Annotated in this window: 47 protein-coding genes and 1 riboswitch (1 of these 48 running past the window's edge); of the genes, 20 read left to right on the plus strand and 27 right to left on the minus strand. The window is 70.6% G+C overall.

From position 1 onward, the window contains the following. The 5 genes from VFA06_RS09595 to VFA06_RS09615 all read left to right on the plus strand — a co-directional run. Positions 1–3,354: hypothetical protein (locus tag VFA06_RS09595; protein ID WP_324840100.1), on the plus strand; the 3,354-nt coding region annotated here is incomplete at its 5' end. 248 nt (positions 3,355–3,602) lie between these two features. Then, the gene (locus tag VFA06_RS09600) at positions 3,603–5,123 is read left to right on the plus strand and encodes a hypothetical protein (protein ID WP_324840101.1); all 1,521 of its coding nucleotides are present in this window, start codon (positions 3,603–3,605) and stop codon (positions 5,121–5,123) included. 482 nt (positions 5,124–5,605) lie between these two features. Continuing rightward, positions 5,606–5,749, plus strand: coding sequence for a hypothetical protein (locus tag VFA06_RS09605; protein ID WP_324840102.1), 144 nt, complete (start codon positions 5,606–5,608; stop codon positions 5,747–5,749). A 47-nt stretch (positions 5,750–5,796) separates the two neighbouring features. After that, positions 5,797–6,627: a hypothetical protein gene (locus VFA06_RS09610; RefSeq protein WP_324840103.1), complete on the plus strand. Its 831-nt coding sequence runs from the start codon at positions 5,797–5,799 to the stop codon at positions 6,625–6,627. A gap of 14 nt (positions 6,628–6,641) precedes the next feature. Then, positions 6,642–7,130 carry a flavin reductase family protein gene (locus tag VFA06_RS09615; RefSeq protein WP_324840104.1) on the plus strand — a complete coding sequence of 163 codons (489 nt, stop codon included), beginning with the start codon at positions 6,642–6,644 and terminating at the stop codon, positions 7,128–7,130. Between the two features lie 215 nt (positions 7,131–7,345). Here VFA06_RS09615 and VFA06_RS09620 read toward each other — a convergent pair whose 3' ends face one another. Further along, on the minus strand, positions 7,346–9,565 hold the full coding sequence (locus VFA06_RS09620; RefSeq protein WP_324840105.1) for an ArnT family glycosyltransferase: 2,220 nt from the start codon (positions 9,563–9,565) through the stop codon (positions 7,346–7,348). Between the two features lie 584 nt (positions 9,566–10,149). On the opposite strand from VFA06_RS09620, the gene VFA06_RS09625 reads away from it, so the two are divergent. Continuing rightward, complete coding sequence (locus VFA06_RS09625) at positions 10,150–10,980, plus strand: LLM class flavin-dependent oxidoreductase (RefSeq protein ID WP_324840106.1); 831 nt, start codon at positions 10,150–10,152, stop codon at positions 10,978–10,980. 28 nt (positions 10,981–11,008) lie between these two features. Here the strand turns inward: VFA06_RS09625 and VFA06_RS09630 are convergent, their stop codons facing one another. Beyond that, complete coding sequence (locus tag VFA06_RS09630) at positions 11,009–11,737, minus strand: helix-turn-helix domain-containing protein (protein WP_324840107.1); 729 nt, start codon at positions 11,735–11,737, stop codon at positions 11,009–11,011. 92 nt (positions 11,738–11,829) lie between these two features. On the opposite strand from VFA06_RS09630, the gene VFA06_RS09635 reads away from it, so the two are divergent. The 4 genes from VFA06_RS09635 to VFA06_RS09645 all read left to right on the plus strand — a co-directional run bounded on the left by VFA06_RS09635 (position 11,830) and on the right by VFA06_RS09645 (position 13,963). Continuing rightward, the gene (locus tag VFA06_RS09635) at positions 11,830–12,309 is read left to right on the plus strand and encodes an SRPBCC domain-containing protein (RefSeq protein WP_324840108.1); all 480 of its coding nucleotides are present in this window, start codon (positions 11,830–11,832) and stop codon (positions 12,307–12,309) included. A gap of 7 nt (positions 12,310–12,316) precedes the next feature. Further along, positions 12,317–12,469 carry a nitroreductase/quinone reductase family protein gene (locus VFA06_RS25880; protein WP_349260132.1) on the plus strand — a complete coding sequence of 51 codons (153 nt, stop codon included), beginning with the start codon at positions 12,317–12,319 and terminating at the stop codon, positions 12,467–12,469. Positions 12,470–12,542: 73 nt separating this feature from the next. Next, the gene (locus tag VFA06_RS09640) at positions 12,543–12,980 is read left to right on the plus strand and encodes a VOC family protein (protein ID WP_324840109.1); all 438 of its coding nucleotides are present in this window, start codon (positions 12,543–12,545) and stop codon (positions 12,978–12,980) included. A gap of 74 nt (positions 12,981–13,054) precedes the next feature. After that, positions 13,055–13,963 (plus strand): aminoglycoside phosphotransferase family protein, encoded by a 909-nt coding sequence (locus VFA06_RS09645; RefSeq protein WP_324840110.1) that lies wholly within the window; start codon positions 13,055–13,057, stop codon positions 13,961–13,963. 101 nt (positions 13,964–14,064) lie between these two features. On the opposite strand, the gene VFA06_RS09650 is transcribed toward VFA06_RS09645, so the two are convergent. From VFA06_RS09650 to VFA06_RS09660, 3 genes are all read right to left on the minus strand, one after another. Continuing rightward, positions 14,065–14,313, minus strand: a complete 249-nt coding sequence (locus VFA06_RS09650; protein WP_324840111.1) for a hypothetical protein — start codon at positions 14,311–14,313, stop codon at positions 14,065–14,067. Further along, positions 14,314–14,688 carry an STAS domain-containing protein gene (locus tag VFA06_RS09655; protein ID WP_324840112.1) on the minus strand — a complete coding sequence of 125 codons (375 nt, stop codon included), beginning with the start codon at positions 14,686–14,688 and terminating at the stop codon, positions 14,314–14,316. It abuts the gene before it with no gap. A 169-nt stretch (positions 14,689–14,857) separates the two neighbouring features. After that, a complete protein-coding gene (locus tag VFA06_RS09660; protein ID WP_324840113.1) occupies positions 14,858–15,562 on the minus strand; it encodes a hypothetical protein in 705 nt (234 codons plus the stop codon). 118 nt (positions 15,563–15,680) lie between these two features. Between VFA06_RS09660 and VFA06_RS09665 the strand changes: the two genes are divergently transcribed. From VFA06_RS09665 to VFA06_RS09680, 4 genes are all read left to right on the plus strand, one after another. Next, positions 15,681–16,145: a MarR family winged helix-turn-helix transcriptional regulator gene (locus VFA06_RS09665; protein ID WP_324840114.1), complete on the plus strand. Its 465-nt coding sequence runs from the start codon at positions 15,681–15,683 to the stop codon at positions 16,143–16,145. A 175-nt stretch (positions 16,146–16,320) separates the two neighbouring features. Then, positions 16,321–16,941 (plus strand): hypothetical protein, encoded by a 621-nt coding sequence (locus VFA06_RS09670; RefSeq protein WP_324840115.1) that lies wholly within the window; start codon positions 16,321–16,323, stop codon positions 16,939–16,941. Between the two features lie 91 nt (positions 16,942–17,032). Continuing rightward, a complete protein-coding gene (locus tag VFA06_RS09675) occupies positions 17,033–17,446 on the plus strand; it encodes a nuclear transport factor 2 family protein (RefSeq protein ID WP_324840116.1) in 414 nt (137 codons plus the stop codon). 29 nt (positions 17,447–17,475) lie between these two features. Further along, positions 17,476–18,135 (plus strand): PadR family transcriptional regulator, encoded by a 660-nt coding sequence (locus tag VFA06_RS09680; protein WP_324840117.1) that lies wholly within the window; start codon positions 17,476–17,478, stop codon positions 18,133–18,135. A 7-nt stretch (positions 18,136–18,142) separates the two neighbouring features. Here VFA06_RS09680 and VFA06_RS09685 read toward each other — a convergent pair whose 3' ends face one another. From VFA06_RS09685 to VFA06_RS09725, 9 genes are all read right to left on the minus strand, one after another. Next, entirely contained in the window at positions 18,143–19,822 is a 1,680-nt protein-coding gene (locus VFA06_RS09685; RefSeq protein WP_324840118.1) for a glycoside hydrolase family 13 protein, read from the minus strand. A gap of 45 nt (positions 19,823–19,867) precedes the next feature. Beyond that, positions 19,868–22,474, minus strand: coding sequence for a glycoside hydrolase family 66 protein (locus VFA06_RS09690; RefSeq protein WP_324840119.1), 2,607 nt, complete (start codon positions 22,472–22,474; stop codon positions 19,868–19,870). 23 nt (positions 22,475–22,497) lie between these two features. Continuing rightward, positions 22,498–24,111, minus strand: coding sequence for a glycoside hydrolase family 66 protein (locus tag VFA06_RS09695; RefSeq protein ID WP_324840120.1), 1,614 nt, complete (start codon positions 24,109–24,111; stop codon positions 22,498–22,500). After that, on the minus strand, positions 24,108–24,986 hold the full coding sequence (locus VFA06_RS09700; protein WP_324840121.1) for a carbohydrate ABC transporter permease: 879 nt from the start codon (positions 24,984–24,986) through the stop codon (positions 24,108–24,110). The genes VFA06_RS09695 and VFA06_RS09700 overlap by 4 nt, the downstream gene beginning before the upstream one ends. Next, positions 24,983–26,008 (minus strand): sugar ABC transporter permease, encoded by a 1,026-nt coding sequence (locus tag VFA06_RS09705; protein WP_324840122.1) that lies wholly within the window; start codon positions 26,006–26,008, stop codon positions 24,983–24,985. Before VFA06_RS09705 ends, VFA06_RS09700 begins: the two co-directional genes overlap by 4 nt. A 10-nt stretch (positions 26,009–26,018) precedes the next feature. Continuing rightward, positions 26,019–27,299 (minus strand): extracellular solute-binding protein, encoded by a 1,281-nt coding sequence (locus VFA06_RS09710; protein ID WP_324840123.1) that lies wholly within the window; start codon positions 27,297–27,299, stop codon positions 26,019–26,021. A 214-nt stretch (positions 27,300–27,513) separates the two neighbouring features. After that, positions 27,514–28,731, minus strand: a complete 1,218-nt coding sequence (locus VFA06_RS09715; protein WP_324840124.1) for an ROK family transcriptional regulator — start codon at positions 28,729–28,731, stop codon at positions 27,514–27,516. 110 nt (positions 28,732–28,841) lie between these two features. Further along, positions 28,842–31,628 carry a glycoside hydrolase family 15 protein gene (locus tag VFA06_RS09720; RefSeq protein WP_324840125.1) on the minus strand — a complete coding sequence of 929 codons (2,787 nt, stop codon included), beginning with the start codon at positions 31,626–31,628 and terminating at the stop codon, positions 28,842–28,844. Between the two features lie 316 nt (positions 31,629–31,944). Then, positions 31,945–32,454 carry a MarR family winged helix-turn-helix transcriptional regulator gene (locus tag VFA06_RS09725; RefSeq protein ID WP_324840126.1) on the minus strand — a complete coding sequence of 170 codons (510 nt, stop codon included), beginning with the start codon at positions 32,452–32,454 and terminating at the stop codon, positions 31,945–31,947. 120 nt (positions 32,455–32,574) lie between these two features. Between VFA06_RS09725 and VFA06_RS09730 the strand changes: the two genes are divergently transcribed. Beyond that, positions 32,575–33,087: a YceI family protein gene (locus VFA06_RS09730; protein ID WP_324840127.1), complete on the plus strand. Its 513-nt coding sequence runs from the start codon at positions 32,575–32,577 to the stop codon at positions 33,085–33,087. Positions 33,088–33,178: 91 nt separating this feature from the next. Here VFA06_RS09730 and VFA06_RS09735 read toward each other — a convergent pair whose 3' ends face one another. From VFA06_RS09735 to VFA06_RS09760, 6 genes are all read right to left on the minus strand, one after another. Then, complete coding sequence (locus VFA06_RS09735) at positions 33,179–33,457, minus strand: type II toxin-antitoxin system RelE family toxin (protein WP_324840128.1); 279 nt, start codon at positions 33,455–33,457, stop codon at positions 33,179–33,181. Then, complete coding sequence (locus VFA06_RS09740; RefSeq protein ID WP_324840129.1) at positions 33,454–33,723, minus strand: type II toxin-antitoxin system Phd/YefM family antitoxin; 270 nt, start codon at positions 33,721–33,723, stop codon at positions 33,454–33,456. The genes VFA06_RS09735 and VFA06_RS09740 overlap by 4 nt, the downstream gene beginning before the upstream one ends. A gap of 70 nt (positions 33,724–33,793) precedes the next feature. Then, positions 33,794–34,342, minus strand: a complete 549-nt coding sequence (locus VFA06_RS09745; protein WP_324840130.1) for a hypothetical protein — start codon at positions 34,340–34,342, stop codon at positions 33,794–33,796. A 77-nt stretch (positions 34,343–34,419) separates the two neighbouring features. Further along, entirely contained in the window at positions 34,420–37,083 is a 2,664-nt protein-coding gene (locus VFA06_RS09750; RefSeq protein ID WP_324840131.1) for a trehalase family glycosidase, read from the minus strand. Between the two features lie 182 nt (positions 37,084–37,265). Then, on the minus strand, positions 37,266–39,908 hold the full coding sequence (locus VFA06_RS09755; protein ID WP_349260133.1) for an alpha-L-rhamnosidase C-terminal domain-containing protein: 2,643 nt from the start codon (positions 39,906–39,908) through the stop codon (positions 37,266–37,268). Between the two features lie 128 nt (positions 39,909–40,036). Then, positions 40,037–40,966, minus strand: coding sequence for a LysR family transcriptional regulator (locus tag VFA06_RS09760; RefSeq protein ID WP_324840133.1), 930 nt, complete (start codon positions 40,964–40,966; stop codon positions 40,037–40,039). A gap of 133 nt (positions 40,967–41,099) precedes the next feature. Here VFA06_RS09760 and VFA06_RS09765 point away from each other — a divergent pair, with 133 nt between their 5' ends. Then, a complete protein-coding gene (locus tag VFA06_RS09765; protein WP_324840134.1) occupies positions 41,100–42,380 on the plus strand; it encodes an MFS transporter in 1,281 nt (426 codons plus the stop codon). Here the strand turns inward: VFA06_RS09765 and VFA06_RS09770 are convergent. The 4 genes from VFA06_RS09770 to VFA06_RS09785 all read right to left on the minus strand — a co-directional run bounded on the left by VFA06_RS09770 (position 42,377) and on the right by VFA06_RS09785 (position 47,220). Further along, on the minus strand, positions 42,377–43,864 hold the full coding sequence (locus VFA06_RS09770; RefSeq protein WP_324840135.1) for a multicopper oxidase family protein: 1,488 nt from the start codon (positions 43,862–43,864) through the stop codon (positions 42,377–42,379). The two genes, VFA06_RS09765 and VFA06_RS09770, sit on opposite strands and share 4 nt — an antisense overlap. 251 nt (positions 43,865–44,115) lie before the next feature. Continuing rightward, complete coding sequence (locus VFA06_RS09775; RefSeq protein WP_324840136.1) at positions 44,116–44,466, minus strand: extradiol dioxygenase; 351 nt, start codon at positions 44,464–44,466, stop codon at positions 44,116–44,118. Then, positions 44,463–45,572 carry a winged helix DNA-binding domain-containing protein gene (locus VFA06_RS09780; protein ID WP_324840137.1) on the minus strand — a complete coding sequence of 370 codons (1,110 nt, stop codon included), beginning with the start codon at positions 45,570–45,572 and terminating at the stop codon, positions 44,463–44,465. The genes VFA06_RS09775 and VFA06_RS09780 overlap by 4 nt, the downstream gene beginning before the upstream one ends. Positions 45,573–45,618: 46 nt before the next feature. Further along, positions 45,619–47,220 (minus strand): MATE family efflux transporter, encoded by a 1,602-nt coding sequence (locus VFA06_RS09785; RefSeq protein ID WP_324840138.1) that lies wholly within the window; start codon positions 47,218–47,220, stop codon positions 45,619–45,621. Positions 47,221–47,480: 260 nt separating this feature from the next. On the opposite strand from VFA06_RS09785, the gene VFA06_RS09790 reads away from it, so the two are divergent. Next, positions 47,481–49,082, plus strand: a complete 1,602-nt coding sequence (locus VFA06_RS09790; RefSeq protein WP_324840139.1) for a DUF2637 domain-containing protein — start codon at positions 47,481–47,483, stop codon at positions 49,080–49,082. Between the two features lie 160 nt (positions 49,083–49,242). Continuing rightward, a riboswitch (glycine riboswitch) is annotated at positions 49,243–49,334 on the plus strand. A 193-nt stretch (positions 49,335–49,527) separates the two neighbouring features. After that, positions 49,528–52,575 (plus strand): aminomethyl-transferring glycine dehydrogenase, encoded by a 3,048-nt coding sequence (gene gcvP / locus VFA06_RS09795; protein WP_324840140.1) that lies wholly within the window; start codon positions 49,528–49,530, stop codon positions 52,573–52,575. Between the two features lie 300 nt (positions 52,576–52,875). Here the strand turns inward: gcvP and VFA06_RS09800 are convergent, their stop codons facing one another. From VFA06_RS09800 to VFA06_RS09810, 3 genes are all read right to left on the minus strand, one after another. Beyond that, on the minus strand, positions 52,876–53,127 hold the full coding sequence (locus tag VFA06_RS09800) for a DUF5999 family protein (RefSeq protein ID WP_324840141.1): 252 nt from the start codon (positions 53,125–53,127) through the stop codon (positions 52,876–52,878). A gap of 546 nt (positions 53,128–53,673) precedes the next feature. Then, the gene (locus VFA06_RS09805; RefSeq protein ID WP_324840142.1) at positions 53,674–54,819 is read right to left on the minus strand and encodes an SPFH domain-containing protein; all 1,146 of its coding nucleotides are present in this window, start codon (positions 54,817–54,819) and stop codon (positions 53,674–53,676) included. A gap of 10 nt (positions 54,820–54,829) precedes the next feature. Next, positions 54,830–55,072, minus strand: a complete 243-nt coding sequence (locus VFA06_RS09810; protein ID WP_324840143.1) for a hypothetical protein — start codon at positions 55,070–55,072, stop codon at positions 54,830–54,832. A 251-nt stretch (positions 55,073–55,323) separates the two neighbouring features. On the opposite strand from VFA06_RS09810, the gene VFA06_RS09815 reads away from it, so the two are divergent. Together VFA06_RS09815 and VFA06_RS09820 are read left to right on the plus strand one after the other, a co-directional pair. Next, on the plus strand, positions 55,324–56,808 hold the full coding sequence (locus tag VFA06_RS09815) for a glutamate--cysteine ligase (RefSeq protein ID WP_324840144.1): 1,485 nt from the start codon (positions 55,324–55,326) through the stop codon (positions 56,806–56,808). A 548-nt stretch (positions 56,809–57,356) separates the two neighbouring features. Beyond that, positions 57,357–57,671, plus strand: partial view of a CPBP family intramembrane glutamic endopeptidase gene (locus VFA06_RS09820; protein ID WP_349260135.1) — the beginning only. The gene runs 423 nt beyond the window's last position; the window shows 315 of its 738 coding nt (coding positions 1–315); it begins with the start codon at positions 57,357–57,359; its stop codon lies beyond the right edge, outside the window.

The raw sequence follows: 57,671 nt of genomic DNA on the forward strand, positions 1-57,671 counted from the left end.
ACCGAGCTGCCTGTCTCCCAGCTGATCGGCGGCAGCGAGCCGTGCCCAGGCGGCGAGCTGGCCGTCGATGAAGCCTCGCTCGGCGACGCCCTCGGATGCGCCCTGTTCACCGGAGGCCGCGCAGCGCGCCGCGTGCTGCGACACGAGAGCTTCACCGCGTACCTCGCCGCCCGACACCTGGTTCACCGCGGCGTGCCCGAAGCGCAGCTTCGCGGTGTGCTGCTCTCCTCGTCGCGCACTGGCGCGAAGGTCCACCCGATGCTGCGCGAGACGGCCGCGTGGCTGGTCGCACTCGACCCGGTCGCCCATCGCTGGCTGGCGCAGGCCGACGCTGAAACAGTGGCGAGCTACCCGTACGCGATCGCCCAGGACGAAGTCAAAGCATCGTTGATCGACGGTTTGCTGGACCTTGCCGACGCCGACCTGTTGCGCAACCGCTCGCTGTCCGATCTGTGGATCGGGCAGCTGACCCACCCGGGCCTTGTAGACCAGTTGCGCGCCGCACTTCGCGTCGGCAGTGCGGAGCGCGGGCGGGCCGCGGCGGTCATCGCGCAAGAAACCGGCGAGACAAGGCTCGTCGACGATCTGGTCGCTGTCGCACTTGATCCAGCGCGGCAGACCGCGCTGCGAGTGCGCGCCGTACTGAGCGCGAACGCGCTCGACCACGGCCGCGCCGCGAAGATGCTACGGCCGCTGATGACCGACACGCCGCACGAGCTCGACGACGAATTGCGCGGCGCTGTGCTCGATGCGCTCTGGCCACAGGCTCTGGGCGTCGAGGAACTGGTCGCGGCGATGACACGTGAAACCCGCCCGACCGTCCTGGACCTTTACGCGCTCTTCCGCCTCCGGCTGCCCGAACGGCTAAGCGACGCGGACCTGCCGATAGTGCTGGCTTGGGCGGCCGCGCGCCCCGGCCACCGTGACGGCCGCCCCCAGCACACCGGGGCGCGGCGTGACGACCAACTGCTCAACCGGCTGATCACGCGCGCCTGGAGCGCCCGGGACCGCGCGCCACTGCTGCCGGCGTTGGCTGACTTGGTGCACGAGCAGCTCTTGAACGATCTGCACTACGAGGTAGCGCCGCCGCTGCAGTGCTCCACTGACACGGACGAACGCGACCGGCGCGCCCTGGCGCGGTTGCTGGCCGAACGCGCCGCGTCCCTCAACGACGCGGCGCGCTTGGCCCACGCACCGCTGGCTCGAGCGCTCGGTCTGCTGCAACCCGCCGATCTCGACTGGCTGCTGGACCGGGAGAGCCAGGCCGATGAGACCGACGCGCCACGCTGGCACGTGCTCATCCGCGCGATCTTCTCGCCCGCCGACCCTGGCCACCGCCACAGCGCCGAGTCCCGCCGCGGATCAAGGGTATGGCAGCAGGTGCTCGGCCCAATGCTCGACGCCCGTACGGCCCCGCCCGCCATACCGGCCCACCGGGTCGATGATCGCAGACACGCTGCGAACGGCCAGCCGCCGCTCGACCGAGCCGCCGCACGGCAGCAAAACCTCACAACGCTCCAGGCCCTGCTGCAGAAGACCGAAACAGGCGACCCGGACGGGTTTTGGCGACTGTGCTGGCTGATGCAGGCGGACCCGGACACCGCCGTCATCCTCACCTGGTGGAGCGACGACGTCACCGCACGGCCCGGCTACCGGGCCTTGGCGGAGCAACACCCCGACCTGCTTGACCGCCTGATCGAAGCGGCCGACGCTTACCTGCGCGTGCAGCACCCGCACACCGACGACTGGATCGACGCGACCAACGTGACCAGCTGGCCGGCCCAAGCCGGCTACCTGGCATTCGCCCTGATGGACCGTCACGCCCCCGAACGGCTTCACTCGCTTGAACCCGCCGTATGGCACAGATGGGCGCCCGCCCTGCTGGGGTTCGGCGCCGCGGCGGACAACGCTGGCGAACCTGAGCGCAAACGGCGCCTGCTCAGCCTGCTAGGCCAGCGAGCCCCGTCGGCTATCAGCCAACCCGCCGTGCGGCTACTGCGCGCCGCCGCATCGGGGCCCGCCGCGGACGAACTGCGCTTCACCACCGCTTGCTGGAGCAGCGAGTTGGCTGACGCGCTCGCCGCCGAACTGCCCGGCCTGCGCGCCGCGCCGAACCTGGCGAACTTCGACTTGGCGCTGCGGCTATTACTCGAGCAAGTCCACGCCGCCACCAGGCTCTACGCGCTGCAGGCTGTGCGCGACGACGCGACGCAGCGCGACGAACAAGCGGGCCGCCACGCCGCGCTCGGCCTGCTGTACACACAACCCGCTGCCGCGTGGCCGGAAATCTTCACGCAGATGCGCTCACGCCCTGCCTGGGGCCGAGCTCTGGCCGAGGACATAGCAACCAGCTACGAGCCCTTCGACCCGCTCTCCGAACTGGACGACGTCCAGCTCGGGGCGCTCTACGGCTGGCTGCTCGAACAGTTTCCACCCGAGCAGGACATCTGGCCCACCGAGGTCGGCTTCCGAACCGCACAACACGACACCAGGTTCTGGCGCGAACGCGGGCTAAAGCACCTAACCGCGCGCGGCACGCTCTCAGCCATTGACGCACTGTCCGTACTGGCGCTGGGCAATCCGCACCGCCCGTGGCTGCGCCGTGCCCTGGCCGAAGCTCAGGAGAACCATCGCGCCACCTGCTGGAACCCGATCAGCCTGCGCGAGTTGCGCGCCCTGATCAAGGACGCGCGCCGCCGCCACCTGCGCGACAGCGGCGACCTGCTCGAGGCGGTAATGGCAGAACTCGCACGGCTGCAGCAGAACATGCGCGGCACGACCCCCGAGGCCGGCTTCCTGTGGGACGAACAGCGCGCGACCAACGCCGCCTCCCGGTGGTTCCCGAAGCGCGAGGCTGACTTGTCCGACTACGTAGCCAAACACCTGCGCGCCCATCTGCCCGCCGTGTTCACCAACCGTGAAGTGGAGATCACTCGCGCGGCCGTCGGCGTCGGAGAACGCGTCGACCTTCTGTGCCAGGCGACCACGATGGACCCGAGCGGCGCCGCAACCTGCCAGATCGTCATCGAGGTCAAGGGCTGCTGGAACGAACACCTGCTCACCGGACTGCACGACCAGCTCGCCGCCGACTACATGGCCACGACCGGCACCCGGCACGGCATCTACCTGGTGGGCTGGTACCCCAAGGACCAGTGGGACCGCGCCGATAGCCGCCGCAGCAAGGCCCCCAGCGGAACCGCCGGGCACCTTCACGACGAACTCGAACAGCGCGCCGCCCTTGAGCGCGAGGAAAGCCAGCTCGAGATTCACGTCATCGTTCTCGACCTGCGGCGCCACGAGCGAGCCGCGCGCACCCGCGCCACCAGCCGAGATCGACAAACGAAATCAGCCTGACGCCGGTCTGCCGGTAATCCCTCGTGCTCGAACCACGCTTCATCGGGCGCACGGCGGGCATTCCCGCCCGTTCCATCCGCAGTGAACGACTCGGTCACCGACGGCCCAGGCCCGGCACGATCCCGAGCGCCAACAGCATCACCATGCAAATACCTCAGATCCAGTCCCTACTGCCGCTAGCGTGGACGAAATCGGCATACGGCGCGGCAGGGCGCCCGGCCGCAATGGATGCACCGGAGAGCTCGCCCATGGCTGTTATCGTCGAGCCTGTCGTCACCCGCGAGAAGGCGGCCGCGCTGCTGGCCGAGCAGAGCGAACACTCCTGCCTCGATTACAAACACCCCCTCGACCCAGCAACGACTCGCGATCTGGTTGAGCTCGCGAAAGACGTCGCCGCGATGCAGGCCGAGCCGGACGGTGGCTACCTGCTCATCGGCGCCGATGACCACGGCAACCCGGTCGCCGGGCTCACCGACTCATGCGCCCGGCACTTCGACGATGCCACGTTGCGCCGGAAGCTAGGCAAGTACCTGAGCGAACCGGAGATCCGCACCGCACGCCACGAGTTCAAAGGCATCCTGACCGTCCTGATCTACGTCCAGCCTTCGCCCTACGGCTTTTGCATCATCCACGCTCCGGGAGAATACGAAGAGCCACTCGGCGACGCGGAAAAGCCGCGCAAGCGCACGATTTTCCGTCCCGGCGAGGTGTTCGTGCGGCACGGCACCCGCAGCGAACGCTGGAACGATGCTGACCGTGAGCGCCTGATCGGGCAAGTGCTTGATCGCCGTAAGGAACAGTGGCGACAGGAGCTGAGCCGGGAGTGGAGTGCACAGCTTGACAGTGTGCTTGCCGCTACCCGGCTGGAGCGGCTTTCTCTGCAGGCTGTCAGCTGGCAGCTGGACGCCGACGCGTTCGAGCAGTTGATCACGGAGCTGCTGCGGCGCGGGGACGACATCGCGCTGCGTACGCTGCTGAACAGCGCCGCCCGGGACGCCGAATCCCTCTACCCGAACCAGTCTGAGGAACTCGAGCAGTTGCTCGACAGGTTCACCATCGCCGCCGCACTGTGCATCGACCACGAGCGACCCGCCTGGTTCCATCGCGTTCTTGGCGCGCTGGTGCGCATCTACGAGCTCGGATTCCTCGATCCCCAGCCGAGAGCCGCCTGGCTGTGGCTGGAGATCATGACTCGGGTCTACGCGCTCGGAGCGCTGGCGGTGCGCGACGAGGTTTGGACCGCGGTGCGGCTGCTCGCCGACCGCCAACCCCAACACCACTCGGTCCGGCGGTACGGCGGCTGGATCCGGCACGCGCTGACCGTCGCGTCGCGTGCGAAGCTGATCGGCGAGCAGGACGGCGGGATGCTGGCTAGCGCTCACAACGTCGTGCGCGCGCTCGGTGCGCTGCATCCGGATCGCTCGGCCGAGCACGAGTCGGTGCTCACCAGCCTGTGCCAGTTCGACGTGTACAGCTGTCTGGTCGTCATGGGCGAGCAAGGCACCACAGAGGGCAGACTTTTCAATCCAGGGTTCGCACGTTACTACTCGCAGCGCTCCGACCCAGCCTTCGAACGGATCGCCATCGACCCTGCCGTGCGGGCGGCGCTGTTCGATGGCGACGATGCGTTCCTCGCCGAGACGATGTCCGCCATGAGCCGGTACGCGAGCCAAGAAGCCTTTCGGTTCGACGGCTGGGAAGGCATCGGCAGCCGCGACGCACGTCGGTTCATCAAAGAGCACGGCACCGATCGACACCAGGACACCTGATCCGATCGGCACATGACGTACATGCCGAGCGCTCCTTGCACCATCAGTGCTCGGCCACCAATCCGAGGTGATCCCTGTAAGCCTCGCTCGGTGGTAGCGAAAGCATCAATGGCTCGGTACCGGCAATCGACTAGGCCGCCGCCGTGGGCGCTCGCGTCCGCGGCGGCAGCGCACTGACCTGTGAGGTGACATCTCGTGCAGGTTCAGTGACATCTCAATGCAGTCTTAGCAGGACAACGAGATGCAGCTTCGCAGAAACTGACAGTCGCTGAACCGCACGAGATGTCACTGACGGAGCCCGAGGATGGCGACGGGGACAGCGAGGTTCTGCGGGTGCGCATCCGGCTGTCCAAGACCAACTCCTCCGGGTTGAGGGAGGACCACGTCGACGTGCCGCCCGGTACGGATCCGCGCTACTGCCCGGTGCGCGCGGTACGCCGCTATCAGCCGGTTTCGACGCCACTGGCAGCTTCACCGTGCCCATGGCGCTGGTCATCGCAGCCACCGCGCTCGCCTTCCTGCTCATGGCGACACTCAAGCCCTTCACCTACACGGTGTCGCGGACGCCGGCGCGCATCGAGAGCGAGAGCGGGAGCGCCGTCCTGGCTTCCGCAGCCGAAGGATGACCGCCGCGCCGGTCCACACATCCGCCGCATAGCAGAAGGCTGATGGAATGTACGAGAGTGCGGGTCGGGAAGCCGAGCGGATGCTGCGAGGACACGGCGATCGCTTCCTGGAGAGTCTGGTCCGCCACGACCCTGGCTTTGTCCGATGGAACAGCTCCTTCCGGGTGACAGAGAACGCCGTCGAAATCAAGCCGGGCGAAGGGCTCTGGGATACAGCCGGCGACTTCCTCGGCTTGCAGACGTTCGTCGACGTCGAGCAGGGGCAGCTCGCGACGACGGGGGTCGCGGTCTGCGCCGGCCAGCGCCGTCCGTTCGCGCTCCGGCTCAGGGTGGCAGACAACGCGGTGAGCGAAGCGGAGTTGCTCGTCAGTACCGACACGGCCGGGCACTTCGCCGACGTCGACCGCCTGTTAGCCCCCGACGTGCTCTACGACGCACTGGTACCGCCCGAACGCGCCTGCGACCGGGACGCGCTCGCGGCGGTGGCCGGCAGCTACTGGTCAGCCCTGGGTGAGAGCGACGGCAGCCTGGCGCGGATCGGATACCGCTGCGACCGCTACGACAACGGCAAGAAGGTGACGAATACGCTCACCACGCTGCTGTCACCCGACGCGACGGTGCACACCGTCGCAAGCTGCCTCAACCAGACCCGAGGGGCCAGGCCGACGGTCCGCGCAGGTCACTTCCCCGTTCTCGATCCGGCCCGTGGCGTCGCCGTCAGCACGGTCATGGTCGATTTCCATCCGGTTCCGCACAGTCCAAGACCCGACAGCGGGACCTTCTACATGGTGGCGGTCTTCAAAGTGGTCGACCACGAGATCCGCAGTATCGACGAGATCCGGGAGATCTTGCCGCTCGGAACGCCGCAGGCATGGTGACGAAGGAGATGCCCATGACAGTCAGTCCGAACGCGTCGCGCGAACTACGCAACGCCTACGGCCACACCGCGTCAGGGGTGGTAGCGGTCTGCGCGCTCGTAGACGGCGAGCCGGTCGGGATGGCGGCGAGCTCCTTCGTCCCGGTCTCCCTCGACCCTCCCTTGGTCTCGTTCTGCGCCGCGCGCACCTCGCGCACATGGAGAGTGCTGCGCGCAGCGCCGGGCCTCGGCGTCAGCGTGCTGGGGGAGAACCACGGCGACCTGTGCCGACAGCTGTCCGCTCCCGCGGGGGACCGCTTCGCGGGCATCCAATGGGAGACAGGGGAATCCGGCGCGATCTTCCTGCACGAGACGGCGCTGTGGCTCGAATGCTCGCTCGACGCCGAGGTGGATGCGGGCGACCATGTGATCGCCCTGCTGCGCCTCCAACGGGTGACTCCGTTCCCTCGGATTCGGCCCCTGGTTTTCCACCGCGGGCGTTTCGAAAGGTTGGAGCCTGTATAAGCGCCCACCGCCACCGACGGATCCCGCCTGGCAGCAACTGCGGCGCAGTGCCGCCGAACGTCGATCACTGAGCCTGTGCGCGCGGCGGGCGGAACTGGATGAGCCCGAAGAACAGCTGGCCCCATCGAAAAACCGCCGATCGTCAGCTGACTCATCCAATGCCTTCCCGGCCAGTCGGCAACGCGCCGAACCCGGCACGGATGTGGAAATGCGGGTCAGCGGGCTGAGCTCGGCGAGCACTGATAGAGAGTGCCGCCGCCGCCCGGCTGGAAGGGGCCGGCGAGCTCGGTGGTGGTGCTCGCCGTGCCGCCGTAGTCGGCCGCGGGCACCGTGGCGCATGCGCCTTGCACCCACGTCGTGATCGCGGCCACCGCGCTGGTCCCGCTGGCGCCCGCGGGGTTGCCGCCGCCCAGGCCCGCGCTCGTTGCGACCATGACGAACTTGACCTGCCCGCTCCGTACCAACTCCTTGAACGCGGCGAGGGTGGGTTCTGGCACTGAGCCGCTGAACCCGCCCATCGGCAGCACTTTCTGGCCGGTGGCCTCAATATAGGGCGCCGCCGTGTTCCAGGATGTCGTCGCCATCACGTACCGGGCACTGCCGCGGTGTGCGTCGAGGTATGCCAATAGTTTGGTCTGCTCCGCGGTGAGAGTCGCGGTCGCGCTCAGTCCGAGGCCGCCGCCGGAGGGCCCGGCGCTCGCGTCGAAGGCGGACCCGTCGTCCTGGCTGTCGAACGCGGACAGCGACCACGCGGTCGGCATCAGCACCATGGCGGCGACACCGGCCACCAGCGCGGTCACCGCCAGCCGCAGCCGGGCGCGGCGCCCGAACCGGGTCAGCGGCAAGCGGTCGGGCGCACGACGCGCGAGCAAGCCGACCACAAGACCGAGGACAGCGACCGCGCCCACGACGATGACCGTCGGGGTAAGCCAAGGCACGAAGGAGGTGTAGTCGCGGGCCAGGTAGACCGTCCAGCCAGCCTGTGCGGCAATCACCGTCGGCAGCGTCCACGCCGCGGCGCCACCCCGGCGGTAGGCTCGCCAGAACTGGCGGATCCCGAAGCCGCTCAAGGCGGCCAGTGGCGGCGCGAGCGTGGCCATGTACGCGGTGTGCGGGATATTGATCTCACTGAACACGGCCATGGTGGTGGCCAGCCAGACGCCCCACATCAGCAGCCCGCTGCCCAGCCGGTCGGCACGGCGGCGGCGCCGCGACCAGCCTGCCAAGCCGAAGAGCAGCGCGGCGAAGGCGAGCGGATACAGCCAGCCGATCTGGGTGACGAACCGGCCGGTGAACAGCTTGCCCAGGCCGGTGGCCTGACCGGCGAAGCGGATGTTCGCGGCGCCGGTTCTGCCGCCGAACGCACCGCCGGGGAACTGGCCGCCGCTCGGCGGGGCGAAGCCATTGCCGCCTGGACCGCCGGTACCGGGGGCGCCTGCGCCGGGCAGTCCGCCGCGCGCACCGCCGGGCAACGCGAAGCCGCCGCCTGGCGCGCCGCCGCGCGCACCACCGCCGGAGCCGAAGCCTGCGACGGAACCCGCCACGTTGACGCCGAACCGTCCGAAGCCGTTGTAGCCGAAGACCATCGACACGGCGCTGTTGTTCGTGCTGCCGTCGATGTAGGGACGGTCGGTCGCGGGGGTTAGCGTGTACAGCAGGATCCAGGAGAAGGACACCGCCGCGGCCACGAAGCCTGCCAGCAGCAGATCCAGCAGGCGGCGGCGCAGCTTCGGTGGCGCGGTGAACACGTATCCCACGGCCAGTGCGGGTAGCACGATCCACGCCTGCATCATTTTCGCCTGGAAGCCGAGCCCGACCCACATCCCGGCCAGCAGCAGCGAGCGCCGCCGCCCCTCCAGCACGGCGCGCTGGTAGGAATCGGCCGCGAGCACCAGGCACATGGTCAGTGCCCCGTCCTCCATCGGATGGCCGAACATCGAGGCGAGCACCGGCGTCAGCGCGAACAGCCCGGCGGCGAGCACGGCGGGCACGGCCCCGGCCCAGCGGCGCACGATCCGGTGGATCACCAGGACGCTGACGACGCCCTCGATCACCTGGGGCAGCGTCAGCGACCACTGATGGAAGCCGAAGATGCGCGCGGACAGCGCTTGTGGCAGGAAGGAGCCGGCCAGCTTGTCGATCGTGATCGTGGCGCCCGGATCGAGCGCGCCGTAGAAGAACGCCTTCCAGCTGACCGACATGCTCTTGACGGCGGTCGAGTAGAAGTAGGCGTACCCGCTGTGCGCGATGTTCCACGAGTACAGCAGCGCCGCCAGGGCGGCGATCACCAGCAGCACCGGGCGGGACCAGGACGGCTGCCCCTCCGGAGAAAGCCACAGCTGCCACCGGGCGCGCGTACGCGCCGATGCGGCGGGCGAAGCGGATTCGGCAGGCTCGGTCGGCGGGACGGGTTCGGTCAAGCGCTGCGCGGTCATGGGCTCGCTTCGGTGTCCGGGCTGGGATTCGGGCAGACGGACACTTTCGAAGAACCCTGAGGCCGTGGTGAAGACCGGATGAGGAGGGGATGAGAATGTGCGAGGCCTGATGGGGCGCAGGGCGGAATGAAGCAGGTGCTACCGCCGCCGCTGCCCCGACCAACGCGGCGACTAACAGTGGCGCCGTTGCGTTCACGCGCCGCAGAACTCTTCCGCTCCCGCCCACTGTCATGCCCCCGTTACTCCATGCCAGCACATCGCCCGCAGCCGCTCGGCAGCCCTGGCTCAGGGTGCGTTCACAGTAGCACCCCAGCTCAGCGCGTATTTTGAACCTATCGATCGATGATCAAGGGTGTGGCGGACACGGGCGGGCGTCTCAGCGACGACGGCGTCATACCGAGCCAGGGTCGCTCAGCCCGGCGCTCGCACAAAAAGTCCAGCGGGCCTGTCGGATCCAGGCGGGTGTCTTCGTAGTAACAGTGAACGGCGCTTGCTTAGGAAGCGCCGCGCAGGAAGACGATTACCGCGCCGAGCGGCTCCGCGCTGTCGGCTCAGGGCCATCACGTATTGAAGAGGACAGAACGATGACCGATTCGATCGCAGCTAACAGGACGAGACCGTTCCGATTCGGGGTGGTTGCCCCGGTGCGGACTGACCTGTCGACATGGCGGGAGCGGGTGCGCCGCATCGCCGACAGCGGTTACAGCACGCTGCTGATGCCCGACGTCCCGCAATGGCAGCCGGCACCCGGTCCCACGCTGGCGGTCGCCGCAACCCTCGCGGACCTGCGGGTGGGCACGTGGGTGTACGCCTCCCCGGTGCGCCCGCCGTGGAGCACCGCGTGGGAGGCGCACTCGCTGTCGCTGCTCACCGACGGGCGCTTCGAGATGGGCATCGGCACCGGCAGACCCGGCATCGAAGACCAACTGCGCGAACTGGGACTGCCCGTCGTACCAGCAAGCGAGCGGCTGGGCCACGTGCGTGAAACCGTGACGGCGCTGCGCGCTCTCGACGGACCCGACCTGCACACCCCGGTCGCGATGGCCGTGCGCAGCGCGAAGGCCCGGGCGCTGGCCGCCGAGCTGGCGGACACGGTCACCTTCGTCCTGTCGCCGAGCGACTCCCGAGCCGACCTAGCGCGGCTGGTAGGCGAGTTCCACACCACCCGGGACGTCGAACTCGCGATGCACGTCTCGGTCATCGGCGACGGTGTCGCGCCGTTCATGACGCGCCCCGACACCGATCCCGCCGCGCTGCGCGCGATCGACTCACCGCTGCTCCTTCCGGACGACCCCGCGGCAGCCGCCGAGGAGATCCAGCGGCGACGCGAGGAGTTCGGCTTCTCCTACTTCATCTTCGGCGCAGACTTCGCCGACGCGCTCGCACCGGTCGTAGCCGAGCTGGCCGGACACTAGGACCGCACGCCGGGGTCACAGTGCCCGGTCATGCAGCGGCGGCGAATGCCCGCAGCCCCGTGTCGATGAGTTCGGCGGCGCGGCGGACGTCGGCACTCACACGCTCATGGAGCAGTGTCGGCGCCGCTGCTTGACTCAGGTGCCGGCGCAGGCTGTCGGCCTGAACGCGCCAGAGCCCGAGCAGCGCCCTGGCCGCGATCTGCGGCTCGGGCTCGTCTGCGGTCATTCCCGCCCGCGCGGCCAGAACCCCGGCGGCGGCCACGGCGGACCGATCGGTCATGTCGGCCAGGTACGCGCGCAGCGCCGGGGTCGCCCGGATCAGGTCGCCGAATCTTCGGATCGCCTCGCGGCTCTCGTCGGCGTCGGTGTCGGCCTCGGCCTCGGCGTCGGCGTCGGCGTCGGCCGTAAGGCGGCCCGTCAGTGCGCTGAGTTCTCCGTCGAGGACGGTGAGGGTCGCTTGGACCGGCGTGAGGGCGCGGTCGGCGAGCGCGGTACACAGCGCGGTCAACGTGGTTTCGAGGCGGTCCATGACGAGGGCCTCTTTGACCGGGAAGTAGTTGAAGACGGTTTTCTCCGACACACCGCATACCGATGCGACCTGCGCCACCCGCACTGCGTCGAAGCCGTGCTCGAGGAACATCGCGGTCGCCGTATCGGAGAGCAGTTGACGCATCAGCCGCTTCTTGCGTTCGCGCAGTCCCTCGGCCGGCACGTGCGACACCTCGAGAGTCGAGTCGGGCAACCGTCGTCCGTCCATGGACACAGCCTAGCCTAGGTTTACAGTTGCTAAAAGTTTTCTGCGACTGTAGTTTTCTCGATGGGGACATCTAAGAGCCGCGAGGAGGCACCGTGAGCGAGTACCGCATCGTCCGCGAATATCAGCACCCGGTCATCACCGTCTGGCGTGCCCTGACGGACCCGGCCCTGATTCCACTGTGGACATCGACCGGACGGGGAGGGCGTCCCGAGGGGTTCAAGGCCGAGGCGGGCACCAAGTTCAGGTTCATCGGCAAGCCGTTCCCAGGCTGGGATGGCATCGTGCGGTGCGAGGTTCTGGACGCCGAGGAACCCACGCTGCTGCGCTACGACTGGCGCAACAAGGAGGCCGACGAGCCGAGTGTGGTCACGAACATGTTGGAAGCGATCCCCGGCGGCACCAGGCTGACATGGGAGCACACCGGGTTCCGCGGCATTGAGGGCGTGTTCATGTCGCGCCTGCTCGGGCGCGTGCGGCGCACAATGCTCGACGAGGGTCTGCCTCCCGTTCTCGCCGACATCGGCGAGGACGGCGCACTGCGCCCCGGCAGCACGCTACGGGCCAAGGGCTGAACCAATCGTGCGAGCTCGCAGCCGTGGCCGGCCGTGTGGCGTCCCGGCCGAACGCGAGACCCTCTGGCCCCAGGTGGTGCGCATCTTTCCGCTTTACGAGGAGTACGCGAAGAATACCGATCGGCAGATTCCCGTCGTACTGCTGACGCCGCAGGACTAAGTCACCCACCCCGGCGTCGTCAGGCCCAGCCGGATCGACGCCGCGAACAGCGCGAACGCAGGGAGCAGACCTCATGCCCATCAAGTTCGAGAACGTCGGCATCGCCGTGCGTGACATCGAGGAGACCATCGCCTTCTTCACCGACCTCGGGCTAAGCGTCCTCGGCCGCGACACGGTCAGCGGCGAGTGGGCCGACACCGCGGTCGGCCTCGACGGCAACCACGCGAAGATTGCCGTGCTGCAGACACCGGACGGCAACGGGTGCATCGAGCTGTTCGAGTACATCCATCCCGATGCGATCGAAACGAACCCCACCCGGCCCAACGAGATCGGGATGCACCGCGTCGCCTTCTCGGTGGACAACCTCGACGAGGCCCTGGCGATCGCGGCCAGGCACGGCTGCCACCCGGTGCGCGGCGTGGCGAGGTATGAGAACGCTTACAAATTCACCTACATTCACGGCCCTAGCGGCATCCTCGTCATGCTCGCCGAAGCTCTGAACAAGGGCTGAACCCGAACATCCTGGTCGCCGAATGCGCCCGCCCCGCGGACGTGCCAGACGCAGAGCCGTCGACAATGGACATCGTGGAGATCCCCGCTCGGTTCGTGGCAACGACGCTTGAGAGCAAGGGCGAGGCGGCGCGATCGTGGCTCGCCGAGCTGCCCGGCATCATCGAGGACTGCGTTGACCTGTGGGCACTGACCCTGGATGGGCCGGTGTGGCATGGCTTCATGGGCGTCGCGCTGCCGGCGCGCCTGGTGGGCGGCGAATCCGTCGTGCTGAAGGTGTCCTGGGTCGACGAGCAGACCCGGTGGGAACCGGTGGCACTGGCAGCCTGGAACGGCGGGGGAGCGGTGCGGCTGCTCGCGCGCGACGACACCCACGGTGCCATGCTGCTCGAGCGGCTGGACCCTTCCCGCACGGTACGCGAGCTTGAGGGGACGGATGCTGCCGTCGCCCTCGGGCAGGTGTGTCGGCGCTTGGCGATCCCGGCTCCGCCCGATACCGAACTGCCCCGGGTATGCGACCTGGCTAATCGGTGGGAGCAGGAGCTACCGCAGACCTGGGAGCGGCTGGGTAGGCCGCTTACCCGCTCAATACTCGAATCCGTGGTGGCGACGTGCCGTGAGCTGGGTGCGGACCAGCCCGACACGCTCTTGCACGGCGACCTGGTCTTCGACAACATTCTGCGGGCCGAGCGCGAGCCCTGGCTGGTGATCGATCCCCAGGGCCTTCGGGGTGAGCCGGCGTTCGACGGCGCTCAGTTCCTCGGCAACCGCTGGTCGGACCACGCCGCCTGCGGCGACATCGGCGCCTCGGTACGGCGCCGCCTGGCCGCATTCGCCGATGGCGCGCAGGTCGAGTACGAGCGGGCGCGTCGCTGGGCGGTGGCGCGGCTTACCGTCGACGCGCTGTGGTGCCGCGAACACCAGGCCGACGCGGTCGCCTATGTCGACACGATGATCGAAGCCCTGGGCATACCAGGCCGATAAACCTAACGGGCGCCCCGCCGTGGTCGCTCGCGACAGCGATTGGCCAGGCGGCGGCTACAACGTCGACGGACCTCCGTTGAGCGGATCAACCTCCTGAGCTATCAAGCGACGGGCGGCCAGCCCCGGTGCTGCACAATCCGGTGGCCGAGAACCGTCATCGTGATCGCGTCCTTGGCAGCGCACGTCCGCATCCGCTCCAGCGCCTGGCCAGGGCTGATCCCTTCGCGCTCAGCCAGCACGCCCGCGGCCACTTGCACTGCGATCGAGTTCTCGTCTTCGTGCTCGACCTCGCCTGGGGTGTCAGGGCGAGCGCGCTGGCGCGCGAACACGGAGGCCTGCTGGAGGTCCATTCAGGTGCTCGGGGGGATCGAGATCCTCGGCCGCACGCCGTCCGGCGTGCGGATCAAGCCGCGATCCGCGCGCGAGAGATCGGCCCCCAGCACGTCGATGACCCGGCCGACCACAGGTGAGGCAGTCAGGCGTAAACGCACGCGCGCGGCCTGCGCCGCATCAGCGGCAGCCAGCAGCGCGCGCAGCGCTGAGACGTCGAAGAACCGCACGCCGCTCAGGTCCACCACGAGTTCGCAGCCGCGTCGCGTCGCCGCGACCGCGGTGAGCAGCGCCTTCTCGAAGGTCGAGCAGTTAGTCAGGTCAAGCTCACCGGTGACGGTCACAACCCGCTCGTCACCGACCATAGACGTGCCGAAGGAGACAGGAGAATCCATTGGTGCCGCTCTCGTCCGCCACATGCCGACCGCCTGATGCGATCTACGTGGACCGGAACGCCGAGCTGCGGCAAACGCCAGCACGACACCCTGGCTCGCGATTCATGCGAATACCTCTACCGTCTCACCGAATCGCCCGGCGTCAAACCCGCAGAAGAAGGCCGGCGCCTCAATGGCCAGCGAGACGCCGATCGGCGGGTCGCGGATCAGAGTGTGTCGTCACCTTCTCGACGTCGGGAAGTCGCCGGTCTGTCGCGGAGGCGGGAATCAATCGGGTCACCGCGCTCGGCATCGGCCCGACTGTGAATACGTACACTGAGCCATTGATCCTGGTGGCGGTGAACGAGGCTTCGTGGGGGACCTCCCGCGGCATGGCGATCGCGTGGTGCCCGGGTTCGAGCCGCCTGTCGAACACCACCGTGTGCGTGCTGCGGGGCTCGGGAGGCTGCAAGGAGGTAGCCCACCACGCCTCGACGGTCGCTCGGGCCGCCGCGTCGAGCGTGATCAGCACTGATCGCCGGGAGTCGTCGTAGGTCACCTTCGTTCGCGCGGGTGTGTCGGTGGTGGTGACGGCTTCGACCTGAGCCGCGATCAGCCCTGCGATGCCACTGAGCCCCTGGACGAAAGTCACTGCCGGATTGAGCGCGGACACCTGACCGCGAAGGCGCTCTTTCGTGTCTGTCGGGACCATGCCGCCGAAGACGAGGATGTCGATCTGCCTTACGTCATAGTCGCTCAAGACGTCGTCGAACTGGTTTGTGGCGTTCGCTTCGTAGCCCCTGCTGCGCAGGATGTCCACTGCTTCGAGCAGTACGTTCGGGCTGCGGCCGACGATCAGCACGCGCTTGGTGTCGTGGGTGGCGGCGGTGTTCATGGGCTCTCCCGTGGTGGTCGCTGGATGGATGGAGTGCGAAAGTAATGTTGGCCCAACCAATGTTGGTGCTGCCAACGTAACATGTGTTGGCCGCGCCAACAACTGTTAGCCTGGGGTCATGCCGCTCAGTCCCCACCAGTTCGACCGCACCCCGGACCGCATCACAAACCGGCCGACCTGGCTCATCAGCCGAGCCTTCGCCCGCTCCTCGGCAATACTCTCGGCGGGCTTCGAGCAGCACGGGGACGGGCTGCGCGGCTATCATTACCGCCTTCTGGCCGCGCTCGAGCAGTGGGGCCCGGCCAGCCAGACCGACCTCGGGCGCACCACGGGGATCGACCGCAGCGATGTGACTGCTGCCCTGACCGAACTTGAAGCACGCCATCTCATCGAGCGCCGGGCCGACCCGCAGAACAAACGACGGAACATTGTCACGATCACCCCCGGCGGCATCAGCGAGCTCGCTGCGCTCGACGCGGTCGTCAACAAGGCCCAGGATGACCTGCTCGCGCCGCTCACGCAGGCGCAGCGGCATCAGCTCGTCGAACTGCTCACGCGAATTCTGGAACCGACCGACCCATGACCGCCGTCCGCTTCGCAGCCGCGACGCCGGCCGGCGCGCCGCGGACTGGTGCCGCCCGAACGAGGTAGCCGACGCACGCACAATTGCAGCTTCCGCAGGACACACTCGTGCAGGTTCGGAGTGTCAGAACCAACGTGGGCATGACTCGCTCGGTATCAGTGCCTAGCATCCTGCTGTGACGAACGCATCAAGCGCCCCCGGCGATCTCGTGCTGTGGCAGGGATGGGAGCCGCGGCGCGCTGTCGACCTTGAGCAGGTCATCTCCCTGCTGGCAGCCCCGGGGCACCGGGGCGAGCTGTTTGTCCTCGACGGCGTTGCCGCTCGCGGGTTTCGCCCGCCGCGACTGTTGACCGTCACACCGGTCGTGAACGCGACCACGCTGGAGGACGAAGCGCCGGATGAGCTGCGCCGGGTGTGGGCGGTGACCTACCGCCAGATCGCCGAGACCGCCCCGCGGCAATCCCTGCCACACGCGATCTACCTGCTGGGCGTGAACCCGCCCGACGGGCTCTCAGCACAAGAGCTCGCCGAGTTCAACGCCTTCTACACCGACGTACACCTTCGCGAGGTCGCCGAGCGGCGCCATGCGCTACGAGCCGTCAGATACGAGCGGGTCGAGGAGATCAAACCGCCGTACCCGTCGGCGCCGTCCTATCTCGCCGCCTACGAACTCGACGAGACCTCGGCGGCCGTGCGCAGGCACACCGGACCCGCCTACAGTCCGGGTCCCACCGTCTGGCAGCGACACACCACACCGTGGCGGCTGTGGTACATCCTGCGTTCGAGCGCTGCTTGATCGGCGCCTCAGAAGCTGGACAATCGGCGCTCGTGCGCCTAGCGTCGCTGGCGTCACATATACAAAAAATTGAGTAGATGGGGTGGTCGGGATGCATCCGTTCCGCAAGGCCGTCGAGGCCCGGGACCACGAGGCGGTGACCGCGCTGCTGGCCGACGATGTCGTGTTCACCAGCCCGGTCGCCTTCAAGCCCTACCCCGGCAAGCCGATCACCGCAGCGATCCTGCGTGGCGTGCTGCGCGTGTTCGAGGACTTCACCTACATCCGCGAGATCGCCAACCCGGACGGCCGCGACCTGGCCCTCGTCTTCACCGCGACCGTGAACGGCAGAAAGCTGACCGGGTGCGACTTCCTGCACTTCGACGAGGACGGCAAGATCGACGACTTCATGGTCATGGTGCGCCCACTCTCCGGGGCCAACGCACTGGCCGACGCCATGAACGCCCAGTTCGACCAGATCGCCCGGGAGGCGGCGGAGGCCTCGCGACGTAGTGCAATTTCTTGACTAGCCGACGAGGGGACTGAAGCACCGGCATGGCACTGCGCAATGCGCTGCTGGCGACGCTCCTGGACGGCGAGGCGTCCGGCTACGACCTGTCCAAGAGCTTTGACGCGTCGGTGGCGAACTTCTGGATGGCCACCCCGCAGCAGCTCTACAAGGAACTCGAGGCCATGCAGGCCGAGGGGCTCGTGGCGGCCCGAGTCGTGGAGCAGGACCGTAGGCCGAACAAGCGAGTCTACCGCCTGACGGAGGCCGGCCTCGCGGCGCTGCGCGAGTTCACCGCGCAGCCCGCCAAGGTGACCGCGATCCGGGATGAACTGCTGGTCAAGGTGCAGGCGGTGGACGTCGGAGACCGCGAGGCCGTGCTTGCCGCGGTCGCGCAGCGCCTCGACCTGGCGCGCGCGAAGCTGGCGCGCTACGACCGGATGCGGGCGCGGCTGCTGGCCGGGCGCACCGAGGAGGAGTACTTCGACGAGGTCGAGCGCGTCGGACCGTACCTGACGTTGATGCGGGGCCGCGCCTTCGAGAAGGAGAACATCCGCTGGGCGCAGCGGGCGCTGGAGGTATTGGAGGTGCGGGAGAAGCGGTCCGGGGGTGAGGGTCGGGGCTATTCAGTGAAGGGCGGCGCGAAGCTGAGTGGCGGCGGGGCGGCCGGCGGTGCCGGTTCGGTCGGCCCGCCGCCGAGTCTTTGACGACTGCTCAGCTATCAGCGCGGTACCAGGTCGTCGTGGTCGTACCGCCTGGGGTGCCACTGGAGATGACTGCCTGGCCCCACTCGGCCGGGGCGTCGATCGGTGGGCCGTCGAAGACGGTGGCGCACACGTACTGCCCGCGGCGGAAGGCGATCGCGTCCTCGCGCTGGATTTCCAGCCACACCAGCGGGGCATCCGGGTCGAGGTGCCTGCGTTCGCCCAGGGCCCGGCGGTAGAAGGCCAGCACCGACTCGGGGTCCGCGTCCTGGCGGTCGACGCAGTAGTCGGCGAACCAGGCGGGTTGCGGGAGCCAGGGGGGCGTAGTCGTCGGGGCTGTGGCGTGGTCGGCTTCGTTTTGCGTGGCGAGGGTGAAGCCGAAGTTCGGGGCGTCGGCTCGCCAGGGCAGCGGGACGCGTGAGCCGTCGCGGCCGTGTTCCGTGCCGCCCGAGCGCTCCCAGATCGGGTCCTGGCGCGCGTCGTCCGGCAGGTCCTGGACCTCGGGCAGACCGAGCTCCTCACCCTGGTAGAGGTAGGCCGCGCCGGGCAGCGCGAGCATCAGCAGCAGCGCTGCCCTGGCCCGCTTGATCCCCAGCTGAACATCGACCGCTCCGCGCGCGCGAGTGCGCAGCGCGTTGGCGTCCGCGGTGTTGAGCGGCTCAGGATCGGTCAGGCCGTAGCGGGTGACCGCGCGGTGCACGTCGTGGCTGTTGAGCGTCCACGCCGGGACGCCCTCGGCGTGCTTGAGCGCGTCCACGCAGTCGGTGATCGAGGTGCGGAACTCGCGGGCGTCGAAGGACTGCTGGAGCAGGTCGAAGTTGAAGACCTGGTGCAGCTCCCCGGGCCTGATGTAGTCCGCCGCCTCGGCCGGGGGCAGCCAGACCTCGCCGACCAGCGCCAGCTCGCGGCCGTAGCCGTCCGCGAGCGCGCGCCAGCGGCGGAAGATCTCGTGTACCCCGGGCTGGTTCCACAGGTACGGGTTGTCCCCGGCCGGGTCGTCGAGGTCCGGCAGGTCCGGGTGCTTGACCATGGCGTAGGCCACGTCGATGCGGAAGCCGTCCACGCCGCGGTCGAACCAGGTGCGCAGCACCTCGTCGAACATGTCCGCGACCTGCGGGTTGGCCCAGTTGAAGTCCGGCTGGCTGGCATCGAAGCTGTGCAGGTACCACTGTTCCGGCTCGCCGTCCGGGGCGGTGAGCCGGGTCCAGGCCGGGCCGCCGAAGGTGGAGCGCCAGTTGTTCGGGGGCTGCGATCCGCCGGGGCCGCGGCCGTCCCGGAAGATGAACCTGGCGCGTTCATCCGAGCCGGGGCCGGCCGCGACCGCGCGGCGGAACCACGCGTGCTGGCTCGAGCAGTGGTTGGGCACCAGGTCCATCAGCAGCTTCAGACCCCGGGCGTGCGCCGCGTCACGCAGCGCCTCGAACGCGGGCATCCCGCCGTAACGCTCGTCGATGACGGTGTAGTCGGCCACGTCGTAGCCGCCGTCGCGGTTCGGCGACGGGTAGCACGGGTTGAGCCAGACCCCGTCCACGCCGAGGCCGGCGATGTGGTCGAGCCGGGCCGCGATCCCGTTCAGGTCGCCGATGCCGTCGCCGTTCGCGTCGGCGAAGGAACGCACGTACAGCTGGTAGATGACGCCGTGGCGCCACCAGGCCGGCCGCTGTGCCGAAGCCGTGATGTTGTCGGACAAGGTGTCAGCCGCTTCCCGTGAGGTTCTGACCAAAGAGCGTTTCGGTCAGGACAGAGAGAGGTTGTCGAGGTTGATCGCGTTCCGGCTGCCGGTGTCGTCCCAGATGACCACCGTGTGCAGTCCGGCGGTCAGCGTCACCGGGACGCTGACCGTGCTCCAGGCGTCCCAGGTGCCCAGGGTCGGGAAGCTGGGCGTGGCCACCTGGTTGCCGTCGACGGCGACGATGCGCGAGGCGTCGGTGCCGCCGTTGCCGTAGCGGAAGACCAGGTTGTGGGTGCCGGCGGTGGTGGCGTTGACGGTGAAGGACACGCCGCTGTTGGCCAGGTAGAAGTTGTCGACGAAGCCGCTGCCGGTGTAGCCGGGGTGGTTGGTGTTGGTGCCGACGTTGGTCAGCACGGCGTTCTCGGCCTCGTACTGGTTGTTCGCCGGGGTGTTGAAGGTGCGGTCGATGTAGACCATGTCCCAGTTGTTCAGGGACGGCACGGTGAAGGTGATGTAGCGTCCGTTCGCGTCGCTGGAGACGGTGTAGCTCAGGCTGGTGCTGGTGCCGTGCGCGGTGTCCGGCGAGGCGACGTGCACGGCGGTCGGGTTCTCGTCCGGGCCGAGGTAGTACTTCACGGCCAGGTTGCTCTGCGCAGGCGGCGTGGCCTTGCCCGCGTCGCGCCAGGTGCCGTCATTGCCCAGCAGGTTGACCAGGTGGATGACGTCGTCGCTCGAGGTCTTCTTCAGGTCGGTCCACACGGTGCCGCCCGAGGCGTTGCCGCTGGTGCTCACCCCGGCGATGGACAGGAACTGGCTGCCGGAGTCCACCGAGTGCACATCCGGTCCGTAGAGCAGGTTCTCGTAGGCGGTGATGAAGTCGTAGTAGTCCTTCATCCAGGAATGCAGCTGATTGGTCATCTGCTTGCTGTGGTCCGGGAAGTACGGCGCGGCCAGCATCTGATCGCCCTGGCCCATCTCGATGTGCGTCGCGCCGGAGGCGGCGAACGCCGAGTCGGCCAGCTCGACGGAGGTGGTGTCGAAGGTGCCGAGCACGAGGTTGTCGAGATTGATGTAGCCGGCGTCGGTGGAGCCGACCGCGACGGTGACGGTGTGCGTCCCGGCAGAAAGGGTCGGGGTGACGATGTCGGCGTTGGTGTACCAGTTGTTCCAGTTGTTACTGGTGTCGAACGGGAACTTCACGTCGCCGATCGGGCTGCCGTCCACCGAGATGGTGCGGGTCGCGTCGCCGCCGGTGGCGTTGGCGAAGCGGAAGACCAGGCTGTACTGGCGGGCCTCCGGCGCGCTGACGGTGAAGGTGACGCTGTCACCGACCTGCCCGAAGTTGGCCACGAAGCCGCTGCCGGTGTAGCCGGGGTGGTCGTTGGCGAAGGACACGCCACCGCCGAAGGTGCCGTTCTCGGCCTCGTAGGAGGGCCCTGCGTCGTCCTTGGAGTTGACGTAGGCGGCGACCTCGGAGGGGATGCCGCCGGAGGCCTGCTCCTGGCTGTCGATGTAGGACTTCACCGCCAGGTAGGTCTCGTGGTTGTCCCAGAGCTCTGAGTACAGGTAGTCCGAGGCCTTGGCCGCGGCGACGTTCGGGCCGCCGAAGCCGTCGACCGCGTTGAAGCCCACGACCTTGCCCGAGGTGGCCGACAGCGCGCTCTTGGTGGCGGTGACCAGGGAGGCCAGGCCCGACTGCAGGTCGACCGGGTTGCCGGAGGTGTCGGTCATCGCGCCCCAGTTGCCCAGCTGGTCCAGGTGTGCGCCGTCGAAGCCCATGGAGTTGACCTGGTCGGCGTACTTGGCGGTGATGTAGTTCTGCCAGGAGGTGTTGGCCGGGTTGAACATGTACATCACGGTGTTCGGGTCGTCCGGCTTCATCTGGAACGACCACGGCTGGCCGGTGGACTGGTAGTTCAGGCCCCAGCTCGGCGAGACCCCGGAGACGCTCTGGTAGTTCTGCAGCGCGGCGTACGACATCGAGTACGGCATCGCGGCGACGCTGCGGCCGTGCGCGGCGGCGATGTAGGTCTTGACCGCGTTGGTCGAGATCACGTCGCCGTTCCAGCCGGTCCAGGTGGAGGGCAGGCTGCCGTCCGCGTTGTGCTCGACCGGGTTCTCGTGCCGCCACATCCAGTCGTAGAACTGCACGGCGTTGATGTGGTAGCGGCGCACCAGGGTGGCTATGTCGGCGTCCGCGGAGGCGCTGGTGGTGGAGGAGCTGTACGAGGTCAGATATCCGAGCCTGGGGAAGTGGGTCCAGTTGCTGGACACGTCGATCGCGGTGGCCGCCGTGGAGCTTCCAGCGCTGATTTGCACCAGGTAGCCGGTGAAGTCGGTGCTGGGCGGGGTGACCGAGAAGGTCACGGTGCTGGTGCCGTTGGCCGCGACCGTGGCCGGGACCGACCCGGAGGTGACCGTGCCGCCCAGGTGCGTGACGGTGTAGTTCACGTTGCCCGACCACGATCCGGCGCCGCTGGTCTCGTGCACGACCGCGGAGACGGTGGCGGAGGAGCCGGGGTTGTAGCGGGCCTGGTCGACGTAGGCGTCGGTCAGGCTGACCGTGCCGCCCGCGGCGTGCGCGGCGGGGGCCGCGCCGAGCAGGCCGGCGACGGTGAGCGCGGCCAGGGCGCCGATCATGGTTCTCGGGCGGCGAATGCGTCGTTGCATCGTTGGCTCCATGGGGGCGGTCATCAGGGGTGGGTGGCGCGGCTCGGGTCGATCAGGACGAGCTGCCACAGGTGCGGCGCGGGCAGCTGTGCGTAGGCGAAGTCGCCGTCCAGGGTGACTTCGACGTCGATGAGCCGGGGGTGGCGGTCCGGGTCGGCGACGCGCACGCGGGGCGGTTCGGACCCGGCGCGGCGGATCTTGAGCGTGCCCGCGCCGACCTCGGCGGGGGCGTTGCGCGGCGCGTCCCACAGCGTGTCGCCCTGGCCGGCCAGGTTGATCAGATGCATGACATACCGGTCGCCGGCCTGGGTGATGCGGCGCCAGATCGCCCCGGGCGTCGCGCTGTGGCCGACCGGGGTGCCCGTGTCGGGGTAGGTGACGTCGATGTCGTCGTTGTAGCTGCCCGCGAAGGAGCCGGTGACCTCCGTGATCCCGGGTGCGGTGAGCAGTTCGTCGTGCTCGACCAGGAAGTCGTACCAGCGGTGCAGCAGCGCCGCGGTGGACGGCTCGGTGGTGTGGTTGCGCACGTAGTAGGGGTCGACCAGGATCCGGTCGGCCTCGCCGCACAGCAGTTGCGTGGCGCCGTGCGAGTAGAGCGTCGCCATGCTCAGCGCGGTGGCGCGATCCGCGCTCTGCGCTGGTGCGCTGTCGTAGACGTGCTGGTAGGCGGCGATCACGACGGGTTTGCCGGCCGCTTCGGTGCGGGCGCGCGTGGCGACCTGCGCAAGGTGTTCCAGCCCGACGTGCGGAGGCCAGACCTCGATATAGACCGCGTCCTGCGGCGCGGCGGCAGACGCCCAAGTCGGAAAGTCGTTGACGTTGTTGAACACCAGCCGCGAGCCGGGCAGGGCCGCGCGCACCTGCTCGATCGTGGTGACGAAGCTGCGGGCGACGTCGACCGGCGTGCCGTCGGCGCGGCGGGCGCGCTTGGGGTAGCCGTACTGGTCCAGGTGGAAGCCGTCGAAGCCGACCCGCGCCACCGCGGTGCACACGTCGGCGGTGAAGTGCGCGATCCAGTCCTCGGCCGCGGGATCGACGATGAACAGGAAGTCACCGAGCGCGTACGGCTCCCCGCTCGCGGTCAGCAGCGCGTCATGCTCCCACTTGGCCCATTCCTGGCGGCCGACCGCGTAGACCGCGGCGTAGCCGAGCGCGCTGGCGCCGACCTCGTGGCACAGCTCGATCAGGGAGCGGACGGTGTCGAGCGAGACCGGCTGGCCGAGCGCGTCGTCGTAGACCTCGCCGCCGCCGACCAGATCGGCGTGCCGGTAGGCCCAGTCGTAGAACTGAACCCCGGTCAGGTGCAGGCGGCGCAGGTTGTCGGCGACCGCGGTCAGGTCGCGCCCGGGCCGGTAGTCCACGACGAAGCCGTAGCGCAGCACCGCGCGGGGGTCGGCCGCGACCTGCACGGCGGTGCGCGCGAGCACCGCGGCGTCCGGGTCGCACAGCTCGACGCCGTACCCGCCGACCGGCAGGCGGCCCAGGTCGGCCACCCCGCGGCCGACCTCGCATTCGGCCTGCGTCTGCCCGAGGTGACGCGCCGTCAGCACCGCGCCCGGCGGGCAGTCGCCGCGCACCTCGATCAGCACCGGCTGGTCGGGCAGGTAGAGGGTTTTAGTGGGCAGTAGGTCGATCATCCCTTGACGGCTCCCGCGGTCAGGCCCTGTACGAAGTAGCGTTGGAAGAGCAGGAACACCACGATCACCGGCACCACGGCGATCACCGAGGCGGCGAACACCAGGCCCCACAGCGTGGAGTTCTCGCCCTGGAACAGCGCGATCGCCAGCGGCAGGGTCTGCTTGGACGGGGTGTTGATGATGGTCAGCGACCAGGCGAACTCGTCCCAGCTGGCCAGGAACGTGAAGATGGTCGCGGTGGCCAGGGCCGGCTTGGCCAGCGGCAGGATCAGGCGCCGGTAACGCGTCCACGCCCCGGCTCCGTCCACCGTCATCGCCTGCTCCAGCTCCTTGGGGATCGCGGCGAAGAACCCGCGCAGCAGGAAGGTGTTGAGCGGCAGCGAACCGCCGACGTAGAAGACCACGAGACCGGCCAGCGAGTCGAGCAGGCCCAGGTACTTGGCCAGCACGAACTGCGGGATGATCAGCATCATCGCCGGGATCATCAGCCCGAGCAGCAGGGTCTTGTACAGCAGCTCCCGGCCCGGGAACGCGAAGCGCGCGAAGGCGTAGGCCATCATCGAGCTGAGCAGCAGCGAGAGCACCGTGGTGCAGGCCGCCACGATCAGGGAGTTGACGAAGTAGCGGGCGAAGTCGTGCGAGCTCCAGGCGCCGGTGTAGTTCGACACCGTCGCCGGGTGCGGGATGAACTGCGGCGGCAGGGTGAGCACGTAGGCCTGGCTCTTGAACGAAGTCGAGAGCATGTACGCGAACGGCAGCAGCATGATCACCGCGCCGACGGCTAGCACCAGGTACCGCACGGCCTGCCCGGTGGCGCGCCGGCGCGAGCGGGTGCTGCGCGCGGGCGCGAGGGCGGTGGGGGACAGGGTGGTCACGCCGCCTCCTCGGCATCGCCGCGGAAGACCCGCAGCTGGACGACGGACAGGACGAACACGAACAGCGTCAGCAGCACGGCGATCGAGGAGCCGTAGCCGAAGTCGAGGTTCTTGAACGCCTGCTGGTACATGTACGTCAGCAGCACCTGCGTGGAGTCCGCCGGGCCGCCGCCGGTCATCAGCAGCACCGAGGTGAACACGTTGAACCCGCCGATGACGAGCATCACCGTGACGAACAGCAGCGCCGGGCGCACCGCCGGCAGCGTCACCGCGCGGAAGCGGTGCCAGGCGCCGGCGCCGTCCATCTCGGCCGCCTCCAACAGCTCCTTGGACACGCCCTGCAGCGCGGCGAGGAAAATGACCATCGACCAGCCGACGCCCTTCCACACCCCGAGCGCGGAGACCGCGACCATCCCGGTCCAGCGGCCCGCCAGCCACGAGGTCGGCTGCGAGGTCACGTGCGTGACGTCGTGCAGCATCCAGTTGACCAGGCCGCTGTCCGCGAACAGGTACTGGAACAGCAGCGAGACCACCACCCAGCTGGTGACCACCGGCAGGTAGAACAGCACCCGGAACAGCGCGCGGCCCGGCGCCTTGTTGTTGAGCAGCGTCGCGACCAGGAACCCGAGCACGATCTGCGGCGGCACCGTGAACGCCATGTAGACGCCGCTGTTGGCCGCCGCCCGCCAGAACACCGGGTCGTGGAAGGCGCGGGTGTAGTTGGCGAACCCGGTGAAGCGGCTGACCGACCCGGCCACGATGTTCCAGTCGTAGAAGCTCATCTGGAACGCCCGCACCATCGGATAGACGATCAGGCCGAGGAAGAGCAGGAACCCGGGCGCCAGGAACAGCAGCGCGGTGCGCGAGGAGGCGGTGCGCCGCCACAGCGGCGCGCGGTTCGTTCCCCGGGGCCGGGGCGGCGGCCCCGCCGCGCCGGCATCGGCCGGCGCGACGAGGCGTGCGTCCGCGGGTTCAGACGTGGCGGCGTTCGACGACGCCGCGGCGTTCTGAGCGGTCATCATGCTGTGCGGCCTACCGGGTCGCCGTCAGCAGCGGGTCGATGTCAGCGGCGGCCTTGTCCAGCGCGGCCTGCACCGACGTGCTCCCGGTGAACGCCGGGGTCAGGTCGTCCTGCAGCACGGTGTCGATCTGCGGGGCCTGCGGCACCGAGGGGCGCGGCTTGGCGGTGGCCAGCTGCTTGATGAACGGGGCCAGCTCCGGCGAGGCCGCGGCCTCCTGGGCGCCCAGGGCCTGCACCACGGACATCTGCCCGGTCTTGGCCATCGCCAGCTGGAAGGTGGCGCTCTGGGTGAAGCGGATGAACTTCTCCGCCGCGTCCTGGTGCGCCGAGGCCGAGGTCATCACGATGTCCTCGCCGCCGGTCACCGAGACCGAGCCGCCGGGCCCGGCCGGCACGGGGGAGTAGACCGGCTTGAAGCTCGGGTACTGGCCCGACCAGATCCCGGTCATCCACGGCCCGTCCAGGATGTTCGCGTACTGGCCCTTGGGCAGCCCGTCAGAGGTCTGCGTCGCGCCCTTGTCCCCGGTGATCAGCTTCGGGATGTCGCCGGCCTTGTACAGGTCCACCAGCAGTTGCACGCCCGCCACGCTGGCCGGGCTGTTGAGGTAGCCGGTGGCCTTGGTCTGGTCCGCGTCGGTCACCGAACCGCCGGCCGACCAGATCCACGGGTAGAGGTTCCAGCCCTGCAGGCCGCTGTCCGCGAACACCGCGACCTTCTTGGCGGCCAGCTTCGGCGCGTCGGCCTTCAGCTCGTCGAAGGTGGCCGGCGGCGCGGCGATGCCCGCGGCCTTCAGCGCGTCCGGGTTGGAGATCAGCACCCTGGTGTTGGTGTCCAGCGGCAGGCCGTAGTAGTGCCCGGAGAACAGGTTGGTCGCCACGGTCCCCGGATAGTCCGCCGCCGCGAGCGTCTTGTAGTCGCTCATCTTCTGGTCCAGCGGCGCGAACACCCCGAGGGCGCCGAGCTTGGGCACCCAGCCGAGGTCGGCGCGCACCAGGTCGGGCAGCTGGCCGCCGGCCGCGCCGGTGGTCAGCTTCTGCAGCATCGAGTCGTAGGGGATGTCGACGTACTGGATCTTGATCCCGGGGTTGGCCTTCTCGAAGGCCGGGATGATCGTGTTGTTCAGGGCGTCGGTCTGGGTCTTGTTGCCGCCGTTGCCGTAGGTGCCCCAGAAGGTGAGCGTGACGGGACCGGAGGAGGCGGCCGGGGAGCTTGCCGACGAGCAGGCGCCGAGCAGCGACGCGCACAGCGCGGCCGCTCCCAGCATCAGTGCGCGGTCGTGACGACGACTCATGTCCATGACTCCTGTGTCGTGGTGAGGGGCTGGATGGGAGGTGTGTGTCGGGAGGAGCCGGGGCCGCACCGCCTGAGCGTCGGTGCTGCGCCCCCGGCCGGGATTGTTTTCGTTCGCCAAGCAAACTATTCGAGGCCGTATCCGGTCCGGCTCGGATAGCAGGGGTTTTACAGTGCGTTTCGCGCGGCGCCGCGGTTCTCGCGGCGCTGTTCTCCTACACCTGGATCTCGCCGGTGAGCGTCATCAGCGAGCGCAGTACGCCGTGGCGCAGCATGGTGGCCGCGGCGCCGCGGGCCCAGGTCTCGTCGGGCAGCGGGCGCACCACCAGGCGGCAGTCCCGCCCGGCGGTGGAGAAGCTGGAGCGGGCCAGTTCCTCGCTCAGCGCGTCGATGATCAGATCGGAGGCGCTGATGCCCTCGCCGGAGAGGATCACCACCGGCGGGTTGATCAGGTTGACCAGGCCGGCCAGGCCCTGGCCCAGCGCCCGGCCGGCCTCGACGAACACCTGCCGGGCCACCGGGTCGCCGCCGTGCGCGATCTCCACCGCCTCGGCGAGGCTGCCCGGGGCCCGCCCGCCGCGCTCGCCGATCGCCCGCACGATCGCCTCGTCGCTGGCGAAGGCCTCGATGCAGCCGCGCTTGCCGCAGTGGCACAGCGGGCCGCGCGGGTCGACGATGTTGTGCCCGAACTCGCCGGCCGCGCCGCTCGCGCCGTGCAGCAACTGGTCGTCGATGACGATCGCGCCGCCGACGCCCGCGCCCACGGTGACCACCGCGAAGGAGGAGGTGTCCCGCCCGGCGCCGAACCACTGCTCGGCGACGGCCAGGGTGTTGACGTCGTTCTCGATGAGCACCGGCAGGTGCAGCGCGTCGGCGAGCATCCGCTGCAGCGGCACGTCGCGCCAGTCCTCCAGCATCGGGGAGAAGCGCACCACGCCGCGGCGCCCGTCGACGTGGCCGCCGAGCCCGACGCCGACGCCGACCGTGCTGCTCGCGCCGCCGTCGGCGCGGCTGAGCAGGTCCCGGGTCAGGTCGGCCACCGCCGCCGCGACCGTGTCCGGCCGCGGGTCGGCCAGCGGCACCCGCCTGGACTGCAGCACCTCGGCGTGCAGGTCGACCACGACGCCGATCAGCTCCCCGCTGGTCACCTTCACGCCGACGGCGTTGTGCCGCTTGGCGTCGATGACCAGCGGGATCAGCGGGCGGCCGGGGCCTTCGGAGTAGCCCTCCTGCTCGGTCACGTAGCCGCCCGCGATCATCGGCTTGACCAGTTTGGTCACCGCGGCCTGGGACATCCCGATGGCCCGCGCCGCGTCGCGCCGGGAGATCGGTCCGCGCGTGAGGATGGCCGTGAACAGCGCGGCCAGGTTGCGTTCACGCGAGGACCACTGCTCCGGCTGGTGCGGCGCGGTACGGTCCATCGTCTCCGGCATCATCGCTCTTCCTTGCTCGAAGGTTCGTCGCCTGAGGTCGTCGGGGAAAGTGTGCCCCAGGCCGGGGCGTCAGCGTGTCAGGGTTCCACTACGGTCACCATCCTCGAAAGTCACCGCACGTTTCCGTAGAGCGCCGCGGTGGCCGAGGCGGTGAGCCGGTAGAGCAGGGTGCTCGTGTCGTCCTCGGTCCAGGCAAGCGTCGTCGGGTTCTGGTGTTCCAGCTCGATGGTCAGCGGCTCCACCGTCCCGTTCGCGGTGCCGGAGCTGGCCAGCGCGGAGCGGGGGATCACCAGCTCGACCCGGCCGGTGGCGGGGTCCCACTGCGGCGCGATGACGCTGGTGATGTCGGCGTCCTGCACCCACGCGCCGTTGGCCACGTGGTAGTGCAGGTAGCGGTTGTCGCTGGAGCGGCGCGCCACCAGGTAGGAGACCGGGCGCGGCAGCGTCGAGCCGTCGATGCCGACGGTGGTCGTCGCGGTCGCGGCGCCGGAGTAGTCCGCCGCGTAGACGTCCACGCCGAACTCGGTGGCGGTCTGGTAGTTGGGCAGGTGCCCGTCGGCGTTGTCGACCCGCACGTACAGGTTCGAGTCGTCGTTGGCGACCGCGACGTTGCGGATGTCGGTGTCCGGATCGCCGTTGGCGTTGTCGCCGACCTGGTCGGTGAAGTAGGGCACCGAGGACCACTGCGGCCAGTCGCCGGTCGTACCCGCGTCCACGGTGATGGTGGCGTTGGCGCCGGCCCTGGTCACCGTCGGGTAGACGCGGGTGTCGGTCTGACCGCCGTAGGCCAGCGCGGCCAGCACGTACCAGGCGCCGGTGACCGGCTCGACCATGGTGGAGACGATCGGCTTCTGCGTCACGTTCGAGGTGGCCTCGCCGGGGGGCATGTAGCCGGTCGCGGTGCGGGTGACGTACCAGGTCAGGCGGTTGAGCGCGGTGATGGTGTCACCGGTGAAGATCTCCTGGATCGCCAGATACATGCTCATCTGCGGCCACGACGGTTCTGCGGCCAGCGCCTCGTTGCCGGCCGGGCTGTAGGGCGAGGTGTAGTAGAAGTTGTCGCCCTGATAGCGCGCGATGCCGTAGGTGTCGTGGGTCAGATCCGAGGTGACCGTCGAGACGTGCGAGGCGGCGCGGCTGCTGGCGGTGTCGATGACGCCGAGTACCAGCAGCATGTCGGAGGAGGAGTCGACCGGTGAGACGCGCGCGGTGTCGTCGGTGTTGACGGCGCGGTCGTAGTAGTTCGACGGGCCGTTCCACATTCCGGCCGGGCTGGCCAGCGAGGAGCGCTGCAGCGCGGTGGCGATGCTGCCGGCCGCGGAGCTCCAGCTGTCGGCCAGGGCGGTGTTGCCCTCGGCCTGGGCGTACAGCTCGGCGGCCCAGAGCCCGGCCTCGTAGGTGGCCTGGGTGAAGGCGTTGTACTCCTGGGTCTCCTCCCAGATGGAGAAGTCCGAGGGGCCGAAGCCGTTGCTCTGGATGCCGCCGGCGATGAACCCGGCGGACTTCTGCACCGCGGGCCACATGGCGTTGAGGAACGTGGTGTCCCCGGTCTGCTGGTAGTGGCGCAGCACGCCCATCAGGAAGATGCCGATGGAGTCGTTCTCCGGCTGCACGAAGCTGACGTACTGTCCGGTCCACTCGTTGTAGGTGGTGCCGAAGGAGCCGTCGGAGTTCTGCACGCTGATCAGCCAGTTGAAGTACTTCGCGGCCTCGGCGTGGTGGCCGGCGGTGTCCATGGCCAGCGCGGTGACGGCCGAGTCGCGGATCCAGGTCTTGTAGCCGTAGGCGATCGGGTTGGTGGCCGCGGGCCAGGTGCCCAGCACCGGGTTCTGGGTCTGCTTCATCACCACCAGCGACCGGTCGTAGGCGGTGGACAGGCCGGTGTCGGTGAACGTGGAGGTGACCCGCTTTCCGGCGGCCAGCCAGTTCGCGTAGTCGGTGGTCGTGGTCTGCTGCCACGAGGTGTCGCTCGAGGCGCGGGCGGTGTCGGCGGCGGCCAGCGCGTCGCTCTGGGTGGCGGCGATCGCCAGGTAGAACGAGGTGCTCACGGTGCTGTTGGCCGGGACCGAGACGAGCTTGGACAGGGCGATGTCGACGTTGCCGGCCGTGACGCTGGTGTTGCCGGGCAGGCTGCCGTTCGCGTCGAAGGCGTACCAGGGCGCGACCGTGGCGCTGGAGGTGTTCGAGACGGTGTCGTCGCCGACCTGGTGGCCGCTGGAGGCGCCGAAGGAGCCGAGCACGATCTGGTACTGGCCGCTGGCGGACATGTCGGCGACGTCGGCGTCGCGGGTCGAGTCGTAGGTGGCGTGCACCGTGGCGCCCGAGCCGGAACCGGTGTTGTTCAGGTGCACCGAGTCCAGCACGTTCATCGTGACGGCCGAGCCGGTGGTGTTGGTCAGCCGGTAGGTCACGACCATGAAGTGCTGGTTGGGGACCATCGCGTAGTCGCGGCCGATGCTCACCGGCATCGCGGTGCCGGAGTAGGGCCCGTAGTCCGAGCGCAGGATGCCGCCCGAGTCGAGGTAGCCGGTGGCCGCGGAGAAGTTGTGCACCTGGTCGTACTTCACGCCGTGGGTCTCGTCGCGGAAGAAGCCGGTGTAGTCGACGATCTGGTTGATGGCGGACCCGGCGGAGGCGGCGCCGTTCGGGGAGTAGTGCAGCTCGCCGAGGCGCGGTCCGTACTGGGTGTTGCTGTCAGTCTGCGCCAGCTGCGGCGCCATCCAGATGCCGGTGGTGTCGCTCCAGTTGTTCATGTAGAGCGACCTGGCCGTCTCGGCGGACGGCTGGGTCGGGCTCGCCGCTCCGGCCGGCCCGGCGGCGAGCACCGACGCGGACACGGCCCCGGCTATGACGACGGCTCCGGCCGTCGCCGATCCGACGAGTCTTCGGAATCTCATCCCTGGCAGCCTCTCCTGCTTCGTTGCAGACGTGCATGATCGGACGTGGATGATCGAACTGCAGGTCGGCCGACCTGATGCGAGGCCCGGAGGGCGTGAGTCGCGGGGCGGCTCCGGGTGCGAACAGTGTCGTGCGAGTTAATTCCTTTTGTCAAGCAACTAATCGCGCGTCAGGCGGGGGTTGCCTGACCTGCGGCGAATCACCGGCGGACGCGCGCTCGGATCCAGCGGTCGACGGCTACACGCGAGCCGGGGACTAGCGGTTACGGGCCGGGACTATGGGTGTGCGCGTGCCGCGGCCCGGCTCCTTCGCGAATCAGTCTTCGTCAGCGGCGGCGTGGGCGCGTCCGGCCACCGCCGCGGCCGCGCCCACGGTGCGCCGCCAATCCGGGCCGATCGTCTCGGCCAGGGCCTGGCACACCGCCGCGGCCAGATCCGGGCCCTTCTCCGCGAGCAGCCGCCGCGCCTTCGCGGTCAGCGTCAGGGCGATCCCGCGCCGGTCCCCGCTCACCGACTCACGGGTGACCAGGCCGAAGTGGCTCAGGCAGCCGACCTGGTAGGTCAGGCGCGTCTTGGGCCGCCCGAGCAGCTCCGCGATCTGCGTCATCCGCAGGCTGGCGCCCGGCTGCTCGGCCAGGAGGCACAGCACGAGGAACTCGTCGTGCGAGATGCCGAAGGTCTGCTTGACCTGCTTGGCCATGATCTGCTCGACCGTTCCGGCCGCCGAGAGCAGCCGCATCCACAGCCGCAGTTCCTCCGGTAGCCGCGTACCCGTGTCCCCGGGCGCGCCGGTCCCGGGGCGGGCGGGCTCCGCGTCGTTGGTCATGCTCCATCGTAGCTGTCGTCCAAATTTGGATTTCATGCTAGCGTGACGTTCAAATTTGGACGAGTGCTTCGGTGCCCGCCCGCTTGACCAATCGCCGTCCGCCCTTCGCAGGAGACTTCGATGACCGCCAGCGCCCCCGGCCAGTTCGTACTCGACACCGCGCGTTCCACCATCGCCTTCCGGCACAAGACCATGTGGGGCCTGGTGACCGTCAAAGGCGCCTTCAAGGACGTCAGCGGCGAAGGCAAGCTCGACGCGGACGGAACCGCCACAGGCGTGATCAACGTGCGCGCCGACTCCGTCGACACGAAGAACAGCACCCGCGACAGGCACCTGCGCTCCGACGACTTCTTCGCCGCCGAGCGGTTCCCGGTCATCAAGTTCGACGTGCTCAGCGCCGTGCAGAACGCGGACGGCACCGTGCGCGTCGAGGGGCTGCTGACCGTCCGCGAGGTCACCCAGGCCCTCACCATCACCGCCACGCTCGCCGCGACCGAGCCCGCGAGCATCACGCTGACGACGCAGTTCGACGTCGACCGCGCCGCCTTCGGGATCACGTGGAATCAAATAGGCATGTTGCGCGGCGCCGCGACTGTCACGGCCACCCTGCGTTTCACGCGCACCGGAAGCTGAGCGCCGCGGCCACCGCGGCACGCGGGGTATAAGTGCTGGCAGCGGCGGCCGCGGTCATAGCCTTGGCTGGGGCCCGGCCGGGGCGCGTGCTCTAGCGCGGCTGGTCGGCTCGGCCGACCAGGATGATGCGCACCGCGTGCGTAATCTCGCTGACCGCGTAGATGATCCGCAGGTGGCCGACCTGAAGGCGGCGGTAGGTGCCGGATCCGCCCAGCGCGGTGGAGTCGGCCGGCCGCGGATCGGCGGCCAGCTGGTGGACGGCCGGGATCACGCCCGCGGCCGCGTCGGGGTAGGTCTTGGCGAGCGTGGACAGCTGCTCGATCGCCTCGGGTTCCCAGGTCAGCTCGTAGAGGACGGCGTCGTCTCTCACAAGGGGCGGCCGTCCGGCGCCAAGCCGAACTGCGCGGCGACCTCAGCGTGCGGGACGGTGGCGCGGCTTTGCGCGCTGACCCGCTCGGCCTCGGCCAGGTCCCGGGCGTCCTCCAGCTGCCGGTAGTACGCCAGCCGCTCCGGGCTGATCAGCACCGCGGCCGGTTCGCCGTGCTCGGTCAGCTCGACGATCTCCCCGCCGTAGCGGGCCCGGTTGACGACCTTGCCCAGGTGCGCGCGAGCCTCGCTCAGCGTGTAGGTGGTCACCCTGCAAAGTGTACGATTCGTAGCTTTTGCAGGCCAGGCCCTTTGGCGGATGGATTCGCGCCGTGCCGCGCTACTTTCCGGCGTCGTGCGCGGATTCGGCAGCCGCGGCTTCGGCCTTGGCGGCGACCTCGAGGCGGAAGTAGCCCGCCGAGTGGACCATCAGGGCCGCGAACCCGCTGACCAAGATCGCCACCCCGGCGGGCCACATGATGTGCCAGAAGCCGGCGACCACGCCGACGTACGCGAGCAGCTGTGCGAGCGACCGGGTGACGCGCACCGCGAGCGAGTTGGTCACCCGGCGCCGGAAGGTCTCCTGGTGGTTGACCATGAGCAGGGCGGCCAGCAGCGGGATGGCCACCGAGAACGCGATCACGCAGATCTTCGCCGACCAGTCCAGTCCGCTGACGGTCAGGAACGGCTGGACCAGCACCAGGCCCATCGCGATCAGCCCGCCGTAGATCACGTTGTTCTGCCGGATGAACTCCTGCTGCTGCTCAGGCTCCTGCGAGGCCTGCTCGATCCACGCCGTCTGCTGCCGCGCCTGCTCCACCGCCCGGCGCCGCGTCTCTTCCGCCGCCTGTCGGCTCTGTGCCGCCTGCTGCTCCCGGTCGACCGCCATGACGGTCATCATCGCAGGGCGGCCGCGCGAGCCGATCCCCGGTCACAGCTCGCGCGGCCTGGCTGCGGACCTCGTGGCTACTGGACGAAGCAGGCCTTCACGGTGCCGACATCGGGATCTGCGAACACGCCGTCGGTGCAGGGCACCGAGCCGGTGAAGCTGCCGTAGAAGTAGCGGCCGTCGGCGCCGAACGCGACCTCGTGCGTGCCGGAGAACGAGCAGGTCGCGTTCTCGGCGGCGCAGGTCGTCCAGGTCGCGAACGTCGGGGGCGGGCCGATGAGGTAGCAGGCCTTGGCGGTGCCAACGGCCGGGTCGGTGAACACCGCGTTCGTGCACGCAGTTCCGCCGCCTCCGAGCGTGGCATAGGAGTAGGCGCCGTTCGCGCCATACGCCACGGTCATCACGCCGCTGAAAGCGCAGGTCGCGTTCTCGGCCGCGCACTGCTGCCACGGCGCCGAGCCGGCGGGCGCGGGCTGCGCGTAACACCACTTGACCACACCTGGCGCCGGGTCGGTGAACACCGCGTTCGAGCAGGCGGTGGCGCTGGTGGCGGAGCGGTAGTTGAAGCGGCCGTTCGCGCCGTAGGCGATGACCGAGTTCGCGGTGACCGCGCACGAGCCGTTCTCGGCGGCGCACCTGGTCCAGGTGCCCGGCAGCTGCTGGTGGACGATCGGCGGCGCGGTGCCGGTCGCCGCGTATCCGAGCGTGTAGGCGCCGGGCTGGACGCCGCGGAAGTAGACGTAGGTTCCGTCGCTGTCCGCGGCGGCGATCCCGCTCGCGCCGGTGAAGGCGGAGCCGTTCCACGCGGTCGCGCCGTTGACGGTCACCGTGTGGGCCTGGCCCCAGGTCGGCACGGCGATCACGCCGGTGGACCCGGAGTTGGAGGAGGAGTCGACCTGCATCGTGAAGTCTCCGGCGGCGTCGTGGTCGTAGCCGACGTGGACGCTCTTGCCGGGTGCGACGGTGAGCGTTCCCTCCACGTGGGTCAGGTCGCCGGGATGCGGGAGCACCTGGTACGCGGCGCCGGCCGGGGCGGTCGGCGCGATGCCGAGCACGTCGGCGGTCAGCGCGCCGGTCGCGCCGCTCGACCAGCCGTGCGCGAGGCTGGTGTAAGCGCTCGGATACGCGGTCAGCACGCCGGCGCTGGAGTAGCCCTCCCAGAAGGTGCTGGCGGTGCCGAGCGGCGAGTCGAGCATGTAGCCCCACTCGTCCCGGATCAGGTTCAGCGCGTTGGTGTCGTCGTTCGCGGCGAAGCGCGCGTACAGCTCCATGGAGCCGGCGAACGGGGAGAGGTTGTCGCTGAACTCGGGTGTCTGCGCGCCGATGCTGCTCCAGTCGCCGCGCAGCGCGGCCATGACGCTCTGCGCCCGCACGCCGGAGGCCAGACCGTACCAGACGGCCAGCGAGTTGCCGTCCTGCGGATGCAGTGTGCTGCCGGGGTTGTCCTTGTACGCTCCCGCAGAGGCGTCCCAGAGCACTGCGTTGATCTGCGTCTTGAGGCCCGCGGCGCGGCTGGCGTAACCGGCGGCCAGCGAGCTGTTGCCCTCGGCCGTGGCCAGCGCCGCACCCGTGGTCAGCACCTGGTAGAGCAGCGCATTGGCCTCGATGTTCTCCCCGCCCTGGTCGCCGCGGGCCCAGTCGTTGGTCCCGGTGACGTTCAGCAGGCCATTGGCGTCGATCTTCGCGGTGATGAACGCCACGCCCCGCTGGTATCCGGCCCACACGCCATCCAGCCAGGACTTGTCGGCCGTGTACAGGTAATAGGTGTAGGTGTCGAGGAGAGTCCACAGGTGGTAGGTGTCGGAGCCGTAGAAGTCGAACTCGGGTCCGCCGTAGGGCAGCTCACCGGTCGACTTCTGGTTCTGATACATCGTGCTGAGCGAGTTGCGCACCGCCGTCATGTCGCCGGTGCTCACGTACGCGGTCGCCGTGGCGATGCCCATGTCGCCCGGCCATACCGAGCGGTCCCGCTTGGCGCCGTCCACGAGCACCTCGCTGCCGACCCCGACCAGGCCGTTGTTCTCCCAGCCCGAGGACGGCGCCGGCCAGACCCGGCCCTGCGCCGGGTCGATCGTGTCGAGTTGCACCGTGTACGCCCCGGCGTACCAGATCTGATTCAGCGCGGCGTCATTGGAGCAGAAGTAGTCCGGGTAGGCGGCGGGATCGGCGTTGCCCGGCGCGGCGGTGAAGGCGAGCGAGACGCCGTTCAGATCGACGTAGCCGCCGGAGTTGAGGAAGAGGGTCAGGTAGCGAAAGCCGCCGCGCAGCTTGTCTGCCGGCATGGTGTAGTTGCCGGGGCCGCTCACCGGCGCGATGAGGGCGCCGTCGGCTCCGCCTCCGCCGTTGGACGCGTCGCTACCGGTGCCCACGAACTGGGAGGATTCGGTGAAGGCGAGTCCGACGCTCTGGCTCGCGTCGCTGGAGCCGGCGAAGGACAGCGTGACCAGGCCGCCGACCTCCTTGCCGAAGTCGAGGGTGACGGCGGCTCCGTTGCCGGACAGTCGCGTGGACCGGCCGGTGAGCAGGTTGGCCGGGTTGGTCACGGTGCCGCTGGTGGCGAAGACGGAGCGGGGCGTGAGTGTGCGCGAGGTGGGCGAGAGGTTGTCCGCGGCGCACGGATTGGCCGCCGCCGCTTTCGGTGCCGCTGCGGCGGCGGCGCGGGTGTGGGAGTGGGTGGTCGCCGCGCCGGTGAAGGCCAGGGCGAGGGTGGCGGCGAGCACGGCGCGAGGCACGCGTGTCATGGGTCTTCTGCTCCTTTGCAGATCGTTCCCGGACGCGATGGAGGTGCTGGAGTGCGGGTGCCGGTGTGGGCTGTGTGCGTGGGCTGATAGCCGGTCCGGCCTTCCTCGCGCGTGCGCCGCCGCGGCGCGGGAAGCCGGCCGACCGTGAGATGACCGGCCCGCTGGATGCGAGCCGGTGCGGATCAGTGGATGAGCAGTTCGTGCTCTCCTGCGCCGATGTCGTCCAGCAGGAGCGCGCCGCCGGTCAGGCGTGCGTGATGCGGGGCCGCCCCGATCGCGACCGGATGACCGTCGAGGGTCGCGCGCACGGCCGCGGGGTTGGCGGGAGCGGGCGCGGCGATCTGGCCGCTGGTGCCGCGCGGGGCCGTCACGCGCAGGGTGAAGGTGGGCGCGCCGCGGCGCTGTCCGCTCTCCCATTGCACGCGCAGCGGTCCGCGCGGTGTCGGCACCTGCCCGCGTGCCCAGGTCACCGCCCCGGGGCGCGGCCGCACCGCCCAGGTCGCGAAGCCCGGACCGGTTGGTGCGGCGCCGAGCAGCTGATTGGTCAGCGCGGGCAGCACCCCGGTCGACCAGCCGTGCGCCATGCTCGTATACGTGCCCTCATACGGTGTGCCGCCGGGGCCGATGCCCTCCCAGGCGGTGATGCCCGGGTCGTGGTCGTACATCCAGCCGTAGGTGCGCTTGATCTGGTCGATCGCCGAGTCGGCCAAACCGCTCTGGAAGCGGGCGACGAGCTCCGGGTAGGAGGTGAAGGCGTAGACCCGCTGGGATGCGTCGGAGACCCCGGGCAGCGTCTCGTTGTCCATGAACGCATTGCCGTAGGCCTGGCGGGTGCTCGAAGCCAGATACGCGAGCGCGGCGGCGGCCCGGGCGGGATCGGCCACGCCCGCGGTGACCGCCATCGCGTTGCCGTCCTGCGCGTGGCGGGCCGGCCCGTCGGCACTGTCGAGGTAGGCGCCGGCCGCGGAGTCCCACAGGTGCGCGTTGACGGCGGCCGCCACGGCTGTGGCGCGTTGGCTCCAGCGCTGTGCGTCGGCGGGTTTGCCCAGCGTCGTCGCGATGCCCGCCGCGTCGTTGAGGGCCTGCACGTAGAGGGTGTTGTAGTAGGCGACCTGGCCGGAGCGGGGCAGGAAGGCGTAGTCGCCGTAGCCGCCGGTGTTGTTCAGGCCTTTGCTGAGGAGGCCGTCGGCGTCGGTGACGCTCGGGTACCAGGAGTCCAGGACGGCGAGCAGGTTCGGGTAGTAGTGGGCCGCGTAGCCGACGTCGCCGGTGTAGAGCACGTAGTCCCAGCTGGCCGTGACCCACCACAGCGGATAGTCGAACAGCGGGAGGGTGTAGCCGCCGAGGGAGGCCGGGGGTATCCATCCGTCGGAGCGCTGATGGTCCGCCAGATCCGCGAGCACGTTGCGCGCGGCGACGGCGGCGTCGGGGTGGGTCAGGTAGAGGGTGCGGCCGGAGACCGCGATGTCGCCGACGTAGGGGTCGCGGTCGCGTTTGGCGCCGTCCTGCAGCACGAGCCGGCCTTCCAGCGTCGGCGAGGCGGCGCCGCGCGGGTCGCAGTCGGTGGCCCGGAACGTGTCCGTGACCAGCTCGTTGGTGTAGGCGGCGGCGTACCAGTAGCGGGTCAGGTCGGCGTCGGAGCACAGGAACCAGCCGCCGTAGGACTGCGGGGTGCCGAGGTAGCCGGTGAACGCGATGGCAACGTTGTCAACGGCGACCGTGCCGTAAGGCAGCGCAGCGGGCGCGTCCGCGGGCAGGGCGTCCAGCGTGATCTTCAGGTAGCGGAAGCCGCGCAGTCCGTCCGCGTGGACCTGCTGGCCGCTCTGGTAGCCGGCGGTGTCGGTCCAGTCGGCGCCGCGTGCCGGGACGGCGAACTGGTCGGTGCCCGCGCCCCCGGAGAAGTCGGACCGGCTGAAGTCCGAGCGATCGCTCAGGCCCGCCACCGTCTCCGAGAAGGCCAGCCGCACGCCCGGGTGGTTGGCCGAGGCCCAGGCGAAGCGCACGCGCGGGTAGCCGACCACGACCTTGCCGAAGTCGAGCGTGACGCTCGGCGGGACGATCGGCTCGACCAGGCCCGGCCACAGCTCGTTGACCCGGGTGAACTGGCCGCGCGGGGTGTCCTGGTCGAGGGTCACGGTCAGGCGCACCTGAGTGGTCGTCACCGGGGCGGCGAAGGCGACGGGCACCTGTATGGCGCTGTTGCCGGTCACCGATCCGGCCGGCTGCCAGGCCGCGCCGTCCCAGGTCTCGACGGTGAAGTCGACCGGTACGCCGTCGGAGTTCGACAGCAGGGTGACGCCGGGCAGCGTGACGGGCGTCGGCGAGGTGATCGTCAGCACCGCCGGGTAGGTGGCGGGGTTCGCGTCGTTCCAGAAGGTGGTCGGGTCGCCGTCGATCGCGTTCGAGGGGTAGTAGGTGGTGTACGTGCCGTTGTTGCCGCCATTCGGATCGTGATACGACGAGGCGGTGGCGACCGTTCCGGCCGGCCAGGCCGGCGGTACCGGCGGCTGCGGCCGGGTGAGCACGGTGACCGCGCCGCCGGGCTCGAGCAGCGCCACCGGGTCGCGCACGTCGCCCGCGGTGGCGATCACACGGACCGGTGAAACGTTACGACTCCGCGGGCCCACGACGTGGCGGTGCCAGTCGCTGGTCGCGGCCGGGCCTGCGCCTTGCACCGCAGCGCCGCCGACCGCAGTCTCGGCTCCGCTCGCAAAGGCGGCCGCCGCTGGCTCTTGACCGATCAAGGGAAGTCCTGCGACCGCGGCGGTGGCGAACCCTGCTTTGATCAGGGTCCGCCGGCGTGGTCCGTCGTCCGGCTCCGGCATCGTTGTCTCCTTTGAAACGATTCATTGAGCGGCCGTCCCTGATGCTACAAGCAGAACCGGGGAAGGGCTAGACCCGCCTTCTCAGAGCACGCAGACTCCGGGGCGAACGAGGCCCGGCCGTCAGGGCCTCACCGCGCCCAGGCGGGAGTCCAGGTTCCGGCGGCGCCGTGGCCGGGCGAGACGGCGGCGAGGTGGGCCCGCAGGGCGGGCAGCGCGGGGTGCGGGTTGTCGCGGTGCCACAGCAGCGAGTGCGGGTAGACGGGCGTCGGGTCGGTGACCGGGATGCGGCGCAGGCCGTGGCCGGCGGGCCAGACCAGGCGAGTGTGCTGGCCCATGAAGGTGGCAAGGCCCGGAGTGTCGGCGACGGTGTCGAGCAGCGCGTCGGAGCCGAAGTTGGGGCCGGTGGCCTCGATGGTCAGGCCGAACTGGGCGACGAGGTCCTCGTAGTAGACGGCCCACTCGGTTCCGGGGACGGCGCCGGGCATCCAGATCCGGTGCCCGACCAGCTGAGCCAGGGTCACGGAGCGCGCGCCGGCCAGTGCGTGGGCGGGGCCGATGAGCAGCTCGAGCTGCTCGTCGAGTACGCGCACGGATTCGACGTCATCGGGCAGGGGCCTGCCGGGCGCGGCGACGGCGCGGAAGGACGCGTCGATCGTGCCGGAGCGGATGGCGGCCACGGCCGTGGCGATGTCGAAGACCATGACGACGTCGAGCTCGATGTCCGGGTGGGCGCGGTGGAAGCCGCGCATCAGGCCCGAGGCGGCGCCACGCGAGGAGATCATGTCGACGCGCAGCGGGCGGCGGCTGGCGTGCACGGACGCGGCGGCCCGCTCGGCCACGCGCAGCAGCTCGCGCGCGTGCGGCAGGAACGCCTGCCCGTCGATGGTCAGCTCGGCGCCGCGGGGCGTGCGAGTGAACAGCCGCACGCCGAGGCTGCGCTCCAGTGCGGCGATGCGCTTGGAGACGGCCTGCTGGGTGACCGCCAGCTCGGCGGCGGCCTCCTGGAACTGCCCGGCGTCGGCGGCGACGACGAAGGTGCGTACGGCATCCAGGTCCATGACGGCACCCTACGGTCACAACCGTCGGTTGTAGGCAGGCGGGCTTCTGGTTGTTTGATCTACGGCGGCGCCGCTCGCTTGGATGCTTGCGCACGCGGATCGGTTGTGCGGTCGAACGGCGAGGGGCATCGGCATGGGCAGAGGGGACCGTCTGAACGCCGCGCGCCTGCTCGGGCACCGGCTGGGGCGGCGCTTCGGGTGGCTGTGGGCGGCGTACGGGACCAGCGCGCTGGGCACGTGGCTGGCGTTCGGCGCGTTCCCGCTGATCGCGATCCGGGTCCTGCACGCCGGGCCGGTCCAGGTCGCGGCGCTCTCCTCCGCCGGGACGGCCGTGGGCGCGGCCGCGGCGGTGCCGCTGGGCCCGTGGGTGGAGGCGCGGCGCAAGCGGCCGGTGCTGGTCGCGATGGACCTGGTGCGATGCGCGGCGCTACTCACCGTCCCCGTCGCGTTCGCGCTCGGCGTGCTCAGCTTCCTGCAGCTGCTACTGGTCTCGGTCGTGGTCGCGGCCGCCGACATCACCTTCCGCGCCGGGTCCGGCGCGTACCTCAAGACGCTGGTGCCGGCCGAGGAGCTGCTGGCCGCCAACGCCCGGTTCGAGTCCACCGCCTGGAGCACCACGATCATCGGGCCGCCGCTGGGCGGAGCCATGATCGCGCTACTCGGCCCGGTGGCGACGGTGGTGGCCGACGCGGTCAGCTACCTGCTCTCCGCGCTCGGCATCCGCGCGACGGCCGGGCACGAGCCGCTGCCCGGGCGCCGGGACACAAAACGCGGGCGGGTCGCGGACCTGCTCGAGGGGTGGCGCTACATCCTCGCCGACGCGGCGCTGCGCCCGCTGTTCTACAACACGGCGTTGTACAGCGCTCTGGTGATGGCCACGCAGCCGCTGCTCGCGGTGTTGATGCTCGGCAGGCTCGGGTTCGCGCCCTGGCAGTACGGTCTCGCGTTCGCCGCGCCCTCGATCGGCGGGCTGGTCGGCTCGCGCCTCGCCGGTCCGCTGGTCAACCGGTTCGGGCAGCATCGGGTCCTGGTCGCGGCCGGAGCGCTGCGCGCGCTGTGGCCCATCGGCCTGGCCTTCATCGCTCCCGGCGCCGGAGGGCTGCTGCTGGTGATCGGCGTGGAACTGGGGCTGATCTTCTGCTGCGGGATCTTCAACCCGATCTACGCCACCTACCGGCTCGAACGCACCGCGACCGACCGGGTCGCCCGCACGCTGTCCGCCTGGTCCGTGTCGACTAAGGCCGTGACCGCGCTGCTGACCGCGGCGTGGGGCACGCTGGGCGAGCTGCTGGGCCCGCGCACCGCCATCGCCCTGGCCGGAGTGTTTCTCCTGGCGACCCCGCTGCTGCTGCCGCGCGACACGGCCGGACGGCGGCAGGTCTGCGCCGTCCGGCCGCGGTATCGCGACGGCTAGCTGCTTTCGACCATCAGGCCGGCCATCATCCCTTCGTCCTCGTGCTTGAGGATGTGGCAGTGCAGCATGTACATGTACGTGCTGTCGGCGTAGTCGGTGAACTTCATCGCGATCTTCACCGTCGAGCCGCCGACGACCTCGACCGTGTCCTTCCAGCCGACGTCCGCGCCGGTGGGTGCGGTGCCGTCGACGGAGACGATCTGGAACGGCACGTCGTGCAGGTGGAAGGAGTGCTCCAGCTGCGTGGCGTTGGTGACCGTCCAGATCTCCTCGGCGTCGAGGGTCGTGGTGATCATGTTCGACTCCATCGCCGCCATGGTGGTGCCCGCGACGCCGTTGATCAGCATGGTGAGGCCGCTCTGGCTCAGCGTGATGGTGCGGGCCGTGAAGGCGCTGGTGTCGTAGCGCTCGATGGAGTTGAGCGAGGCGGGCAGGGCCGCCGGGGTGTCCGAGGCGTCCGGTGTGATGGTCAGGAATTCGTAGGTGCCGCTGCCGCCCTTGACCCAGCCGGTGGTGATGACGGCCTGCAGGGTGACCGCCGCGGTCAGGTCCAGGACCACCTCGGCCCGCGCGCCGGCCACCAGGCGGATCGAGGTGACGTCGGTGGCCGCGGTCAGGTAGCCCTGCTCGGTGGCGATCTGGGTCGTGGTGCCGCCGTCGGTGCGGCTGACGGTGATGATGTCGGCGGGGGAGGCGTTGAGCAGCCGCAGCCGGGTGCGGGTCTTGGTGGCGGTGAACGTGAGCGTGGTGGAGTCGACATTGACGCCGTTGCACAGCACCGGGAACTTCAGGTTCGCGGTGAGGTAGCCGGAGAGGTTGTACTTGATGTCGCCGGAGGAGTCCACAGCCAGGCACTGCAGGATCACCGGGATGTCGTCGACCCCGTAGTCGCTGGGCAACGCGGCGGTGGCGGCGGAGTCGTCCTCGACGATGATCATGCCGGCCAGGCCCTTGACGACCTGTTCGGCGGTGGTGCCCAGGGCGTGCGGGTGGTACCAGAGGGTGGCCGCGTCCTGGTTCACCGTCAGCTCGGGGGACCAAGTGGCGCCGTCGGAGAAGGCGACCTGCGGGCCGCCGTCCACCTTGGCCGGAACGTGCGCGCCGTGCCAGTGCACGGTGGTGTCCGCGCCGAGGTTGTTGGTCACGTTCATCTGCACGCTTTGGCCGTTGGTCCACTTCATGGTGGGCCCGAGGTAGGAGCCGTTGAAGCCCATAGTGCTGCTGGTCACTCCGCTGAGCACCTCGTGGGTGCCGGCCTGCATCTGCAGCGTGTAGGCGGTTACGCCGCCGGAGGTGGTGCCGGAGAGCAGGTCGGGGTAGGTGAAGGTGTCCGCGGAGGCCGCTTGGGCCGTGGTGTTGTTCGCCGCGAAGACCGACGCCCCGGTGGCCGCCGCGCCGACGCCGAGGGCGCCGCCGATCAGGAAGCCGCGCCGGGAGGGGCCTCGCTTGCCCGGCGTCCCGGCCGGGCTCGGTGTAGGTGACATGACGCAGGATGCTGATGCGGTGATCTTGACCCGGGGTGGGACGCGGATGAGAGCCGCCGCAGATCTGACGGGCCGTCGGCGGCCGGAACTATGGCAAGGCTGATAGAAAGCTGAGAAGCGGCTATGAGTAACCACTGCGACGTCGCGTCAGTTCTGTGGCGACAGCGGTGCAGAGGGGTTGCTGTGCAGGCGGTGGCCGAGACGTGCCCTGGCCGTGTGGCGCGGCGGCGATCGGGGGAGGCTGTGGCCGGTTACAGGTCGGTGGCCCGAGGGTGGCGCGGCTCGTAGATTCCCACGGCGCCGCCGCCGGGCAACCGGAGCTTGGTCACGCGTCCCCAGCGCGCCTCGGTGACCGGCTCGCTGAACTGCACGCCGCGCGCGGTCAGCCGCTGCATGACCGTGTCCAGGTCGCTGCACATCAGGTACAGCTCGTGCTGTTGCGTCGCCTCGGTGGGATGAACGGCCAGCTCGGCCGGCGGCAGCTTGAAGACCAGCCAGCCGCCTCCGGCATCGACATGCGGGTACTCCAGCACGTCGCGGAAGAAGGCCCGGTCGGCCTCGGCGTCGTGGCTGTACACGATGACGTGCGCGCCGTCGATCATGTGGATAAGGATAGTTGGATCTGCGGTGCGCACTGCGGGGCGAGGAATGCGAGCAGGCGCAGTGCCTCGCCGGTGAGCGCCTCGCGGTCCGCAGCCGACAGCGGTGTGAAGTGCTGGATCGTCAGCAGGGCGGTGCCTGCGGCGGCGTTGCGCTCGACGCGCCACAGGCCGGCGTAGACGCCGTCGAGCAGGAAGTAGCCGAGCGTGGCGCCGTTGCCCGGGAAGAGCGGGACGCGGTATCCGTGCGGGTTCACGCGGGTGCGGTCGGCGTGGGAGAAGAGCAGGTTGTCGTACTCGGGCAGGAACCGCGCGGGCGCCGGGACGTCCGGGTCCGGGCGCGGTGCGTGCGGCAGGTCGAAGAGTTCTGCGCCGTTCTCGCCCTTGATGACGCGCAGGGACGGGCGCAGGCGGTCGAAGACTTCGCGCAGCCGGGTCAGGCCGCTCCACGCCTGGGCGTCCATGACCGTGGCGGGTCCGAACGCCTGCAGGTAGCGCAGCACCATCGCGTCGAGGTCGGGCTTGTCCAGCGGGTCGCGTCCGAGCCACGCGCGGGTGGTCGTGTGCGCGATGCGGCCGCTTTCGCCCCACACGCCGCGCGGCGGGACCTGCACCAGCGGCAGCTGGGCGCGGGCGGCTTGGGCGAGCGCCGCGGGGTCGCGGTCGGGGAACCGCTTGGCCAGCAGTGTGCCGAGTTCGGCGAAGGTGCGCGGCTCCTGCTCGGTCAGCTCGCGTGCCGCCTCGGCCAGCTGTGTACGGTCAAGGTCCCGGTAGTGCCGTCCGAACGCGCCTTGTGTGCCGCGTTCGATCACCGGATCGACCAGCGTGCGCCACGCCAGCGCGTCCTCGGCGGTCACGAGGTGGATCGTGCCGCGCATCAGCGCGATGCGCACCACCTGCCGCTGCTGGTAGAGCGCGGACAGCTCGTCGGTGGTGAAGCCGCTTAGCCGGGTCCACAGCCCGACGTACGGGGCGAGCGGCGCCTGGGCCTGCATCCCGCCGAGGTGCGCGATCTCCGCCTCGGCCGCCGCCTCGGTGCGCTCCAGCAGGTGCTGGCGCGCGAGTGTGGCGCGCCCCGCGGCGCGCGGGGACAGGACGGCGCCGGCCATGAGACCTCCGGGGCGAGCGAAGCGTTCAGACGCGGTGACGATACCGTCAGGTCGCGGCTCCGGTGCGCATCCAGGCGTCGCGGCGCTCCCGCAGCGCCAGCGCGACCCAGCGCGCGAGCGTGAACACCCCGATCACGCACCACAGCCCGGTCAACGCACTGCCGGAACCGGACCCGCCGACCACACCCGCGGCCAGGTGCGGCGGATCGACGGCGCGCAGAACCGCGAGCCCGCCTAGGAACACCCCGGTGCATGCCAGCGCCGCCCACGCCAGGTACACCGCGTCACCGGCCCCGATCAACACACCGTCGAGCACGAACACCGCTGCGGCCGGCAACTGCAGCACCGCGGCCAGCGCGAGGACAGGCATCAGCGCGGCGCGTACCGCAGGATCCGGGGTGAACAACGGCACGTACAGCGGCCGGGCGGCCCACAGCGCTAGCCCGGTCAGCACGCCGAACCCGATGCCCCAGCGCACCATGCGCCGCACCGTCGCCCGCACCCGCGCGCGGTGCCCGGCTCCCAGATCCCGGCCGACCAGCGCCTGCGCCGCGATCGCCAGCGCGTCGAGGGCGAGGGCGAGGGTCAGCCACAGGTTCGTGGCGATCGTGTGCGCGGCCAGCGCGACGGTGCCGTAGCTGCCCGCGGTCCACACCGCGGCCAGCAGGTAGATGCGCAGTGCGACGGTACGCGCCAGCAGCGCCGCGTTCGCGCCGAGCGAGGCGCGGATGGCGGCGCGGTCGGGGCGAAGCGGCACGTCGTGGGCGCGGGCTGCGCGGGCCACGGCGGCGCAGTACGCGGCGGCCATCGCACCCTGCACCAACACCGTGCCCAGCGCCGAGCCGGCGATGCCGAGGCCCGCCGGGTACACCAGCGTCCAGTTCAGCGCCGTGTTCGCCACCGCGGCGACGGCCGCGACCAGCAGCGGGGTGCGCGTGTCCTGCAGGCCGCGCAGCAGCCCGGTCGCCGCCAGCACGGCGAGCATCGCGGGCAGCCCGAGACAGCTGACGCGCAGGTAGGTGACCGCGTAGGGCGCGGCGGCCGGGGTGGCGCCCAGCAGCGCGACGATCCGCGGCGCGAAGACGGTGCCGACGACGGCCAGCAGCAGGCCGAGCGCGGCGGCCAGGTAGATGCCGTCGACGCCGCGGGCCAGCGCGCCGCGCCGATCCCCGGCCCCGAGCAGTCGCGCCACCTGCGCGGTGGTGCCGTAGGCGAGGAAGACGCACACGTTGACCAGGGTGGCCAGCGCCGTGCCGGCGGTGCCGAGGCCGGCCAGCTGCGCGGCGCCCAGGTGCCCGACGATCGCGGAGTCGGCCAGCAGGAACAGCGGCTCGGCGATCAGCGCGCCGAGCGCCGGGACCGCGAGGCGCAGTATCTCGCGGGCCGACGCGCCCCGATCTTCCTCGTGGCCGGACGGGCCGCCGCTCGAGGAGGGGTCGGGGACGGCTGGAGCGTGGCGGCGGCCGGGGGCGGGGTCGTGGTCGCGGAACGGATTGATCGGTGGGTCGTCGCCGGGGCGCGTCGACGGGTTCGCCGACGCCTCGCCGCGGTCCTCCGGGCGGGCCTGGCGGCGCACGGCCGGCCGCGCGCGCAGCAGCCCGAGGACGGTGCGGCGTGCGGTTTGCGGGGTCGCGGCGCTCGTCCTCACGTCTCCCGATCATGCCATGCGCCGCGCGGCGAACCGATCTGACGAGGCGCCAGGGCGCGGCAGAACACTGGGCTGCGCCAGGAAGAGGACATCGAACTGCGCCAGGCCGCGCGCGGGTCGCGCCGGGTTGGTGACGCTCGCGGATTTCGATCGCTGCTTAAGCGCAGGCGGCGGGCGGTGCGGGAAATCGGGGGTCGCCGCGTGTCGGGCGGTTCTGGCAAGCTCGGACGCGCCGACCGACCGCGCCGCCAGGAGCCGCCGTGACCGCCGCCCAAGTCTCCGCAGCCGACGACCGCCTGATACCCCGTCACCGGACTTCAGGCGCGCCCGCCGCGCTGCCGCTGACCGCCCGTGAGCTCGCCCCCGACCACGAGCAGGTCGGGCAGGTCGAGCCGCTGGGCGCCGGCTGGCTGACCGTGACCGTGGTCATCGGGATCATGGCCGCGCTGATCGCCATCGGCGGCATGGTGCTCTCCTTCCGGGCCGTGAGCACCGAGATGATCCCCGCGTTCGGGGCGCGCTGGGCCTGGCTGGTGCCGATCGTGGTCGACATGACCGTGTTCGTGTTCTCCGGGGTCGACCTCGTGCTCGCCCGCCTGGACATGAGCCACCCGCTGGCGCGCTGGACCGTGTACGGCGCGACCGGCGGCACCGTGTGGCTGAACTACTCGGTCGGCGGCAGCGTCGCCGGGCGTGTCGCGCACGTGCTGATGCCCTCGATCTGGGTCGTGTTCGTGGAGCTGATGCGGCACGTGGTGCGCCGCCAGGCGAACCTGGCCACCGGGTCGCACCGCGAGCCGATCCCGACCGCGCGCTGGCTGCTCTCGCCGTGGCCGACGCTCAAGCTGTGGCGGCGCATGGTGCTGTGGCGGGTGCATTCGTATCCGCGCGCGCTGGACCAGGAGAAGATGCGCCTGGGCGCGGTCGCGGCGGCGCGGGAGATGCACGGGCGGCTGTGGCGCTTCCGCATCAGCCCGCTGACCCGCCTGCAGATCAACCTGGGCGAGCTGGGCGCGAATGACCTGAGGCCGGGAGCGGCGACGGCGGTGGCGGGGACGGGGGCGATGCTGGACGGCGGGATGGCGACGCAGCGGCTCAACGGTGCGGCGCTCGCGGCGCCCGTCGCGCGGGCTGCGGCGACGAACGGGTACGCGGCCGAACCGGGCGACCTGACTGCCGACATTGTCCAGGCCGGGCACGTGAACGCCACGATGGCCAACGGCTCACCGGCCTACGCACCGGATACGCAGGCAGCGCCCGCAGTGCACACCGCGCCGGAGACGCACAATCACGTGGCGCCCGAATCGGTCAACGGCGCGTCAGCCGTCCCGGCGCAGCGCCCGCAGCCGCCTGCGAACGGATCCGAGACGCTGCCCGGCGTCGCCGCGGCGGGAGCGGCCGCAGGCGCCATCGCCCGCGAAGCGTCGGCGCAGCACGCCGCCAACCACCTCGCCCCGAGCCCGACCCACCACGCCGCCACTGCGGCGACGGGCGCGACAACGCGCACCGGCCCGCAGCAGGCCGCGACCGGCGTGCCCGCGCAGCGTGCCCACGCCGCGCCGCCGGCCGTGGCCTTCCCCTCGAACGGTCGGCGTCAGGAGCCGGAGCAGGGCCCGGCCGACGCCGCGGCCCGACAGGAGCCGCCGCACGTCGAGTTCCAGGCGCCGCCCCCGATGCCGCCGCTGCCGCGCCGCAGCGTCCGGGAGAGCGAACTGCTCACCGCCGCGCGCCAGGTCGAGCGGTGGCGCGGTCAGCCCTCCGCCACGCGCATCAGCCGCGAACTGGGCATCGGCATGCAGCTGGCCACCTTCCTGGCCAACGCCCTGCGCGAGGAGGACGGGCTCGCGCCGGACGAGAGCTGACCTGCCACCGCCCAGCCGCCGCCCCGCTGCTGTCCTGTCGCAGTGGCGGGCGCAGTGCTGGGCCTGCGGACGCGGAGCGTGCCCCCGCGCGCGGGCCGCGTCGGGTGCGGCGCGCGGATCGGAATACGCGCCTGTCACTGCTACCGTTGTAAGTAGCCGTTCATCCCGGACGGGAGAGTCCCGCGCCGCCGCGGGCGCCGAAGGAGCAACCCCTCCCCGGAATCTCTCAGGCACACGGACCGTACGGGACAGGCGACTCTGGAAAGCGAGGACGCGGCCGCGTGCCCACCGGGCCCGGCAGTGCCCTCCACCGACGGTGAAAACCGGGCGATCGACCCCAACGGCGGGGCGGGCAGCCCGGCGAAGCTCTCAGGTCCCATGACAGAGGGGGAGAAGCCGACGCGCGACCGCCGCGCGCCGGAATGGGACCCGCTGGAGGCTCGCGATGGCCGACTCCGCCACCACCACGACCCCCATCCCGCAGCCGGCCGGCCCGCCCCAGCCGGGCCCCGCGCCCGCGGCGCCGTACCCCGGGAACCCGAACCCCGCACCCTCAAGCAGCGCAGCCTCCAGCAGCGCAGCCTCGAACCCGGAGCGGGCGAATACCGGCCCGTCGCTGACCGATCTGGAAGGCGCCTCCCCGTTCGCGGCCCGGCACATCGGCCCCGGTCCCGAGGACCAGGCCAAGATGCTCGCGCTGCTCGGCTACGGCTCCCTCGACGAGCTGACCGAGGCCGCCGTCCCGGCCACCATCCGCAGCGCCGAGCCGCTCGCGCTGCCGCCGGCCCGCTCCGAGGCCGAGGTCACCGCCGAACTGCGCGACCTGGCCGCCCGCAACCGGGTGCTGCGCAACATGATCGGCCTGGGCTACTACGGCACCGTCACCCCGTCGGTCATCCGCCGCGGCGTGCTGGAGAACCCGGCCTGGTACACCGCGTACACCCCGTACCAGCCGGAGATCTCCCAGGGCCGGCTCGAGGCGCTGCTCAACTTCCAGACCATGGTCGGGGACCTGACCGCCCTGCCGACCGCCAACGCCTCGCTGCTGGATGAGGGCACGGCGGCCGCCGAGGCGATGACGCTGGCCAAGCGCTCGGCGAAGAACAAGTCGAACACCTTCCTCGTCGACGCCGACCTGTTCCCGCAGACCCTCGCGGTGCTGCAGACCCGCGCCGAGCCGCTCGGCATCGAGCTGCTCGCGGTCGACCTGGGCGGCGACCTGCTGCCCGACGTCGACTACTTCGGCGTGCTGGCCCAGTACCCCGGCGCCACCGGCACAGTGCGCGACCTGGCGTGGGTGGCCGAGGCGGCGCACGCGCGCGGCGCGCTGTTCGCGGTGGCCGCCGACCTGCTCGCCCTGACCCTGCTGCGCGCGCCCGGCGAGTTCGGCGCCGACATCGCGGTGGGCACCACCCAGCGCTTCGGCGTGCCGCTCGGCTTCGGCGGCCCGCACGCCGGCTACATCGCCGTGCGCGACGGCCTGACCCGCGCGCTGCCCGGCCGCCTGGTCGGCGTCTCCCAGGACGCCGACGGCGATCCCGCCTACCGCCTGGCCCTGCAGACCCGCGAGCAGCACATCCGCCGCGAGAAGGCCACCAGCAACATCTGCACCGCGCAGGTCCTGCTCGCGGTGACCGCCGCGATGTACGCGACCTACCACGGCCCGGACGGGCTGAGCGCGATCGCGCGCCGCGCCCACCGCTACGCCACGGTGCTGGCCGCCGGGCTGCGCACCCGCGGCTACCGCATCGCCTCCGCATCGTTCTTCGACACCATCACCGTGCAGGTGCCCGGCCGCGCCGCCGAGCTGTGGCACGCCGCCCGCCTCGCCGGGGTCAACATCCGCCTGGCCAGCGCCGACGCGGTGTCCATCTCCTGCGACGAGACCACCACCTACTCCGACCTGCAGGCCCTGTGGGGCGCCTTCGGCATCGAGGGCGCGCAGGTGCACCTGCTGGACGAGAACACCCCCGACGCGCTGCCCGCCGCCCTGCTGCGCACCAGCGCGTTCCTGACCCACCCGGTCTTCCACCGGCACCGCTCCGAGACCGCGATGCTGCGCTACCTGCGCCGCCTCGCGGACCGCGACGTGGCGCTGGACCGCTCGATGATCCCGCTCGGCTCCTGCACGATGAAGCTGAACGGCACCACCGAGATGGAGCCGATCACCTGGCCCGAGTTCGCGGACCTGCACCCCTTCGCCCCGCTGGAGCAGGCCGGCGGGTACCTGACCCTGATCGGGCAGCTGGAGCGGTGGCTGGCCGAGGCCACCGGCTACGACCGGGTCAGCGTCCAGCCCAACGCCGGCTCCCAGGGCGAGCTGGCCGGGCTGCTGGCGGTGCGCGCCTACCACCGCGCCCAGGGCCAGGGACAGCGCGACGTGTGCCTGATCCCCTCCTCCGCGCACGGCACTAACGCCGCCTCCGCGGTCATGGCCGGGATGCGCGTGGTCGTGGTCGGCTGCCGGGAGAACGGCGACGTGGACGTCGACGAGCTGCGCGAGAAGATCGCCGAGCACCGCGACCGCCTGGCCGTGCTCATGGTCACCTACCCCTCCACCCACGGGGTGTTCGAGGAGCAGATCACCGACGTGTGCGCGGCGGTGCACGAGGCCGGCGGGCAGGTCTACGTCGACGGCGCGAACCTCAACGCGCTGGTCGGGCTGGCCAAGCCGGGCCGCTTCGGCGCGGACGTCTCGCACCTGAACCTGCACAAGACCTTCTGCATCCCGCACGGCGGCGGCGGCCCCGGCGTCGGACCGGTCGCGGTGCGCGCCCACCTGGCCCCGTTCCTGCCCAACCACCCGCTGCACCCGGTCGCCGGACCGCAGCGCTCGGCGGCTCCCGCGGTCGGGCCGGTCTCGGCGGCCCCGTGGGGCTCGGCCGGGATCCTACCGATCCCGTGGGCGTACATCCGGCTGATGGGCGCCGAGGGCCTCAAGCGCGCCACCCAGGTCGCGGTGCTGGCGGCCAACTACGTGGCCGCGCGCCTGGCCCCGCACTACCCGGTGCTCTACACCGGCCCCAGCGGCCTGGTCGCGCACGAGTGCATCCTGGATCTGCGGGAGATCACCCGGGCGACCGGCATCACCGTGGAGGACGTGGCCAAGCGACTGATCGACTACGGATTCCACGCCCCGACCATGTCGTTCCCGGTGGCCGGCACGCTGATGGTGGAGCCGACCGAGTCGGAGGACCGCGGCGAGCTGGACCGCTTCTGCGAGGCGATGATCGCGATCCGCGGTGAGATCGAGCAGGTGGCCTCGGGCGCCTGGGACCGTGAGGACAACCCGCTGCGTCAGGCCCCGCACACCGCGGCCAGCATCGCCGGGGAGTGGACGCACCCGTACGACCGGGCCACCGCCGTGTTCCCCGCCGGGCACGCGCAGGCCGCGGACAAGTACTGGCCGCCGGTGCGCCGCATCGACGGCGCGTACGGCGACCGCAACCTGGTGTGCTCCTGCCCGCCGGTCACCGAGCTGGCCGAGGGCTAACCGGAGCGCGACGGCCCTGTAGCTGGCGGCCAGCGCCGCGACCCCGGTTGCGCGCTGGCCGTGGCAGGCCGGAGCAAACAACGGGGCACGCCCGCAGCAAGAGCAAGCACGGTGTTGACGCGCAGGCGCCGTCCCGGCCGGTGGTTGATCCGGCGGGGCGGCGCCTGACGGTGCTCTGGCCGCGTGCGCGTAAGACTCACGCGGGTGCCCGTGCCCCGTCCCCGTGCCCCGCACCCCCGTGCGGTTCGGCGCGGCCCGCCGTGCGTGGGCCGCGAGCAACTGGCCGGCGTTGTGCCCCGGTCAGCGCTGAGCGGGTATCAGCTCGCTGCCCGGCAGCAGCGCGCCGAGGTCGTCGAACACGATCACTCCGTTGCACAGCAGCGACCAGCCCTGCTCCGGGTGCGACGCGACGACGTGGGCGCGGTAGCGGTCCGCGGCGTCGGACGGCGGGCAGGCGGGCTGGTGGCGGCAATGCGCGGGAAGTGCGGTCCCCGTGGCGGCGCGCGGTGCGAGCGCTTCCGATCGAGCGGCGCCGGATGTGGTAGCAGGCATTGGGTGTCCCTCCCTCGGGACGAGTCGTTCGCCTCTACCGCCAGTGTCCGCTCGCACCGGGCCTGATGGCGGGATTCGGCTCGCGGTCAGCCCTTCCGCGCAGACGAACTACCCGAATGGGCGGGGCCCGTCTGGCCCGAATGGGCTAGACCAGTTTCTGTTCTGAACGGACCCAGTAGACGCCGATTCCCCGGCAACATCAAGAGGCTCGCGCGACCGCTCGGCGATCGGTCGCGATCACCCGGCGCAGCGCCGCCCGCCAGCGCAGTCGCGGATGAAACTTGCGCGACGCACCGCCGCCGAACGTGCGCGCAACGTCGCCGCGAGCGGCTCTTCGATCACCCCGCGCCGCGCGGCGCAGCAGGGTCGCAGGGCCTTTCGGGCGAACCGCTCGGCGTGTCGCCCGCCGTGACCAACGGCCCTGAGAGCGCGGCAACCGGGTCCGCACTGAAAGCAAGCCGCGTTGAAAAGCAAGAGGCGCGCCGGCCGGAAGCGTGCGGGCCGTACATCCCGTCCGCTCCCGGCCGGCGCGCAACCCTGATGCGGTTACCGCTCGTCGCGGTCCGTCGTGTCCTCCGCCTCGATCGCGATCGGCTCGTCGCGCTGCGCCGGCGGCGTGTTGAAACTGCGCTTGACCGAGTCCAGGATCGTCAGGCCCTGCCCGACCAGCCCGGCCGCGATCTCCCCGAGGCCGTCCGCGCCGTTGAGCACGTTCACGTTCGCCCCGGCCAGGCCGCGTGCCGCCTCCTTGACGATCTGCGGCAGCTGGTCGATCAGCATCCGGTCCAGCGCCACCCGGTCGTTGCTGGCCGCCGCCTCGGCCTGGATGCGCATGCGCTCGGCCTCGGCCTGGGCCAGCAGCTTGATCCGCTGCGCGTCCGCCTCGGCCGGCTTGATCACCTCGGCGACCAGCTGCTGCTGGCGCAGCTCGGCCGCGCGCTGCGCCAGCTCGGTCTGCGCCGCCAGCACCTCGCGCTGCGCGTTGGCCTGCGCCAGCGGACCGGCCTGCGCCGCCTCGGCCTGCGCCCGGTCGATCTGCGCCTTGTACTCGGCCTGCACCACCGCGGTCTGCCGCGCGTACTCGGCCTGCGCGCGCTGCGCCTCCTGCTGCGCCTGCTGGGCGGCCTGGGTGGCCTGCGCCTGCGCGATCTGCGCCTGCCGCTGGATCGCCGCCTTGTGCGGGGCGCTCATCGCGTCGATGTACCCGCTGCCCATGTCGTCGATCGACTGGATCTGCAGCGAGTCCACGATCAGCCCGATCTTCGCCATCTCGGCCTTCGAGGTGTCCAGCACCTCGGTGGCCAGCTTCTGGCGCTCGGTGACGATCTCCTCCACCGTCATCGACCCGATGATCGAGCGCAGATGACCGGCGAAGATCCGCCCCGTGAGGATCGACATCTGGTTCTGGTCGGACAGGAAGCGCTGCCCCGCGTTGACGATGCTCTCCGGGTCGTTGCCCACCTTGAACGCGATCACCGCGCGCACGGTCAGCGAGATGCCCTGCCGCGTCACGCAGGTCTCGGCGACCTCGGCCTCGCACATGGCCAGCGTCAGGAACCGCACCTTGCGGAAGACCGGCGGCACGAACTTGCCGTGCCCGGTCACCACCCGAAACGGCGCCCCGCCCTGCCCCCGTCGCCCCCCGGAGATCAGCATCGCCTGGTCTGGGGCGGGCACCTTGTACCCGAACATCGCATACTCCTTAGTCGCCGGCCAGGCCGGCATCCGGACCGAGCGGGTCCTCCCACTCGGCCACCTCCACCGTCCGCGAGCCGCGCGACTCCACCACCAACACCGTCGCGCCCCGCGGCAGTGGCGTCTCGGACCAGGCCAGATAGGTCTCCGAGCCGCCGCGAATCTTGACCAGAACCTCGCCCGGACCGGCCGGGCCCCGGGTACCGACCACGAGCACACCCACACAGCCGATCGCCGACTCGTCCCGCACCGCCCTCGCCCCCTCGTCCGCGCGCCGAATCGACCTGGTGCCGTCACATTACTCCCGCGCGCACCGCTGCGCGTGTACGCCTGCCCCGCACCGCGTAAACCCGCCGCGGCCTGCGCATGCGCGCCCGTATGGACCGCCCGCGCGGCGGGTACCTGAGGTACACAGCGTCTGCGGCGTCGCTCGCGCGCCACGCACGCCCCGGCACCGGATACGGGGCGCGGGGAGCGGGCCGCGGCAGGAGGGAGAGCCGGTTGGGCGAGCGCGTGACCGTGGCGGACCTGGGGTTCGACGGGACGGACCGGGCCAGGTTCCGCAGCAGGCTGGGATCCTGTCAGCAGGTGCTCGAGAAGATGCTGGCCGAGGACCGCTTCGAGAAGGGCCGCAAGCTGTGCGGCGTCGAACTCGAGCTCGTACTCATCGACGCTCACGGCGATCCGGCGATGGTCAACACCAAGGTGCTCGACCAGATCGCCTCTCCCGACTTCCAGACCGAGCTGGGTCTGTTCAACCTCGAGGTGAACATCGCCCCGCACAAGCTGGTCTCCTCCGTGTTCTCGGAGCTGGCCGAGGAGCTGCGCACCGCGCTGCTCTACGCGGACCGGGTCGCGGCCGGCTGCGGCGCGCACGTGGCGATGATCGGCATCCTGCCGACCCTGGACGCGGCGCACATGGTGCCGGAGAACTTCTCCGCCGACGACCGCTACGTGCTGCTCAACGACCAGCTCACCTCGGTGCGCGGGGAGGACTTCCACCTGCGCATCGACGGCCCCGAGCCGCTGGACATCACCTTCTCCAACATCCTGCCGGAGGCGGCGTGCACCTCGGTGCAGTTCCACCTGCAGGTGACCCCGGACGGGTTCGCCCCGGCGTGGAACGCGGCGCAGGCGATCGCCGGGGTGCAGGTCGCGCTGGGGGCCAACTCGCCGTTCCTGTTCGGGCGGCGGCTGTGGCACGAGACCCGCATCGCGCTGTTCGAGCAGGCCACCGACTCGCGGCCGCTGGAGCTCGCGGCGCAGGGGGTGCGGCCGCGGGTGTGGTTCGGTGAGCGCTGGATCCAGGATCCGGCGGAGCTGTTTAGGGAGAACCTGCGCTTCTTCACCGCGCTGCTTCCGCGCGTGGACGCCGAGGACCCGGAGGAGGCCCTGGCGGCCGGGAGGGTGCCGCACCTGCCGGAGCTGCGGCTGCACAACGGCACGGTGTACCGCTGGAACCGGCCGGTCTACGACGTGGCGCGCGGCAAACCGCACCTGCGGGTGGAGAACCGGGTGCTGCCGGCCGGACCGACGGTGCTGGACGTGCTGGCGAACGCCGCGTTCTACTACGGGCTGGTGCGCGCGCTGACCGAGGCCGAGACGCCGGTGTGGCGGCGCCTGTCGTTCGCGGCGGCGCGCAACAACCTGCACGCGGCGGCCCGGGACGGCATCGGCGCGCGGCTGCACTGGCCGGGGCGCGGCCAGGTCGAGGCGGCGGACCTGGTGCTCGGCGAGCTGCTGCCGCTGGCCGCGGCGGGCCTGGAGCGCTGGCGCATCGACCCGCGCGAGCGCGACCTGTACCTGGGGATCATCGAGGCGCGGGCGCGCACCCGCCGCAACGGCGCGGTCTGGCAGATCGAGCAGGTCGAGCACCTGGAGCGCAAGCAGGGCCTGAGCCGTGCCGCGGCCCTGGCGGCGATGGTGCCGCGGTATGCGGAGCTGGCGCGCGCCGGGGACCCGGTGCACACCTGGCCGGTCGGGTAGAGCGACGTCCGCGGCCGCGACGGCGGTGATCGTGACCGCTACGGTGCCAGAGGCGGCGACCGTGCGGCGCGCGAAGGCGGCGGCTGTGGGCGGCGCTGGCGCGAACTAACCGGCCGTCGGGCGCGTGCACCGGGTGGGTCGGGTGTTTAGCCGCGTGCTCAGGCTCGCGTGGCAGACTGCGCCCCGGGAACCGACGGCACCGCAGGAGGCATGCACGCATGGCCGCGCTCGAGAACGCCACGCCGCGCCCCGACGACGGCCGGGCGCGCCGCGAGGACACCCCGCCGCGCGGCGGGGAGGGCGCGCCGGGCGACGAGAACGGTCGGGTCGGCACGCAGGACGCCACCGAGGGCAGCGCGGACGACGCCCCCCTCGCCCGGGAGAGCCAGGACGGCTCGCAGCACGCCGCATCCGGCGACGCGGGCGGCCACCCGCTCACCCACAACGCTCCGAAGGCCTCGCCGCGCACCTCGCCCGGCACCGCTGATGCCGCCCCGCGCCGGGACCAGAGCCCACCGTCCCCGTGGCCGGCGCAGTACACCCGCAAGCTGATCGCGTTCGAGGTCAGCGCGGTGCTCGCGGTCTCGCTCGGCCGCTCGGCGGTCTCGGCGTTCATCGACCTGATGGGCTCGCTCACCGCCCGCAAGGCCCTGAGTGCCCAGCACGCCCTGCTCAACACCTCCGCCGCGCCCGGGCGCCCGTGGCTGGACCTGTCCTACCAGGTCGAGGGGATCGCGTTCGGCCTGGCCCCGGTGCTGCTGGTGGCCTATCTGCTCACGCGCGAGCGGGCGTCGCTGCGCACCCTGGGAGCCGATCGCACCCAGCCGTGGCGGGACCTGGGGCGCGGCGCGGGCGTCGCGGCG

Source organism: Actinocrinis sp. (genome assembly GCF_035653575.1).
Classification (GTDB): domain Bacteria; phylum Actinomycetota; class Actinomycetes; order Streptomycetales; family Catenulisporaceae; genus Actinocrinis.

Bases quoted from the DNA above. Each gene is read 5' to 3' on its own strand.
- VFA06_RS09600 (WP_324840101.1), top strand. From the start codon at position 3,603: ATGGCTGTTATCGTCGAGCCTGTCGTCACCCGCGAGAAGGCGGCCGCG.
- VFA06_RS09605 (WP_324840102.1), top strand. From the start codon at position 5,606: ATGGCGCTGGTCATCGCAGCCACCGCGCTCGCCTTCCTGCTCATGGCG.
- VFA06_RS09610 (WP_324840103.1), top strand. From the start codon at position 5,797: ATGTACGAGAGTGCGGGTCGGGAAGCCGAGCGGATGCTGCGAGGACAC.
- VFA06_RS09615 (WP_324840104.1), top strand. From the start codon at position 6,642: ATGACAGTCAGTCCGAACGCGTCGCGCGAACTACGCAACGCCTACGGC.
- VFA06_RS09620 (WP_324840105.1), bottom strand. From the start codon at position 9,565: ATGACCGCGCAGCGCTTGACCGAACCCGTCCCGCCGACCGAGCCTGCC.
- VFA06_RS09625 (WP_324840106.1), top strand. From the start codon at position 10,150: ATGACCGATTCGATCGCAGCTAACAGGACGAGACCGTTCCGATTCGGG.
- VFA06_RS09630 (WP_324840107.1), bottom strand. From the start codon at position 11,737: ATGGACGGACGACGGTTGCCCGACTCGACTCTCGAGGTGTCGCACGTG.
- VFA06_RS09640 (WP_324840109.1), top strand. From the start codon at position 12,543: ATGCCCATCAAGTTCGAGAACGTCGGCATCGCCGTGCGTGACATCGAG.
- VFA06_RS09650 (WP_324840111.1), bottom strand. From the start codon at position 14,313: ATGGACCTCCAGCAGGCCTCCGTGTTCGCGCGCCAGCGCGCTCGCCCT.
- VFA06_RS09655 (WP_324840112.1), bottom strand. From the start codon at position 14,688: ATGGATTCTCCTGTCTCCTTCGGCACGTCTATGGTCGGTGACGAGCGG.
- VFA06_RS09660 (WP_324840113.1), bottom strand. From the start codon at position 15,562: ATGAACACCGCCGCCACCCACGACACCAAGCGCGTGCTGATCGTCGGC.
- VFA06_RS09665 (WP_324840114.1), top strand. From the start codon at position 15,681: ATGCCGCTCAGTCCCCACCAGTTCGACCGCACCCCGGACCGCATCACA.
- VFA06_RS09675 (WP_324840116.1), top strand. From the start codon at position 17,033: ATGCATCCGTTCCGCAAGGCCGTCGAGGCCCGGGACCACGAGGCGGTG.
- VFA06_RS09680 (WP_324840117.1), top strand. From the start codon at position 17,476: ATGGCACTGCGCAATGCGCTGCTGGCGACGCTCCTGGACGGCGAGGCG.
- VFA06_RS09690 (WP_324840119.1), bottom strand. From the start codon at position 22,474: ATGCAACGACGCATTCGCCGCCCGAGAACCATGATCGGCGCCCTGGCC.
- VFA06_RS09695 (WP_324840120.1), bottom strand. From the start codon at position 24,111: ATGATCGACCTACTGCCCACTAAAACCCTCTACCTGCCCGACCAGCCG.
- VFA06_RS09705 (WP_324840122.1), bottom strand. From the start codon at position 26,008: ATGATGACCGCTCAGAACGCCGCGGCGTCGTCGAACGCCGCCACGTCT.
- VFA06_RS09710 (WP_324840123.1), bottom strand. From the start codon at position 27,299: ATGAGTCGTCGTCACGACCGCGCACTGATGCTGGGAGCGGCCGCGCTG.
- VFA06_RS09715 (WP_324840124.1), bottom strand. From the start codon at position 28,731: ATGCCGGAGACGATGGACCGTACCGCGCCGCACCAGCCGGAGCAGTGG.
- VFA06_RS09720 (WP_324840125.1), bottom strand. From the start codon at position 31,628: ATGAGATTCCGAAGACTCGTCGGATCGGCGACGGCCGGAGCCGTCGTC.
- VFA06_RS09725 (WP_324840126.1), bottom strand. From the start codon at position 32,454: ATGACCAACGACGCGGAGCCCGCCCGCCCCGGGACCGGCGCGCCCGGG.
- VFA06_RS09730 (WP_324840127.1), top strand. From the start codon at position 32,575: ATGACCGCCAGCGCCCCCGGCCAGTTCGTACTCGACACCGCGCGTTCC.
- VFA06_RS09745 (WP_324840130.1), bottom strand. From the start codon at position 34,342: ATGGCGGTCGACCGGGAGCAGCAGGCGGCACAGAGCCGACAGGCGGCG.
- VFA06_RS09750 (WP_324840131.1), bottom strand. From the start codon at position 37,083: ATGACACGCGTGCCTCGCGCCGTGCTCGCCGCCACCCTCGCCCTGGCC.
- VFA06_RS09755 (WP_349260133.1), bottom strand. From the start codon at position 39,908: ATGCCGGAGCCGGACGACGGACCACGCCGGCGGACCCTGATCAAAGCA.
- VFA06_RS09760 (WP_324840133.1), bottom strand. From the start codon at position 40,966: ATGGACCTGGATGCCGTACGCACCTTCGTCGTCGCCGCCGACGCCGGG.
- VFA06_RS09765 (WP_324840134.1), top strand. From the start codon at position 41,100: ATGGGCAGAGGGGACCGTCTGAACGCCGCGCGCCTGCTCGGGCACCGG.
- VFA06_RS09770 (WP_324840135.1), bottom strand. From the start codon at position 43,864: ATGTCACCTACACCGAGCCCGGCCGGGACGCCGGGCAAGCGAGGCCCC.
- VFA06_RS09775 (WP_324840136.1), bottom strand. From the start codon at position 44,466: ATGATCGACGGCGCGCACGTCATCGTGTACAGCCACGACGCCGAGGCC.
- VFA06_RS09780 (WP_324840137.1), bottom strand. From the start codon at position 45,572: ATGGCCGGCGCCGTCCTGTCCCCGCGCGCCGCGGGGCGCGCCACACTC.
- gcvP (WP_324840140.1), top strand. From the start codon at position 49,528: ATGGCCGACTCCGCCACCACCACGACCCCCATCCCGCAGCCGGCCGGC.
- VFA06_RS09800 (WP_324840141.1), bottom strand. From the start codon at position 53,127: ATGCCTGCTACCACATCCGGCGCCGCTCGATCGGAAGCGCTCGCACCG.
- VFA06_RS09805 (WP_324840142.1), bottom strand. From the start codon at position 54,819: ATGTTCGGGTACAAGGTGCCCGCCCCAGACCAGGCGATGCTGATCTCC.